We start from the raw sequence: 56,634 nt of genomic DNA, 5'->3' as shown, positions 1-56,634 counted from the left end.
CGCTGGCGCCGCTGTCGGTGCTGCAGGGCGTGGACATGACGCGGCTGCAACTGGATGTCGATCGCTGCCTGGCTCACCGCGATGTCCTGCACGCGGTGGACGGGCTGGCGGAAAAGCTGCGCCGTGTATTCCAGCGCGCCAGCGCGTTGCCGCCGCCGGAAGACCCGGAGCTGGCCCTGTACGGCGGCGGCTTCCTCCCCGATGCCGACAAGCGCCTGCTCGCCCAAGTGCGCGCCACGCCACCGGAGCAACTGGGCGAGCGGGCGTTTCCGTTTCGCGATGCGCGCTATCCGGAACTGCTGTTCCGCTACCGCGCCCGCAACTGGCCGGACACGCTGGATGCGGACGAGCGCGAGCGCTGGCGGCAGTTCTGCCACGACCGGCTCACCCGCCATACCGCGCTGACCGGTTTGACCCTCGACGATTATTTCGCGCGCCTGGCCGAACTGCGGGCCGACCCCGCCACCCAGGGCAAATTGGCCTTGATCGACCAGTTGCAGGCCTGGGGCGAACAACTCACCCCCGATCTGCCGCTATCGGCCTGACCGCTATCGGCCTGACCCCAATCGGCCTGACCGCAACTCACTCCCTTCCAACGAAACGCCATGCCCGCAAGCTATTTCACCCCCGCCACCTTCCGCTTCCTGCGCGCGCTCGACCGTCACAACGAGCGTGCGTGGTTTCACGCGCACAAGGACGACTACGAGCGCCATGTGCGCGAGCCGTTCCTGCAATTGATCACCGACATGCAGCAACCGCTGGCGGCCATCAGCGAGCACTACCGCGCCGACCCGCGCAAGAACGGCGGCTCGCTGTACCGCATCTATCGCGACACCCGCTATTCCAACAACAAGCTGCCGTACAAGCCGTGGCAGGGCTCGCGCTTCTTCCACGTGCGCCGTCACGAAATCCAGGCGCCGGGTTTCTACCTGCACATCGAGCCGGGCGATTGTTTTGCCGGCGGCGGCATGTTGCATCCGGAGTCGGACGCGCTCAAGCGCATCCGCGAATTTCTGGTGGACAACCCGGCCGCGTGGAAGCGCGCCACCCGCGGCAAGGCGTTCGGCGATCTGCAACTGGGTGGCGAATCGCTGATCCGGCCACCGCGCGGCTACGACCCCACGCACGCGTTGATCGACGACCTGAAGCGCAAGGACTTCATCGCCTCCGCGCCCTTCAGCGAGGAACTGGCCTGCTCCAGCGAACTGCTGCCCTGGACCATCGCTACCTTCAAGCAGGCCGCGCCGCTGGTCGACTACCTTTGCGCCGCGCAGGAGCTGGAATTCTGAACCACCACGGCGCTGCGCCGGGCCAGCAGCCATAGCGCTACAGCCACGCCGATCAACGCGGTAAACGCCACGTAATGGGCCGGCGCCAGCACACCCGCGTGGCGCACCAGCAAGCCGATCAGCGGCGGCGTCAGCCCGCCGAACACCGCATAGGCGATGTTGTACGAAAACGACAGGCCAGAGAAACGCACGGACGGCGGAAACGCCGCCACCATCACCGCCGGCACCACGCCCACCACGCCCACGGCGAAACCGGCCAGCGCATACAGCGCGATGAAATGCGCGCCGCCCGCCTGCAGATCCAGATACAGCACATAACTGCTCAGCAGCAATCCGATCGCCCCCGGCAGCAAGGCGCGTGCATGGCCGACGCGGTCGGCCAGCCAGCCGTAGAAGAGGCAACCCAGCGCCAGCGCGAACGAGGCCACGCTGTTGCCCAGGAAAGCGCGCGCCGGCGCGATATGGAAGGCTGACTGCGCCAGCGATGGCGTCATCAGGATCACCACCACGATCGCCGCGGTCAGCATCCAGGTCACCAGCATCGACAGCAGCACCCCAGGCAGGTGCCGCTCCAGCACCCGCTTCAGCGGCAGGCCGGAAACCAGTTCCTTGCGCGCCTGCATCGCCTCGAACACGGGCGTTTCGCTGAGCCAGCGGCGTAGCCAGACCGCAAGCAGGCCGAACACGCCGCCGATCAGGAACGGCAGCCGCCAGCCATAGTCGAGGACCTGCGCCGGCGTCATGCCGCGGTTGATCGATGCCGCGATCAGCGAGCCGATCAGGATACCGACGGTGAGCCCCGAGGTAAGACTGGCGCAGGCGAAACCGATCCGCCGCGGCGGCACATGCTCAGCCACGAACACCCACGCACCGGGCACCTCGCCGCCCACCGCGATGCCCTGCACCACCCGCAGCAACAGCAACAGTAGCGGCGCCAGCATGCCGATCTGCGCGTACACCGGCAGCAGGCCGATGCACAGCGTGGGCACCGCCATCAGGAACACGCTGAGCATGAACATCTTCTTGCGCCCCAGCGTGTCGCCGTAATGCGCCATCACGATGCCGCCCAGCGGCCGCGCCAGGTAGCCGGCCGCAAAGATGCCGAATACCTGCAACTGCGCCAGCCAGGGCGCCGTTGCCGGAGGGAAGAACAGATGGCCAAGGGGGATCGCGAAAAACACGAACACCACGAAGTCATAGAACTCCAGCGCGCCGCCCAGCGCCGACAAGCCCAGCGTGCGGACGTCACGACGATCAAGGCCACGTTCCGGCGGCGGCAAAGGGGCGGGCATGGGCACGATCCAGGGCAAAAATCGGAACGGTAAATTACACCACCTTGCCCACCCGGCCTCACGGAAACAGCGGCGGAATCCCATCCCCGGCGATGCCGGCACAGCTTCCGATGGTGCGCCGCCGGCAAATCATGTTTAGCTTGCTGCGCCCGTGCACCGACACGTGCCGTGCGTGGGTGCCGAGTGTCCTTTCCACAGCACAAGGAGTCACCGAATGAACATGGGCAAACGCATGGCCGCCGAATTTTTCGGCACCTTCTGGCTGGTACTTGGCGGCTGCGGCAGCGCGGTGCTGGCCGCCGGATTTCCTGAACTGGGCATCGGTTTCGCCGGCGTGGCGCTGGCATTTGGCCTGACCCTGCTGACGATGTGCTACGCCATCGGCCACATCTCCGGCTGCCACATCAACCCGGCGGTCACCTGCGGCCTCGCCGCCGGCGGCCGGTTTCCGCTGAAGGAAGTGATCCCTTACATCGTGGCGCAGGTCGTCGGCGGCATCGTCGCCGGCCTGGTGCTGTACGTGATCGCCTCGGGCAAGCCCGGTTTCGACGCCGCCGCCAGCGGCTTCGCCTCCAACGGCTACGGCGCGCATTCGCCGGGCGGCTACGCAATGAGCGCCGCTGCCACGTGCGAAATCGTGCTGACCGGCTTCTTCATCTTCATCATCATGGGTGCCACCCACAAGAGCGCACCGGTGGGCTTTGCCGGCATTGCCATCGGCCTGGCGCTGACCCTGATCCACCTGATCAGCATCCCGGTCACCAATACCTCGGTGAATCCGGCCCGTTCCACCGGCGTGGCGCTATTCCAGGGCGGCTGGGCGGTGGAGCAGTTGTGGTTTTTCTGGGTGATGCCGATCGTCGGCGCCGTCATCGGCGGCCTGGTCTATCGCTACCTGTGGAGCGACCGCCCCGCCGAACCGGCGATTACGGGCGATCGCTGAGGGGTTCGACAAAACCTGCGGCCTTCGGGCCGCAGGTTGGTTTCAGGCTGCCGAGAACGGAAACGCCAACACGTCGGCGATGGCATCGGTACCGGCCAGGCACATCAGCAGGCGCTCGACGCCCAGCGCCACGCCGGCGCAATCGGGCAGCGCGTCGAGTACTGCCAGGAGGTTCTCGTCCAGCGGAACCTCGCGCAGGCCGCGTTCGCGGCGGCGCACGTTGTCGCGCTCGAAACGCCCGCGCTGCTCGGACGCATCGTTCAACTCGTGATACCCGTTGGCCAGCTCGTAGCGCCCCAGGTACAGCTCGAAACGTTCCGCCAGCGGCGGCTCGCCGGAACGGATCCGGGCCAGTGCACATTGGGTAGCCGGGTAATCGTGGATCACGGTGATGCGGTCACGCGGAAACGCCGGCTGCAGGCGATGGGTGATCAGCAGATCGAGCCAGTCGTCGCGCACCAGGCCCGCGGGATCGATGCCGTATTCCGCCAGCGGCGCGCGCAAGGCGTCGATGGTGGCGTGCACCGGATCGATGTCCAACTGGTCCTGGAAAAGTTGGCGGTAAGTCGTCACCACGAGCTCGGCGCGCCGCCCGGCCATGGCCAGCGCCGCCTGCACAAGGTCCATGGTTTCGCGCATCAACCGATGATGATCCCAACCCAAGCGGTACCACTCCAGCATGGTGAACTCGGGATTGTGGCGGCCGCCCGCCTCGCCATTGCGAAATACCCGGCCGAGTTCGTAGCAATCGCCCACGCCCGCCGCCAGCAGGCGCTTCAACGGATATTCCGGCGACGTGCGCAGCCAGCGTTCGCGCGCGCCGGCGTCGACATGGCCGCTGAAGGCCGTGGTGAAACTCTCGATATTCGGCTCGGTGTTGCCGGCGGCGGAGAGGATCGGGGTTTCGACTTCCAGCACGTGGCGGTCGCTGAAGAAGCGGCGGATGAGTTGGTAGAGGCTTGCGCGCAGGTGCAGGGATCGGAGAAGCGCCCCCTCACCCCAACCCTCTCCCCCGGCTGCGCCAGGGGAGAGGGAGCTTGGGGGCCGAGGCTCGCGACCGGGCTGCGCGCCACGCGGGGCTGGCGCATCTGACTCCGGCGGGGTGCTTGGCTTGGGCGGGAGACTTGGCTTAGGCGGTATGCCTGGCTTCGACGGGATGCCTGGCTTAGGCGGGATGCCTGGCTCTTGGCCCCCTCTCCCCCGGCTGCGCCGGGGGAGAGGGCTGGGGTGAGGGGGCCGCTCTTCGCCCAGCGCCCGCACGATCGCCTCCAATACGTCATCGGTGCGGATCAACGCATCGTCGTTCCAGAACCTCACCACACGGAAACCCGCCTTGCGCAGATCCGCCGTACGCTGCTCGTCATAGGTCTGCCGATCCGCATGCTGGCCGCCATCCAGTTCCACGATCAGCTGCTGCTCCACGCAGCAGAAGTCCGCGTAATAGCCCGCCACCGGATGTTGTCTCCGGAACTTCACGCCAAGTTGCGCCGCGCGCAAGCGCGACCACAGCTTGCGCTCGGCGTCGGTCTGGTCGCGGCGGAGTTGTCTGGCTCGCATCATCTATTTACCGCGCCCCCTCACCCCAGCCCTCTCCCCCGGCTGCGCCAGGGGAGAGGGAGCTTTCAAGCCCGAAGCGCAGGCTATCGACCCAGCCGCTTGTGCTACATCTCCCCCGCCGGGGGAGAGGGTTGGGGTGAGGGGGCCGCTCTTCATCCCTCATGCGTCGCCAGCAACGCCAGCAGCTGCGCCTCGTCCCACACGGTCACACCCAGCTCCTGCGCCTTGTCCAGTTTCGACCCGGCCGCTTCGCCAGCCACCACCACGCTGGTCTTCTTCGACACCGAGCCCGATACCTTGGCGCCCAGCGCCTCCAGTCGGGCCTTGGCATCCTCGCGGGTGAGCGTGGCCAACGTGCCGGTGAGCACGAAGGTCTGGCCATCCAGCGGTGCACGTGCCACCTCCGCCGTGGCGGGAATCGCGCCCAGCAGGCGCTGCATGGCCGCCTCGGCTTCGCGCAGGTTCGCCATGGCGGACGGATCGGCGAGATGCTCGGCCAGGCCTGCCGCGGCGGCTTGCGGCAAGCCGGCGGTGGACCAGTGCGCCGGGCCGCCGGCCACCAGCCGATCCAGCGTGGGAAAGTGTTCGACCAGCACGCGGCAGCTCTTGGGGCCGAGCTTGCTGACCCCGGCCTGGCCCAGCAGCACGCCCAGGTCCACGCGCTCGCGCAGCAGCGGCGACGGCGCCGTTTCGTCGCTGAACACGATGCCGGCAGCCAGCAGCGCGTCGACCACCTGCTGGTTGCCCTCCTGCGCAAAGAAGCCGGCGATCGATGCCGCCACTTCGTCGCCCACGTCCGGCAGCACGCGCAGCACGCTGGCCGGCATGCTGCGCACGAATTCCAGCCGGCCCAGCCAGCTGGCCAGCGTCCGGGCGGTGCTTTCGCCGATGTGCATGATGCCCAGCGCGAACAGGAAGCGCGCCAGGGTGGTCTGCTTGCTGGCCTCAATGCCGGCCACCAGATTCTCGGCCCAGCGGGTCGCCACCTTGCCGGCCTTGACTGTCTCCGGCGTGGTGCCATCCCTTTCGTCGATGGCCTGTTTCATCGCCACGAAGCGCTCGACGGTGAGCGCGTACAGGTCGGCCGGCGTGTGCACGATATCCAGCTCCACCAGCGCCTCGGCGAAGCGCTGGCCCAGGCCTTCGATGTCCATCGCGCGGCGCGAGGCGAAGTGGATCAACGCCTCCTTGCGCTGGGCGGCGCACACCAGTCCGCCCGAGCAACGCCAGGCCGCGGCGCCCTCTTCGCGCATCAGCGCGGAACCGCACACCGGGCAATGCGCCGGCATGGTCCAGGGCACGGTGTGGGGCGGCCGCTGATCCGCGATGACGCGCACCACCTCGGGAATCACGTCGCCCGCGCGGCGCACGATCACCGTGTCGCCCACGCGCACGTCGAGTCGCGCGATCTGGTCGGCGTTGTGCAGCGTGGCATTGGTGACGGTGACGCCGGCCACCTGCACCGCGGCCAGCCGCGCCACTGGTGTGGCCGCGCCGGTGCGGCCAATCTGGATCTCGATCGCCTCGACCGTGGTGGTCTGTTCCTGCGCGGGGAATTTGTGCGCGATGGCCCAGCGCGGCGCGCGCGACACGAAGCCCATCTCGCGCTGGCCGGCGTAGTCGTCCAGCTTGTAGACCACGCCGTCGATGTCGTACGGCAAGGTGTCACGCCTGGCACCGATGCGCTGGAAATAGGCGATCAGGCCATCGAAGCCGCGCGCCGTAGCCACCTCGGGCGACACCGGGAAACCCCACTCGCGCAGCTGCCGCAGTGTGGCCGAATGAGTGGGCGGCAACTCGCCGCCCTCGACCACGCCGATGGCATAGGCAAAGAAACTCAACCGCCGCTTCGCGGTGATCGCCGGATCGAGCTGGCGCAGCGATCCGGCGGCGCCGTTGCGCGGGTTGGCCAGCGGCTTTTCGTCATGCTTGCGGGCGTAGTCGTTGAAGGCCTCGAAATCCTTGCGCAGCATGATCACTTCGCCGCGCACTTCGAGCACGTCGGGCCAGCCCTCGCCGCGCATTTTCAGCGGAATCGCCCGCACCGTGCGCAGGTTCGCGGTCACGTCCTCGCCGGTTTCGCCGTCGCCGCGGGTGGCGCCCTGCACGAACACGCCCTGCTCGTAACGCAGGCTGATGGCCAGGCCGTCCAGCTTGGGCTCGACCGAGAACACCGGTACGCGGCGATCCAGCGTCTGTTCGATGCGCCGCTCGAATTCGGCGATCTCGCGGAAGCGTTCGCGTTCGGTATCGCCGGCCTGTTCGAACGCATTGCCCAGCGACAGCATCGGGATGGCGTGGCGCACTTCGGCAAAACCGCCGTGCGCCCGTGCGCCCACGGTGCGCGTGGGCGAGCTGGTGGAGGCCAGCGCGGGATGTGCGGTTTCCAGCGCTTCCAGTTCCCGCATCAACCGGTCGTAGTCGGCGTCGGTGATGTCCGGGTCGTCGAGGACGTGGTAGCGGTAATTGGCCTGCTCGATCGCCGCCCGCAAGGTGGCGGCGCGTGCGATGGCTTCAGGTGGGGGCAAGGGTTCGGTCATGCGCGTCTCCATGTCCCGCGCATTTTAGCGAGCCCGCGTGAACCCGCCGAGTCGCCGTTTCGACGGCGACCCGGCAACGACATGCTCAGCGGTGGAAATGGCCGGACGCCTCGGGCTGGTAGTCGATACCCAGCACGCGCAGCCGACGCTGATGGCCATCCGGCGTGGGCCAGTCGATATGCTGCCCAAGCGACAAGCCGAGCAGCGCACTGCCCACCGGCGCCAGGATGGAGATGGTGCCCGGCGCGCCGGCGGCATTGGGGTACACCAGAGTCAGGGTGAGCTTCTCGCCATTGTGCTCGTCTTCGAAACTGACGGTGGAATTCATCGTCACCGTGTCGGCGGGCATGGCGGTAGGCTCGACCACGTCGGCGCGATCCAGCTCGGAGATCAGCGCGGCACAACGGGCCGCTTCGGCGGCGGGCAGCCGTTCCAGCAACGCTTCGATGCGTTCCATGTCGATGCGGGAGACAGTAATCGGTGGCTTGGTGCTCATGGCTCTTCCTGGTGCAGGCGGCGTTGCCGCACAAAAGCACACGCCGGAACGAAACCGCCCCGGCGCGTGTGGTCATTGTATGGCCGTCATGACCTATGTAGTCACGGTCGGCGGGTGAAACAAGGTGGGACGCGTCAAAAATCGCTCGATGGCGATCTGCTGCAACGCTCTTTCACCTCACAGCCTCCAACTCTGCGCAGGACGCCCGCGAAAAGCAAGCTGTCATGGCAGGTATCGCGCGTCGCCTAGCCGCCGGCAGCGGATGATCCGTCGGCTTTCACCGCTTCGTACGCGGAAGTTGTCGCCGAATCGTCAGGTAGTGTTTCCGGCTTTGGAACATGCCGCATCGGGTGGCGACCGCCTCGGCATCACCTCGCGCATGTAGCATGTCCTCTTTCCGCCACGCCCCGGACGCGCGCCGCATGCACCACGCCAGCGACATCCTGTTCACCCTGTTCATCGTTTTCGTCGCCGCGCAAATCGGCGGCGAAATCGCGCAGCGACTGAAACTTCCCGGCGTAGTGGGCGAGATCGCCGCCGGCTGCGCCATCGGCCCGTCATTGCTGGGTTGGATCACCCCGGCGCAGATACTCCCGGGCACGCCGCTGGATGTGCTGGCCGAGGTCGGCGTGATTCTGCTGCTGTTTGCCGTGGGCCTGGAGACGCGGCTGGAGGATCTGAAAAAGGTCGGCAAGATCGCCTTCGCGGTGGGCGTCATCGGGGTCATCGTGCCGTTCGCGATGGGCAGTGTCTGGGCGCACGGCAACGGTTTCGACTGGGGCCGCTCGCTATTCGTGGCGGCCGCCTTCGTGGCCACCTCCGCCGGCATCACCGCCCGCGTGCTGCAGGAGCTGGGCGCGCTGCAGCGGGTGGAAAGCAAGGTGATCCTGGGCGCCGCGGTGATCGACGACATCCTCGCCATGCTGCTGCTGGGCGTGGTGGTGTCGCTGCAGGGCGGCGGTTCGTTCGACGCCTCACACCTGTTGCTGGTGCTGGCCGGCGCCGTGGGCTTCATCGTGGTGATCGGCTGGGGCGGCGCCCGCGTGATGCGCTGGAACTCGCGCTGGCTGGACACGCCGCTGGGCCCGCATTCGCCGCTGATGATCGTGCTGGCGCTGTGCCTGGGGCTGGCCTGCCTGTCCACCATGTTCGGTTTGGCCGCCATCATCGGCGCCTTCCTGGCCGGCATGATCGCCTCGGAAACCCGCCAGCAGCACACCCTGGAACAACAGGTGAAACCATTGCTGGCCCTGCTCACGCCATTCTTCTTCGTGGTCACCGGCAGCAAGATCGACCTGCATGAACTGGCCAGCGCCGACGCGCTGTGGATGCTGGCCGTGGTCACCGTCATCGCGGTGATTTCCAAGTTCATCGGTGGCTGGCTGGGCTCGCTGCCGCTGGGCGCGCGCAGCGCCACCATCATCGGTTTCGGCATGGTGCCGCGCGGCGAAGTGGGCATCGTGGTGGCCAGCCTGGGCCTCGCCGCTGGCGTCTTCGACAACCGCATCTACGCGCTGATCGTGGCCATGTCGCTGCTCACCGCCATGGTCACGCCGCCGATCCTGGCCGTGTTGTTGAAACGGTCGCAGGTCACGCAGGCTCCGTGAGCCAACGCGCAGCGAGCGGTGCCACGTCGCACAAAAAAAGCCGGATTCCCTTGGGGATTCCGGCTTTTTCGTGTCGCTTGTATTGGTGGAGGTGGCGGGAGTCGAACCCGCGTCCGAGGATGTTTAATGCCCAGATCTACATGCTTAGCTCACCGTTCGATCTCGTTTCGCGACAAGCACGGTGGGCAAAGCGCACCGCGAAACCAGCCTGATTGATTTAGCCTAGAACCGCCAGGCGGCAGCGTTCGGCGATCTCATGATAATGACCCTACACCGACAAGCATGAGCACAAGTGGGTTCGGGGCTTACGCCTTAAGCGGCGAGAGCGTAGTTGTCGTCGTTGGCAACTATGAGTTTGCTGCTGGATTTACGAGGAAAGCTGCCCCCTCGGCATGCACCAAGTCATCTCACTACCCCCGTCGAAGCCAGGACACCCCCGGGGAAAACGATATGACCAGACAAGTATATGGGGTCGCCGCGCGTGGCATCAATGCAAATCGCAACCCATCGCTGGTGCCGTTCAGGACGCTGGTGCCCGGGGCGGGGATCGAACCCGCATCGCCTTGCGGCGGAGGGATTTTAAGTCCCTTGCGTCTACCAGTTTCGCCACCCGGGCGCGGATGTTCGGACGTGCCGGGCGCGCAGCCGGCGGCGCGAATCGTAGCATGCGAAGTCCGCGATCCATGGCACACGGAGCGCAGCCGCGGCAACAAAAAACCCGCCATCGGCGGGTTCAAGCTGGGCGTGCAACGTGCTGCGCAATGGAGGCCAAGGTCGGAATCGAACCGGCGTACGCGGATTTGCAGTCCGCTGCATGACCACTCTGCCACCTGGCCGTTGCGCAATGCTTCCTTAAAACAAAACCCCGGTGAACCGAGGCTTTGCAAAACTGGAGCGGGAAACGAGACTCGAACTCGCGACCCCGACCTTGGCAAGGTCGTGCTCTACCAACTGAGCTATTCCCGCATCTGAGCCGCGAATGATAGCAGAACGGAAACCCTTGTGAACAGTCGAACGCACATCGCGATGCGACATTCAGCCTTCCGTACAAACGACAAGGCCCCGAACATGTCGGGGCCCTGGCTGTATATCTGGAGCGGGAAACGAGACTCGAACTCGCGACCCCGACCTTGGCAAGGTCGTGCTCTACCAACTGAGCTATTCCCGCATTGGAGCCGCGCATTCTAATACGTGAATCCGGAGCGTCAAGCGTTTTTGCTTTTCGCCGCTGATGGGGTGTCGGCACTGAGGATCGGCCACGCCGCACGCAGGTAATGCAGGCCCGACCAGATGGTGAGTACGCCGGCGATCACCAGCAGCGCCTCGCCGATGTGGTACAGCCGCAGCGCCTCGGCGGCTTTCTCGTGCTGCACGATCAGCACCACCAGCGCCACCATCTGCATGACGGTCTTCAACTTGCCGATGAAGGCTACCTTGACCGTGGCGCGCATGCCGATTTCGGCCATCCATTCGCGCAGCGCCGACACGCTGATCTCGCGCCCCACGATGATCGCCGCGGTCACCGCCATCAGGATCCCGGGCCAGCCGCCGCGGTGCGATTCCACCAGCAGGAACAGCGTCACCGCCACCATCAATTTGTCCGCCACCGGATCCAGGAACGCGCCGAAGGCGGAGGTGAGGTTCATGCGCCGCGCCAGGTAGCCGTCCAGCCAGTCGGTGAACGCGGCCAGCAAAAACACCACCGCGGCGGTGGCGTTGTGGCCGGGGAAAGGCAGGTAGAACACCACGACCATGACCGGCAGCAGTGCAACGCGGAACAAGGTCAGCCAGGTCGGCAGGTTGATGCGCATGATTCGATCCAGTGATTTGTCACAGTGTCTCACGCACGCACGCAGTCGGTGAGTGAAAACTGCGGCCGTGTTCAGCCGTGCAACATGGCGTAGATGCGTTCGGCCAGGCCGCGATCGATGCCTTTCACCTGCATCAGCTCCTCGACACCGGCTGCCTCCACGCCCTGCATGCCGCCGAACGTCTTCAGCAACGCCGAGCGGCGGCGTGCGCCAATGCCCGGCACATCTTCCAGCACACTGCGCTCGCGCGCCTTCTCGCGTCGCTTGCGGTGGCCGCTGATGGCAAACCGGTGGGCCTCGTCGCGCACCGCCGCCACCAGATGCAGCGCGGGCGATGAGGAACCGGGATGCAGTTCACCGCCGAGGGTGCGATCGTCGCGCGCCAGCACCAGGGTTTCCTCGCCGGCTCGACGGCCCGGACCCTTTGCCACGCCGACCACCACGATGCCGCTGACGCCCAGGTCGTCCAGCACGGCCAGTGCCTGCGCCACCTGGCCGGCGCCGCCGTCGATCAGCAGGATGTCCGGTCGCGCGCCCTCGCCTTCGGCCAGCTTGCGGAAGCGACGGGTGAGCGCCTGGTGCATCGCCGCGTAGTCGTCACCCGGCGTGATGCCGGCGATATTGAAGCGCCGGTAGTGGGATTTCTCCGGGCCTTCGGGGCCGAACACCACGCACGAGGCCACGGTGGCCTCGCCCATCGTGTGGCTGATGTCGAAGCATTCGATGCGCCGCGGCGGCTCGTCCAGGCCCAGTACTTTCTGCAGGTCGTCGAAGCGCGTACCCAGCGTCTGTCTGCTGGCCAGGCGGCCGGTCAGCGAGGCCTGCGCGTTGCGCTCGGCCATCTGCAGGAAGCGCGCCCGCTCGCCGCGCACGCTGGTTTTCAACTCCACCGGGTGGCCCGAGTGCTGTGCCAGCATGTCGCCCAGGATCTGCTGGTCGGCCAGGCTCTCGCCCAGCACCAGTTCGCGCGGTACCGGCCGGTCGAGGTAGTACTGCGCGATGAACTGGGTGAGCACGTCGGCGGGCTCGGCATCCAGCGGCAGGCGCGGGAAGAAATCGCGGGTGCCAAGGCTGATGCCGTTGCGGAAAAACAGCACGCTGACGCAAGCCATGCCCGCCTCGATGCAGCAGGCGAGCACGTCCATGTCGGCGCTGGCGCCCTGCACGTGATGCTGCGCCTGCAACTGGCGCAAGGTGGCGACCTGGTCGCGCAGCTTGGCGGCGCGCTCGAAATTCAAGGCCTTGCTGGCCTGCTCCATCGCCTCGGCCAGTTCGTCGATCACCGCGCTGCTGCGGCCTTCCAGAAACATCTCGGCGTGGCGCACGTCCTGCGCGTAATCGGTCACGCTGATCAGGCCGACGCAGGGCGCGCTGCAGCGACCGATCTGGTGCAGCAGGCAAGGCCGCGAGCGGTTGCGGAAATAGCTGTCCTCGCACTGGCGCACCTTGAACAGCTTCTGCATCAGGCTGAGGCTTTCGCGCACCGCCCAAGTGCTGGGATACGGCCCGAAATAACGCCCCGGCAGATTGCGCGCACCACGATGGAATGCCAGCCGCGGATAGTCCTCACCGCTGGACAAGTAGATGTACGGGTAGCTTTTGTCGTCGCGCAGCAGGATGTTGTAGCGCGGCTTCAGCGACTTGATCAGCTGCGATTCCAGCAGCAGCGCCTCGCCCTCGGTGCGGGTGACGGTGATCTGCACGCGGGCGATCTGCGCCACCATCGCGGCGATGCGCGGCTCCATTCGCGGCTTCAGGAAATAGCTGCCCACCCGCTTCTTGAGGTTGCTGGCCTTGCCGACATAGAGCAGCTCGTCCGCCGCGTTGAAGTAGCGGTAGACGCCAGGCGAACCGGTAAGCGTGTGGACGAAGGCCTTGCCGTCGAAGGCCGGCGACGATGGTGACTGCATGTGCTGATTCTAGCCGTTCTGGCCAGGTACGCCGCGCCGCGGCAACGTGCGGTTCAGCACTGACGCAGGCGCTCGATCAACCCGGCAACGCCGCGTTCGGCCAGATCCACGCACTGCCGAAAGCCCTCGGCTTCGCCGTAATAGGGGTCGGGGAAATCCTGCACCGACGTCACCCCGGCCCACGGCAGGAACAACGCAGCCTGCCCGGCGGCGCCAGGTCGTGCCAGACGGTTCAGTTCGGTCAGGTTGTCGCTGTCCATCGCCAGCAACCAGTCGTGGCGATCGAAATCCGCCGCCTGCAATTGCCGTGCGCGGTGGCTTTCGAGATCGAACCCCGCCGCGCGGGCGGCCGCGCGCATGCGCGGGTCGGCGCCCTTGCCGACATGCCAGTCACCCGTGCCGCACGAGGCCAGCGCCACCGACAACCCGGCCTCGGCGCAGCGCTTGCGGGCCACGCTTTCCACCAGCGGCGAGCGGCAGATATTGCCGAGGCAGACGAACAGGATGCGTGGCGTGCTCATGCCTGGCTCCGCAACCAGGCTTCGGCACGCCGCAGGTCGGCTTCGGTATCGATACCGGGCGGGAACGGTTCGGGCGACAGGCGCACCGCGATGGCGTGGCCGTGTTCCAGCACGCGCAATTGCTCCAGCGATTCGGCCTGTTCCAGCGGCGTGCGCGAGAGCCGGGTGTACTGGCGCAGAAAGCCGGCGCGGTAGGCGTAAATGCCGATATGGCGCAGGAACGGCGTATCGCCGGGCAAGGCATCACGACTTGCCGCGAATGCATCGCGCGCCCACGGCAAGGGCGCACGACTGAAGTACAACGCACGGCCATTGGCGCCACGCACCAGTTTCACCACGTTCGGGTCGAACAATTCGTGTGCGTCCTCGATCGGCGCGGCCAACGTGGCCATCGGCGCGTCGTCCTCGGCCAGCGCACGTGCCACCTCGCGGATGCCGGCGGCCGGCGCGAACGGCTCGTCGCCCTGCAGGTTCACCACGATGGCGTCGTCGGGCCAGCCGTAGTGCGCCACGCATTCGGCCAGGCGGTCGCTGCCCGAGGCGTGGTCGGCGCGGGTCATGCACACCTCCACGCCCTGCCCGGCCAACGCCTCGGCAATGCGCGTGTCATCCACCGCCACCACTACCTGCGCGGCGCCGGCCTGCAACGCCCGCTGCGCCACGCGCGCCACCATCGGTATACCGTCGATGGGGCGCAGCGGCTTGGCCGGCAGGCGGGTGGAACCGTAGCGCGCGGGGATAGCGACGATGAAGGAGGGATCAGGCATGGCGGTCTCGGCAATCAAGGCGCCAAGCCTACCTCGCCGCCCCGGAAACAAGGTAGGAGCGCGACGTGTGCGCGATGTTCTTGCTCTTGCTCTCTCTTGCGAATCCCGAATCCCGGCTTTCAACAGACGAATGTCCGGTCATCCCGAATCCCGCAAAAGCCGTCGCGCACAAGGTGCGCTCCTACACGGATGCGATGGCGAAACCGCAGGCGTTGGCCAGTTCCCGGTAGCCGGGGAACGAGGTGGCAACATGGCTGCAATCGCGCACGCGTACCGGCGCGGTGGCGACCAGGCCGGCCACGGTGAAGCTCATGGCGATGCGGTGATCCATGTGGGTCTGCACCTCGCCACCGCCCAGCGCGCCGCCGTCGATGATCGCGCCATCGGGCGTTTCCTCGATGCGTGCGCCCAGCGCGCGCAGGCCGGTGGCCATGCTGGCGAGGCGATCGGATTCCTTCACCCGCAGCTCGGCGGCGCCGCGCACCACGGTGCGGCCGCTGGCCACCGCGGCAGCGATGAACAGGATCGGGAACTCATCGATCATGTCCGGCACCAGCGCCTCGGGCAGTTCGATGCCGTGCAGCGGCGCGTGGCGCACCAGCAGATCACCCACCGGCTCGCCACCGCTTTCGCGGGGGTTTTCAACCTGGATATCCGCGCCCATCAACCGCAACGCCTGCAGCAGACCGGTACGGCGCGGGTTGAGACCCACCGCGGGCAGGCGCAACTCGGAGCCGGGCACGATGCTGGCAGCCACCAGGAAGAACGCCGCCGAGGAAAAATCCGCCGGCACGTCGACATCGGTGGCGCGCAAGGCATGGCCGCCATCGAGCTTCGCGCTGCCCGGTGAAAACGTGATCGGCCAGCCGAACGCCGCCAGCATCCGCTCGGTGTAATCGCGGGTGGGATGTGGCTCGATGATCTCGGTGCTGCCGGCCGCGTACAGCCCGGCCAGCAGCAGGGCTGACTTCACCTGGGCGCTGGCCACCGGCAACGCGTAGCGAATGCCATGCAATGGCTGCACGCCATGGATATGCAGTGGCGGCAGACCTTCCTGCGTATCGATGCGCGCGCCCATCTGGCCCAGCGGATCGGTGACCCGTCGCATGGGGCGCTTCGACAGCGAGGCATCGCCGATCAATGTGCTGTCGAACGCCTGCCCCGCCAGCAAACCCGCCAGCAGGCGCATGCCGGTGCCGGCGTTGCCGCAATCGAGCGGTTCCGCCGCGGCGCGCAAACCGTGCAGGCCCACGCCGTGCACCAGACGCTCGCCATCGGCGGGTGTTTCAATCTTCACCCCGAGCTGCGACAGGACCGCCGCCGTGGCGCGGGTGTCCTCACCTTCGAGAAAGCCGCGGATGCGCGACGTGCCGTCAGCCAGCGCAGACAGCATCAACGAACGATGGGAAATCGACTTGTCACCGGGAATACGCACGCTGCCGTGCAATGGCTGGCCCTGGCCACTGACCCAGTCAAATGAATTCACTCCACCCTCTCCTGCGTTCAAGGCAATGCCACCGGGTAGGAACCGAGCACACGCACGGTGCCGGCGTTGCCGTCGATCTCCTTCACCGCCGCCTGCACGCCCTCGTCGGAAATGTGGCCGGAGATGTCGATGAAGAAGGCGTATTGCCACTTGCCGGTATGCGCCGGCCGGGACTCGATGCGGTTCATGCTGACCTTGTGCCTGGCCAGCGGGCTGAGCACGTCGTACAGCGCGCCGGGCTTGTCGTTGACGGTGACCAGCAGCGAGGTGCGGTCATTGCCCGACGGCGGGAACAGCGAGCGACCGATGACCAGGAAGCGGGTGGTGTTGTCGGCGCGATCCTCGATCGCCTCGGCCACGGTTTTCAGGCCGTACACGCGCCCGGCGGTTTCGCCGGCGATGGCGGCCACGTCGTCGGCATGACGCGCCAGCCGCGCGGCCTCGGCATTGCTGCTGACGGCGATGCATTCCGCGGTAGGCAGGTTCAGCCGCAGCCAGCTCTTGCACTGCTGCAGCGATTGCGCGTGGGCATAGACGCGCTTGACGTCTTCCAGCCGGCCGTTCTGCGAATGCAGGCACTGATGCACGCGCAGCTCCACCTCGCCGCAGATGATCGCCTCGGAGGTGAGGAACAGATCCAGCGTTATCTGGATCATGCCCTGTCCGGAATTTTCCACCGGCACCACGCCGAAATCGGCATTGCCGGCGGCCACTTCCTGGAACACTTCCTCGATGCTGCCCAGCGGCAGGCTGTAGGCGGCATGGCCGAAATGCTTGCGCACGGCCTGTTCGCTGAAGGTGCCCTCGGGGCCGAGGTAGCCGATCTTCAGGGGGTCTTCCTGCGCCAGGCAGGACGACATGATTTCGCGGAATAGCCGCACCATTTCCGTATCGGGCAACGGGCCGTCGTTGCGGTCGACCACCATGCGCAGCACGTGCGCCTCGCGCTCGGGGCGGTAGTAGTCGATCGCGGAAAGCCCGGCGCCCTTCACCTGTGCCACTTCCTGCGCGCGGCGCGCACGCTCGGAAATCAGCTCCTGGATCTGGCGGTCGATGCTGTCGATGCGCTCGCGCATGTCACTCAGCGAGATCTTGGGGTCGCTCATGGTTCAGCCGCCTGGATGGAAAGAAGTCCAAATGATGAACGGGCATCTTGCCTGAAGAGCCCGTTCCCGGCCATTACCCGTGGCGCTTGGCAAAGTCCTGCATGAAGCCCGTCAGCGCCTCGACCGCCTCGGGCGGCACCGCGTTGTACAGCGACGCGCGCATGCCGCCAAGCGCCTTGTGGCCCTTGAGCGCCATCAGTCCGGCCGCCTCGGATTCCTGCAGGAAAACGGCATCGAGCGTGCTGTCGTGCAGGGTGAAAGGTACGTTCATGCGCGAACGCGCGGCCACATCGACCGGATTGCGGTAATAGCCGCCCGAGCCATCGATGGCCCGGTACAACGTCTCGGCCTTGACGCGATTTCGCTCGGCCATGGCCGCCAGACCGCCCTGCTCCTTCAGCCATTGCAGGGTCAGGCCGGTGATGTACCAGCCCCAGGTATTGGGCGTGTTGAGCATCGAGCCGGCGGCGGCGTGCTCGGCGTAGCGAAGAATCCGCGCCATCGGGCGCGTGGCCCGCTGCAGCAGGTCGCGGCGCATCACCATCACCACGAAGCCGGCCGGGCCGATGTTTTTCTGCGCGCCGGCGTAGATCAGCCCGAACCGCGAAACATCGATGGGCTCGGACAGGATGTTGGACGACATGTCCGCCACCAGCGGCACGTCGCCCACATCGGGGATGTCGTGGTATTCCACGCCGTGGATCGTTTCGTTGGAGGTGTAGTGCACGTAGGCGGCATTCGGATCGAGCTGCCATTCCTCGCGCGGCGGCATGCGCAGGTAGTTTTGCGCCTTGCTGCTGGCGGCCACGTTCACCCGCACGTACGGCGCCGCTTCACTGGCGGCCTTTTCGCCCCAGTGGCCGGTGATCAGGTAATCGGCGCTGCCGTCAGCGGCCGCCAGATTCATCGGGATCTGGGCGAAATGCTGGGTGGCGCCGCCCTGCAGGAACAGCACCGCGTAATCATCCGGAATGGCCATCAGCTGGCGCAGGTCGGCTTCGGTCTGCGCAGCCAGTTCGCCAAAGCGCTTGCCGCGGTGGGATTGCTCCATCACCGATGCGCCGCTGCCGTTCCAGTCCAGCATGTCACGCTGCGCACGTTCGAGCACGGCCAGCGGCAACGCCGCCGGACCAGCGCTGAAATTCCAGATTCTGCTCACTGCGATGGCTCCCTAGGTAGGTCAAGTATTATGGCGCAGCGCAACAACCGCCGGTCAAGCGCCCTGATGTCGCCGGCACGCTTCAGAAACGGATCAGCAACACCATCGCGATACCCAGCGCCAGCACGGCTGCGGTCACGATGAGCCACCAGACTTCACCGCGCGGGCCTGCCACGCTTTCGGGCGCCGCCGGCAGATACAACTCGGGCATGGGCGCCTCGGGCATCATGCCGGGCGCATCCACCACGAAGCGATGCGAGGCCACGCCGACCTGGTCGCCCGGCTGCAGTGCCACCCGCCCGGTCACTACCCCGTTGACGCGCAAGGGGTAACTGGCCGAAGCCTGGCCGGCCTCCAGCATCAGTTCGCCGTCGTGCCAGAAAATGCGCAGCGAGGCCTGCTCGCCTTGCGGCAGGTCGAGCGGCAGGCGGCTCTGCGAGCCCAGCTCGAGACTGTCGCGCAACGACAGCACGCGCCCCGACAGCGGCCCACCCACGGCACGCAGCGCCACGGTGCAACGCCCTTCCTGCGACACCTGCAAGGCCGGGCGCCGCGCCGGGTCCTCGTCATCGCGCAACAACATGCGGCAACCGCCCACGCTGACCACATCACCGGCGCGCAGCAATGCCCGCTCGCGCACGGGCCGCGCGTTCACATGGATGCGCGCGGCGGCGGAAAGCACCTGCAGCACCCAGCCGCGACGATCGTGCTGGATCCGCACGTGATGTTCCGCGGCATGGCTGGCCGCCAGCACCAGGTCGTTGTCGGGCGCGCTGCCGATGCGCAGTTGAGGCTGCGTCCAGAGGAAGTCCTCGCGGGCCGAACGGGGAAACTCGATGCGCATCGCTGTACCAGGCGGGAGAAGCGAAACTCTAGCATGCGCAGCGCGCCAAACCGCCGTGCCACTGAAGGCATCGCTGCCTTAAACTACGCGGCTTACTGCGGAGCGCGGCATGTCCAGAATCCAACTGAAACGCCCCCACCAGATGACGCCTGCCGAGGCCCGTTCGGTGATCGACCAGATCGCCGCGCGCATGCGCGAAAAGTTCGGCATGGCGTGCGAGTGGCAGGGTGATGCATTGCGTTTCACCCGACCCGGCGTCAAGGGCGACATCGCCATCGGTGCCAGCGAGATCCTCGTCAACGCCGAACTGGGCCTGATGCTGTCGCCGATGAAAGGCATGATCGAGCAGGAAATCCAGCGCAAGCTCGACGAGCACTTCGCCTGACCCCGGGCGGTCGCGACTGATGATTCTTTGACCAGGGCCACATCCGTGGCATACTCGTCGGCTTACGCAGCCACGATGGCTGTGCACGAACACCGGACCACATGGCAAAAGACGACGTCATCGAAATGGAGGGTACGGTCCAGGAGACCTTGCCCAACACCATGTTTCGCGTACAACTGGAGAATGGGCATGTTGTCATCGCCCATATTTCCGGCCGCATGCGCAAGCATTACATCCGCATCCTCACGGGCGACAAGGTCAAGATCGAAATGACCCCGTACGACCTGAGCAAGGGGCGGATTACCTACCGCATGAAGTAAACCGGTGTTGAGGTAGTAGCCGGCCCGTTGGCTTCGCCACGGCCTGCACTCAACCGGCGCGATCCGGATGCTCGGAGACAAAAGGCGGCGCAATGCGCCGCCTTTGTTTTGCCTCGCGTTTGAGCGCAGTACCGGTTACACCACCACCGGAAACTTCTCGCTGGCCTCGCAATCGACCTGCAACTCGCCGTCGCGCACGCTGAGCCGGACCTTGCCGCCGTCGGCCAGCTTGCCGAACAGCAGTTCGTCGGCCAGTGCCCGCTTCACCTTCTCCTGGATCACGCGAGCCATCGGACGTGCGCCCATCTGCGCGTCGAAGCCATGCTCAGCCAGCCAATGGCGGGCGTCTGCATCCACGTCCAGTACCACCTGCTTCTCGGCAAGCTGGCTTTCCAGCTCGATCAGGAACTTGTCCACCACGCGCAGGATGTGCTCGAAATCCAGCGCGCCGAACTGGATGATCGCGTCCAGCCGGTTGCGGAACTCCGGGGTGAAGATGCGGCGGATCACTTCCATCGCGTCGGACTCGTGCTTCTGCTCCACGAAACCGATGCTGCGCCGCGACGCCAGCGCCGCGCCCGCGTTGGTGGTCATCACCACCACCACGTTCTTGAAGTTGGCCTCGCGACCATTGGTGTCGGTGAGCACGCCGCGGTCCATCACCTGCAGCAGGATGTTGAACACGTCCGGGTGCGCCTTCTCGATCTCGTCCAGCAGCAGCACCGCATGCGGATGCTTCACCACTGCCTCGGTCAACAGCCCGCCCTGGTCGAAACCGACATAGCCGGGAGGCGCGCCAACCAGCCGCGACACGGAGTGGCTCTCCATGTACTCGGACATGTCGAAGCGGATCATTTCGATCCCCAGTTGCATGGCCAGCTGCTTGGTGACCTCGGTCTTGCCCACACCGGTCGGGCCGGCCAGCAGGAAGCAGCCGATCGGCTTGGACGGGTCGGCCAGGCCCGAACGGGCCATCTTGATCGAAGCGGCCAGCGCCTCGATCGCCGGATCCTGCCCGAAAACCACCATTTTCAGATTGCGCTCGAGGTTGCGCAACACATCGCGGTCGGACGCGGACACCTGCTTGGCGGGAATCCGCGCCATCTTGGCGACGATGTATTCCACCTCGCCCACGTCGATGGTGCCGGTGCGCTCGTCATCCGGCAGCAAACGCTGACGCGCGCCCGCCTCATCGATCACGTCGATCGCCTTGTCCGGCAGCAGCCGGTCGGGGATGTGCTTGACGGAAAGATCCACCGCCGCCTTCAACGCCTCGTTGGTATAGGCGACGTGGTGATGCTCCTCGAAGCGCGAACGCAGGCCCTTCAGGATCTCGATACTGTCGGCCACGGTGGGCTCGACCACGTCGATCTTCTGGAAGCGCCGCGCGAGTGCGCGGTCCTTCTCGAATACGCCGCGGTATTCCTGGAACGTGGTGGAACCGATGCAGCGCAGCTCGCCCGACGCCAGCATCGGCTTGATCAGGTTGGACGCATCCATGGTGCCGCCCGAGGCGGAACCCGCACCGATGATGGTGTGGATTTCGTCGATGAACAGGATCGCGCCCGGCTGCTTCTTGAGCTGGGTGATCACGCCCTTCAGGCGCTTCTCGAAGTCGCCGCGATACTTGGTGCCAGCTACCAGCGCGCCGAGGTCGAGCGACCAGATGGTGGCTTCCTCCAGCACCTGCGGCACTTCACCGTCCACGATCCGCTTGGCCAGGCCCTCGGCCAGCGCGGTCTTGCCCACGCCGGCCTCGCCCACGTACAGCGGGTTGTTCTTGCGGCGGCGGCACAGCACCTGGATGGTGCGCTCGATCTCGTCGGTGCGGCCGATCAGCGGATCGATCTTGCCCTCGAGCGCCAGTTCGTTGAGGTTGCTGGCGAACTCATGCAGCGGGTTGCCCTTGGCCTCGCCTTCCTCGCCCTCGCGCTCCTGCCCGCCCGCGGCGCCGGCGGCCGGCTCCTCACCGATCTTGGCGATGCCGTGCGAGATGTAATTGACCACGTCGAGACGGGTGATCTCCTGCTGGTGCATGAAATACACCGCATGCGAATCCTTCTCGCCAAAGATCGCCACCAGCACGTTGGCGCCGGTAACTTCCTTGCGGCCGGAGGATTGCACGTGATAAACGGCGCGCTGCAGCACGCGCTGGAAACCCAGCGTCGGTTGCGTATCGCGCTCGTCGCCTTGCGGCAGCACCGGCACGGTCTCGGCGATGATGCGCTCGAGCTCGCTGCTCAAGCGCGGCAGGTCGACGCCGCAGGCGCGCAGTGCGCCCAGCGCCGACTGGTTGGTGGTGAGCGCCAGCAACAGGTGTTCCACGGTCATGAACTCGTGGCGTTGCTCCCGGGCCTGCTTGTAGCAATGGCCGATGGTGACTTCGAGATCCTTGCTGAACATTCGGATCGACTCCGCTGAGGTTGGAAGCGACTTACTGTCGCCATGCCCACCAAAATGGGGGTGCTCAAGCCTTTTCCATAGTGCACAACAACGGGTGCTGATGAGCGCGTGAATATTCGTTTACCTGAGTCACCTTGGTCTCGGCCACCTCCCGGGTAAAAACCCCGCAAACGCCGCGTCCACGAGTATGCACGTGCAACATCACCTGTACCGCCTGCTCCTGGTCGAGGTTGAAGAAGCCACGCAACACTTCAACCACAAAATCCATCGGGGTGAAGTCGTCGTTGAGCAGCAATACCCGAAACAGGGGTGGTCGCGCCACCTCCGGCTTGGCCGATTCCACCGCCAGTCCCCGGCCGTGATCATGTTCGTGTTCGGATTCGTGGGCCATGAGTTCTTGAGTGATGATTTCGATGTCGAGTATACGCTGCGGCCGCTTGCGCCCCGCAGCGAGAAGTGCATGAGGTAATGGCACAATGGGCGCTTTTCCAGTACCTGCCCATGTCCGATTTACCCGTGTCCGCTCCCCCTACCCCGCGAACTGTCTGGTGTCCCCATGTCACGGTGGCCTGCGTGGTCGCCGATGGCGACCGTTACCTGATGGTCGAGGAAGAGGCCTGCGGTCGCCTCGCCTACAACCAGCCCGCGGGTCACCTGGAAGATCACGAAAGCCTCACCGACGCCGCGTTGCGCGAGACGCTGGAGGAAACCGGCTGGACGGTCGAGTTGCAGCACCTCATCGGCGTGCAGCAATGGCGCAGTACCGAGCATGGCGATGGCGTAGTGCGCTTCAGCTTCGCGGCGCGTGCGCTGAGCCACGATCCCGCACGGCCGCTGGACACCGGTATCCGTCGCGCGCTGTGGCTCACCCGCGCCGAAATCGCCGCCCTGGGCGATCGCCTGCGCAGCCCGCTGGTGCTGCTCAGCATCGACGCCTGGCTGGCGGGCCAACGCCTGCCGTTGCGGGCGCTGGATTACCTGCCGGGCAACCCGCCGGACACGCCCGCATGAAAGTGATGCTGGGCATTTCCGGTGGCGTCGATTCCTCGGTCGCCGCCTTGCTTTTGCAACAAGCCGGCCACGAGGTCGAGGGCCTGTTCATGCAGAACTGGGAGGAAGACGAGCGCAGCGGGCCATGCACCACCGATGCCGACCGCAAGGACGCGGTGGCGGTATGCGGGCGGCTGGGCATTCCGTTCCACGCGCGCAATTTCGCGGCGGAGTACTGGGATGGCGTGTTCGCCCATTTTCTCGACGAATACCGCGCCGGCCGGACGCCGAATCCCGACGTGCTGTGCAACCGGGAGATCAAGTTCAAGACGTTTCTGCACGAGGCGCAGGCGCTGGGCGCGGAGAAGATCGCCACCGGCCACTACGCCCGCGTGGATCGGCGCGACGGTCGCTACCGGCTGTTGCGCGCCGTGGATGCGGCCAAGGACCAGAGCTATTTCCTGCACGCGCTGGGCCAGCAGCAGCTGTCCGCCACGCTGTTTCCGCTGGGCGGCATCGAGAAACCGCGTGTTCGCGAACTGGCCCGCGAAGCGGCGTTGCCCACTCATGCCAAGAAGGATTCCACCGGCATCTGCTTCATCGGTGAACGCGATTTCCGCAGCTTCCTGGCGCAGTACATCCCTGCCCGCCCCGGCGAGATGCGTACGCCCGAGGGGGAACGGATCGGCGAGCATCAAGGCGTGATGTATTACACGCTGGGCCAGCGCAACGGCCTGGGCATCGGCGGCCGCCATGGCGCCAGTGGCGAGGCCTGGTTCGTGGTGGGCAAGAATGTCGCCAGCAATGTGCTGTACGTGGCCCAGGGTGGCGAGAATCACTGGCTCCACTCGCACCGGCTGGAAACGGAAACGCCGAGCTGGGTTGCCGGCGAGGCGCCCGCGCCGCACTTTCGCTGCACCGCCCGCACCCGCTATCGCCAGCTCGACCAGGCCTGTGAAGTCACCGTGCATGCCGACCGGCTGGAAGTACGCTTCGACGAACCCCAGCGCGCCGTCACCCCCGGCCAGTCGGTGGTTCTCTATGATGGCGAGGCCTGCCTCGGTGGCGCCGTGATCGCCGCCACCGACGCCACTTATGGTGGCTTGCCACCTCTCCTCCCCTCTTGAGCAGCGAGTCACGTTCTGGTGTTTGAAACTTTTTCGATGAATGAAGAGCGCGTGCTGGCATTGGCTGGCATCTTCCAGGCGTGCTCGCTGGCCCAGAAGCTGGCCAACGAAGGACGCTGCGATGACGCCGCGATGGAAGCCGGCGTGGCCAGCATTTTCCGCATCGACGCGCCCTCGGTGGTGGGTGTGTACGGTTCGGTGGCCACCATGCGACCGGGCCTGCGCCGGCTGGTGTCGCAACTGGACGAAAGCGACCGCGACATGGCGCTGACGCGCATGGTGGTCACCGTGATGCGGCTGGAACGCAGCTTGTCCGCGCGCCCCGACCTGCTTGAGCAGTTGCAGCAGGGCATCGTTGCGGCGCAACGCCAGGTGGAGCATTTCGGTCAGGCATCGCAACAGGTCACGGGCCGGCTGGCCGAGCTGTACGTATCCACCCTGTCCCTGCTGACCCCGCGCGTGATGGTCAACGGCAACCCGCAGCAATTGCAGCAGCCGGCGGTGGTGGAGAAGATTCGCGCCAACCTGCTGGCCGCCGTGCGTTCGGCCGTGTTGTGGCGACAGGTGGGTGGCCGCCAGTGGCAACTGCTGCTGTACCGACGCCAGTGCAGCATGTTGGCGCGTGGATTGCTGACCGGCGCGATGCTGGACAACGGCTGAGCGGCGGCGCCGCCTTTGCAGGAGCCATTTCAGTCGCGACGCTCTTGTTTTGGAGTTCCAGAGCAGAGGCATCGCGACTGAAGTCGCTCCCACACAGGATGCCGCGCCGCATTCACCCCAGCAGCTTCAACCCCGGGCGTGCCCGCGCCAGTCGGCGCAGCAAGGTGGCGAAGACCTGCAGGTTGTCCTGCCACGGCGAGGCGTCGCGCCAATACAGCGCGATCTCGCGGCCGGTGGCCTGCCCTTTCAGCCTGGCCAGAACGATATTGGGCATCGATGCCAGCCGCTCATGCGCCAGCGCTGGCACCAGCGCGTAGCCGCCGCGCAGGCTGACCAGCGCCGCCAGGCTTTCCAGGCTGACGTCCTGCACGTGGCCGTGATCGCCGCCATCCCCGCCCAGGCCGTCGGCGTGGCTCTCGGCCATCAGCGTGGCCTGGGCCGGGTCGAGCTGCTCCAGCGTCACGCTGCGCTGGCTGGCCAGCGCATGATCGGCGCGCAGCATCAGCTCCCACGGCTCGAAAAAAAGCGGCTTCGTCGCGATGCCGCTGATGGCGGGAACCAACGGCGCCAGCACGGCATCCAGCTCACCCTCGTGCAGGCGGCGCAGCAGGCCGCGCGGCTTGCCTTCGGAAATCACCAGCCGGGCGCCCGGAAAATGCTGCGGGAACGGCGAGATGAGATGCGGCAACAGGTACGGCCCCAGGGATGCCGGCAAACCCAGCCGCAATTCACCGCCAAAGGCCACCGCACCGGCACGGGCCAGCTGCTGCAGGTGCTCGGCGGCGGCCAGCACCGCGTCGATCTGCTGCAGCAGGCGACGGCCGCCCGCAGTGGGCACGATGCTGCGCCCGCCGCGCTCGAACAGCGGCGCGCCCAGCGCCTGTTCCACCTTCTGTACCTGATGCGACAGGCCCGACGGGCTGATGTGCATGGCGCGCGCGGCGCTGTTGAAACTCGCATGGCGATGCACCGCCTGCACCAGCGCGAGATCACGCAGCGACACTGCCGCCAGGGTGGTCGAAATCATCGAATGCTGCATGTCATCAAAAGCGTTTGCGCCATGGGTGTGCGGAGCCCATGCTGGGTGGACGGTCGCCGAAGTCTACTCGTCGCGCGGCGTTGCATACGTTTTCCGCCATTCCGCGACGCCAACGTGCGGGTATTCGTTCGCGAGTTCCCCGCGTTTGGGCGATAATTGGCAAATTTGCCGGGACGGCCAACCGTCGCCGTGGTCATCATCCCAGCCGCAGGATTCAGCCAGGAGCTTCCCATGAAAGACACCTTTTCCGCACGCGACACACTCGAAGTCAACGGCAAGCAATATGCCTTTGCCAGCCTCGCCAAACTGGGCCAACGCTTCGACCTGAAGCGACTGCCGTACTCGATGAAGATCCTGCTGGAAAACCTGTTGCGCCATGAGGATGGCGTGGACGTGACCAGCAAGGAAATCGAAGCGGTCGCCACCTGGGACGCGAAGAAAGAGCCGGATACCGAGATCTCCTTCATGCCCGCCCGCGTGCTGCTGCAGGACTTCACCGGCGTGCCCTGCGTGGTCGACCTGGCGGCGATGCGCGACGCGATGAAGGCGCTGGGCGGTGACCCGACCCTGATCAACCCGCTGTCGCCGGCCGAACTGGTCATCGACCACTCGGTGCAGGTCGACGTGTTCGGCAGCGAAGACGCGCTGGAAAAGAACGTCGCGATCGAATTCGAGCGCAACCAGGCCCGCTACAGCTTCCTGCGCTGGGGCCAGAAAGCGCTGACCGACTTCAAGGTGGTGCCGCCGCGTACCGGCATCGTGCACCAGGTGAACCTGGAGCACCTGGCTCGGGTGGTGATGGCCAATGAAGTCGACGGCCAGCAGTGGGCCTATCCGGACACCGTGTTCGGCACCGACTCGCACACCACCATGGTCAACGGCCTGGGCGTGCTGGGCTGGGGCGTGGGCGGCATCGAGGCCGAGGCGGCGATGCTGGGCCAGCCCTCCTCCATGCTGATTCCGCAGGTGGTCGGCTTCAAGCTGTCCGGCAAGCTGCCCGAGGGCGCCACCGCCACCGACCTGGTGCTGACCGTGACGCAGATGCTGCGCAAGCAGGGCGTGGTCGGCAAGTTCGTGGAGTTCTTCGGCCCAGGCCTGCAGCACCTGGCGCTGGCTGATCGCGCCACCATCGGCAACATGGCGCCGGAGTACGGCGCCACCTGCGGCATCTTCCCGGTCGACGCGGAGTCGCTGCGCTACCTGCGCCTGTCCGGTCGCAGCGACGAGCAGGTCGCGCTGGTCGAGGCGTACGCCAAGGCCCAGGGCCTGTGGCATGACGAGAACAGCCCGCACGCCGAATTCACCACCACGCTGGAGCTGGACCTGGCCGATGTCAAACCGTCGATGGCCGGCCCGAAGCGTCCGCAGGATCGCGTGCTGCTGACCGACGTCAAGCAGAACTACAACGACAACCTGGGCGCCACCACCGTCAATCGCGTGCCGAAGAACGGCGCCGCGGAAGCCTTTGCCAGTGAGGGCGGCGCCACCGCCATCGGCAACCCGAACAACACCATCACCGACGGTCGGGTGCGGGTCGAGATGAACGGCGACAGCTTCAAGGTCGGTGACGGCTCGGTGGTGATCGCCGCGATCACCTCGTGCACCAACACCTCCAACCCCGCCGTGATGCTGGCCGCCGGCCTGGTCGCCAAGAAGGCCGCCGCGCGTGGCCTCAAGGCCAAGCCGTGGGTGAAGACCTCGCTGGCCCCCGGCTCCAAGGTCGTCACCGACTACCTGGAAAAGACCGGCCTGCTGACCGAGCTGGAAAAGACCGGTTTCTACCTGGTCGGCTACGGCTGCACCACCTGCATCGGCAACTCCGGCCCGCTGCCGCAGGAAATCAGCCAGGCGATCAGCACCGGCGACCTCACCGTGGGCGCCGTGATCTCCGGCAACCGCAACTTCGAAGGCCGCGTGCACGCCGAAGTGAAGATGAACTACCTGGCCTCACCGCCGCTGGTGGTGGCCTATGCGCTGGCCGGCTCGCTCGACATCGACCTCACCACCCAGCCGCTGGGCCAGGGTTCGGACGGCAAGGACGTGTTCCTGAAGGACGTGTGGCCGAGCAATCAGGAAATCAGCGACCTGCTCGCCAGCGCCGTCACCTCGGACATGTTCAAGAAAAACTACGCCGACGTGTTCAAGGGTGACGAGCGCTGGAACGCGATCGCTTCGCCGGACGGCGCGCTGTACGCGTGGGACGAAGCGTCCACCTACATCAAGAACCCGCCCTACTTCGACGGCATGACGATGGAGCTGGCCAAGGTCGAGGACATCCACGGCGCGCGCTGCCTGGGTCTGTTCGGCGACTCAATCACCACCGACCACATCTCGCCGGCCGGTTCGATCAAGAAGGATTCACCCGCCGGTCGCTTCCTGATCTCGCGCGGCGTGCAGCCGATCGACTTCAACTCCTACGGCTCGCGCCGCGGCAACGACGACGTGATGGTGCGCGGCACCTTCGCCAACATCCGCATCAAGAACCAGATGCTGGACGGCGTCGAAGGCGGCTTCACCCGCCACGTTCCCAGCGGCGAGCAAATGGCGATCTATGACGCCGCGATGAAATACAAGGAAGCGGGCACGCCGCTGGTAGTCATTGCCGGCAAGGAATACGGCACCGGCTCCTCGCGCGACTGGGCGGCCAAGGGCACCTTGCTGCTGGGCGTCAAGGCCGTGATCACCGAGAGCTTCGAGCGCATCCATCGCTCGAACCTGGTCGGCATGGGCGTGCTGCCGTTGCAGTTCAAGAACGGCGAGAACGCCAGGACGCTGGGCCTGACCGGCAACGAAACGTTCGACGTCAGCGGACTGGACGACGGCCGTTCGAAGGAAGCCACCGTCACCGCCACCGCGCCCGACGGCAGCAGCAAGCAGTTCACCGTGCACGTGATGCTGCTGACCCCGAAGGAGCGCGACTTCTTCCGTCACGGCGGCATCCTGCAATACGTGTTGCGCCAGCTGGCGGGCAAGAAAGCCGCCTGAGTTTCAGCACAACCGGAAAAAAGGAGCGCCCCGAAAGGGGCGCTTTTTTTTTGAACCTGGCCTCGCCTGGCGAATCCCGCGAACGGCGCTACATCACGCGTTTCCACGTCGCGGTGTAGCAACGCCAATCGCCATCCTCGTTGCGCCACGCCGATTCGACCTGGTACACGCCCATCTGGTCAGGCAGCAGCTTGCCGCCGCTGGTCAATGTGACCGTGAACGTGGCCACCATCCGTTCACCGCGGTGCTCGATCGACACCGGCCCCATCGTGACGCCGACATGGTCGCCGCGCAGCGCCAGCAAACGAACCATGCCGGTCAACTTGCGCCGATCCAGACTGCCGGCATTGCCGTCGAAATCCTCGCTGAGCGGTTCGGCCAGATCCCCGGCCGAACCGGCCTCGGCCGCCTGCGCCATCGCGACGATCGCCTCGCGTACCCGCGTTTCATCCGGTGTGCGGCGACAGCCCGGCAGCACCAGCGCAAGCAGGACAAGCGCGCCTGCGATGAGGATCGTTTTCTTCGGTCGAATCATGGCGGGACTCGTTGCGGTGCGGCTTGCCGCTATACGCGAGCGCATGTTCCAATGAATCGGAATGCGTGGTTCGTGACGGATAGTGCCACCGTTGTGAATCCGTGCGGTCCATGGTCATCGACAAACAGGGAACCCGAGCATGAGCAATGAGCGTCCGTGGCTGGCGAATTATCCGGCGGGCGTCCCCGCGCAGATCGATACCGATCGCTATGCATCGGTGGTGGCGGTGGTGGAGGAAGCGTTCGCGCAGTTCCGTCAGCGGCCGGCGTTCTCCAGCTTCGGCAAGCAGCTCAGCTACGGCCAGGTCGATGAGTTGAGCCGCCAGTTCGCCGGCTACCTCACCGGCGTGCTGAAGCTCACCAAGGGCGACCGCGTCGCGATCATGATGCCCAACGTGCTGCAGTATCCGATCGTGCTGTTCGGTGCTTTGCGTGCGGGGCTGGTGGTGGTCAATACCAACCCGATGTACACCGCGCGCGAACTGAAGCACCAGCTGGAGGACTCCGGCGCCAAGGCCATCGTGGTGCTGGACAACTTTGCGGCCACGCTGCAGCAGTCGCTGGACGGCACGCAGATCGAACACATCGTGACCACCGGCATCGGCGACATGCTCGGTTTTCCCAAGGGCGCGCTGATCAATTTCGTGCTCAAGCATGTCAAGAAGATGGTGCCGTCGTTCCGGTTGCCGCAGGCGGTGCGGTTCCGCGATGCGCTGGCACGTGGCGCCGCCCATCCGCTGCCCGCGGTGACACTCACGCGGGACGACCTGGCCTTCCTGCAATACACCGGCGGCACCACCGGCGTGGCCAAGGGCGCCATGCTGACCCACGGCAACATGGTGGCGAACATGCTGCAAGCCAGCGCGTGGATCGGCACCGAACTGGTCAAACCCGGCGAGGAAGTCATCATCACCGCGCTGCCGCTGTACCACATCTTTTCACTGACCGCGAACGGGCTGGTGTTCATGAGCCTGGGCGGGTTGAACTGGCTGATCACCAACCCGCGCGACATGCCCGGCTTCGTCAAGGAGCTGAAGAAGTCCCGGCCCACCGCGATCACCGGCGTCAACACCCTGTTCAACGGCCTGCTCAACACGCCTGGCTTTGCCGAGCTGGATTTCTCGCGCCTGCACCTGACCCTGGGTGGTGGCATGGCGGTACAGCGGTCGGTGGCGGAACGCTGGAAGAAAACCACCGGCTGCACCCTGGCCGAAGCCTACGGCTTGACGGAAACCTCGCCGGCGGTTTGCATCAACCCGCTGGACCTGGCGGCCTACAACGGCTCGATCGGCCTGCCGATTCCCTCCACCGACGTGGCGATATGGTCGGAGGAAAGCCAGCCGCTGCCCATCGGCGAGATCGGCGAACTGATGGTGCGCGGCCCGCAGGTGATGAAGGGTTACTGGAACCGCCCCAACGAAACGGCCAATGTGCTGGATGCCGAAGGCTGGTTGCATACCGGCGACATCGCGCGGATGGACGAGAGCGGCTATGTCTATATCGTCGACCGCAAGAAGGACATGATCCTGGTGTCCGGCTTCAACGTGTATCCGAACGAGGTCGAGGACACCGTGATGCAGCATCCCGGCGTGGCCGAGGTGGCGGCCGTCGGTCTGCCCGACGAGCATTCCGGTGAGGTGGTGAAACTGTTCGTGGTGCGCAAGGACCCGAACCTGACCATCGAAGACTTGAAGGCCTTCTGTCGCGAAAACCTTACCGGCTACAAGCGACCCAAGCTGATCGAATTCCGTGATTCGCTGCCCAAGAGCAATGTAGGCAAGATCCTTCGCCGCGAATTGCGCGACGAGCACAAACCGGCGCCTGCAAACGCCAGTTGAATGGTTGAGCGCTTGCGGGCGTGCAGAGACGCCCGCACCCCGGCAGGGTCACTACCCCTTCCAGTTCTCCAGGATGTCGGCATAGCCGCCCAGCAGGTTCCACAACGGCACCTGCTTGTCTTCGGGGATGTGGGTATAGGAAAAACCGATGTGGTGCTCGGATATGCGCGCCACTTCCGCCTGCAGATGGATGTGCAGGTTGTGCCCGAAAATCATGTCGAGCACCCAACTCTGCCCCGGTTCGCCCACCCAGCCCAGCGGTCGACGCAACAACGCCCCCGTCGCGGAAATGTCGACCAGCTCGGTGGGGTGGGATTTGTCGCCGCGACACATCAACACGGTAGTCTCGATCTGCATTCGAGCCGGCCGCAGTTGTTCGTACGCCGCGCCGGCGTCGTCTCGTTCGTTTTCGTCGATCATCAAAGATTCCTTCCACCCACGATGGCGTCTGGCATCACAAAGCATGTTCATTCGTTGCCACCCCGCATCCTTGACCAGGCAGCGCCGATGACATCCAGGGCTGCCGATATGCGCCCCGCAACGGCAACAGGCAATCGCTTGCAGTGGGCTCACGCGTGGTCAAGCAATCAACATGCCATGCCACCAAGCCATTGCGCCAGTGGTAGCGGTTGCAATGGACGGATCGCCTGATGATCCATTCCCGCTGGCGTGTCCGTCGTGTGGGCGAGTGTGCACCCATTCCCCACCGTGATGCGCCCTGTCCCGTCGCTGGATGCGGGGTTACCCCTGAGCGTCACAGCGACCAATTGGGTCACATCGCGCCCGGCTGCCGACGTCCGGTCCATGGGCGGATCGCCCGGTCATCGGAACACGCCGGCATGAACGAAACCCCGCACGCGCATCCGATATAAGGCTGGACTTGTCCCGTGGCAGCCGTTACGCTTCGACAACGCGTGGTTCCCCGGCAACAGGCTTGCAGCGCATTGCGCTGGCGGGACAGTCAACCGGTGCTCGGGCAGACCGATAACGACCACCGACAAGCAACCAGCGAAACCGGGGCTCCACCATCTCTGGCTGACGTCATTGCCGCTGTTGACGGCGGATTGCGACGCACCGCAGAGGCGGTCGACCCACATGACCGAACCGCCATCGAGTGGCTTCGTCATGTCGGCAAAGGCGCCAGGCAATCTTGCCGTTCGCCATGGGCGGCTGAACCAGATGTAGCCGGGAAGACGCATTGAGACGCGCTCCAAGTACGGACATTTCCGCGGGGCATCCCGGTAAATGGACGGGTTCCAATCACGTTGAACGCACTGCCAGCCGCTGAAGGCGGCCTTTACGACATGCATTGATGAGCACTGAGCCGGTCGAGCCCGAGAGCCTGGTAACCGCACCGCAGGATGCGTTCGCGTCGGTGCCGCAGCAGCAGGAAATGCCGCTGGCGATCGTGCGCGGCGAACCGATGCTGCAGATGCCGCAGGATCTGTACATCCCGCCGGACGCGCTCGAGGTGATCCTGGAGTCGTTCGAGGGGCCGCTGGATCTGCTGCTGTACCTGATCCGCCGGCAGAACCTGGACATCCTGGACATCCCTGTAGCCGAGATCACCCGGCAGTACATGAGCTACATCGAGCTGATGCGCGATGTGATGCGACTGGAACTGGCGGCGGAATACCTGCTGATGGCCGCGATCCTGGCCGAGATCAAGTCGCGGCTGCTGCTGCCGCGACCGCCGCTGGAGGAAGGGCTGGAAGAGGATCCGCGCGCCGAACTGGTGCGGCGACTGCAGGAGTACGAACGGTTCAAGCGAGCCGCGGAAGACATCGAGGCGTTGCCCCGGGTCGAACGCGACACCGTGGTGGTACATGCCGAAACGGGCGAGCGCAACGTGATCAGGTTGCCGCCGCCGCTGGAGCTGACCGAACTGCTGCTGGCCCTGAAAGACGTGATGCACCGGGCCGAACTGTTCGGGCACCACGCGATCAAGCGCGAGGCGCTCAGCGTAAGGCAGCGCATGGGCGAATTGCTGAGCCGGCTGGACGACAACAGCTTCCATCGCTTCGAAAGCCTGTTCGACCCCGCCGAGGGGCGTCTTGGCATCGTGGTGACCTTCCTGTCGATGCTGGAGCTGGCCAAGGAAATGCTGGTGGAAATCGTGCAGGAGGCGCCGCTGGCGCCGATCTACGTCAAGGCCAGGATCAGCCATGGCGAAGCGGAACCCGACCTGGCGGACGATCAAACCCAGGCCGACCCATCGGCGCGCAACGACGCGTTCGGCGAATGAAACACATTTATTGAATCGGCATCCGACCCAAGGTTATGCAGATCGAGCAAATCAAACCCATCATCGAGGCCGCGCTGCTGGCCTCCAGCCAGCCGATGACCACCCATCAGCTGGGCGACCTGTTCAGTGAAACCGACGAGGTCGGCCACGAGCAGATCGCCCGCGCACTGGAAGCACTGGCCGGCGATTGCGAAGGCCGCGGCGTCGAGTTGAAGGAGGTCGCCTCCGGATTCCGCTACCAGGTGCGCCAGGACGTGCATCCATGGATCTCGCGGATGTGGACCGAGCGGCCCAGCCGCTATTCGCGGGCGATGCTGGAAACGCTGGCGCTGATCGCCTACCGCCAGCCGATCACCCGCCCCGAGATCGAGCAGATCCGAGGCGTGGTGGTCTCCTCCAACATCATCAAGACGATGGAGGAACGCGAGTGGATTCGCGTGGTCGGTTACCGCGACGTGCCCGGCAAGCCGGCGCTGTTCGGCACCACCCGCGCGTTCCTGGACTACTTCAACCTGAAATCGCTGGACCAGTTGCCGCCGCTGTCGGAAATCCGCGACATGGAAGACCCGCAGCTGCGCTTCGAGCCGGAACCCCTGCCCGCCCGCATCGTGCGCGATCTGTCGATCGACCCGGACGCAGACGCAGCAGCCGAACGGGAACACGAAGCCGACAGTAGCGAAACCCGTACTGATACCGAACACCACGCATCCGCGGACGCCGCAGATGCTGACGACACCACGGCCGACGCCAACGCGCCAGCCGCTTCATCCGAGTCCGACGAGCCAGGCTCCGACACGAGCCCACTCGCCGACAACCCGATTGCCACTGCCGATGAGGCAGCGAACCCCGCCGCGGACGTCGAACCCGACGCCGCAAGCCAAGATTCCGAGGAGTACCGCGCATGACTGCGCCGCAAAAATCCGTTCTGTCCCTGAAGCGTGAACCGCGCGACGAAGCCGCCGCCCAACTGGAAGAGCGCCTGCACAAGGTGCTGGCCAACGCGGGCCTGGGCTCGCGCCGCACGCTCGAAGTGCGCATCCAGTCCGGCGAAGTCGAGCTCAACGGCACGCGTGCCGAAATCGGCACCAGCGTGCATGCCGGCGATCGCGTGACGCTCGACGGCAAGCAGTTCGTGGTGGCTACCGACAGCCGCGACGACACTGAAGTGCTGATCTACCACAAGCCCGAAGGCGTGCTGACCACGCGCGACGACCCGGAAGGCCGCCCCACCGTGTTCGAACAGCTGCCGCGCCTGAAGGGCGCGCGCTGGGTCGCCGTGGGCCGGCTGGACATCAACACCACCGGCCTGCTGCTGCTGACCACCGATGGCGAGCTGGCCAACGGCCTGATGCATCCCAAGAGCGGGCTCGAGCGCGAATACCTGTGCCGCGTGCACGGTGAAGTGCCCGACGAGATCATCGAACGCCTGAAAGCCGGCGTGGAGCTGGACGACGGTCCCGCCCGTTTCGACGAGATCGCGGTGATCAGCCGCGGCGGCAGCCACAGCTGGTTCCGCGTGGTGATCCGCGAGGGCCGCAACCGCGAAGTGCGCCGCCTGTGGGACTCGCAGGGGTTCCTGGTCAGCCGCCTCAAGCGCATCCGCTACGGCCAGATCGAACTGCCGCGCAACCTGCGCCGCGGCGACTGCGAGCCGCTGGATGCCGAAGCGGTAAAACAATTGCGCCAGACCACCGGCCTGGGCGCGCCGCAACCGGTGCTGACCCTGAGCCCGGTACTGCACCAGCGTCGCGCCAACCGCAGCGTCACCGAATACCGCCCCGAACGCGGTGCCGGCACCGCCTGGACCGGCGGCCAGGACGAGGCCCGCGAAATACGCGCGTTCGACCGCATCCGCGAAGAGCCCACCCGTGGCCGCAAGCCGCCGCGTCGCGACGGCAAGGAAGTCAACGGCAACGTGGCGCGCCCCGAGCGCGGCGCCGGCGGCGCACGCAGCGGTGGCGGTCGTGCGCGGCGCGTGGCGCCGGGCCAGGAACTGCCCTCGGTACGCACCTGGTTCGCCGGTGAAAGCCGCGACGGCGCGAACCGCGCTGGCGGCGCACCGCGCGGCAACACCGCCGGCGGCGCCGGCAATCGTCGCCCCGCAGGCGGCAAGCCGTTCGGCGCACGCGCCGCCGCTGGCGGCAGCCCGTACAGCGGCTTCGGCGGCGAATCACGCGGGACTAGCGGTGGCAATGGCAATCGCGCACCGGGCGCCCGGCCGCAGGGCCAGGGCAACCGTGCGCAGGGCAACCAGGCTGGCGGCGGTCGCCCGCAAGGCCAGGGCGGCAATCGTCCCCAGGGTGCCGGCCGGCCGCAGGGTCAGGGTGGCAACCGTTCGCAGGGCGCGGGCCGTCCGCATGGACATGGCGGCGCCGCCGGTGGACGCCCGCCGGGTGGCCGTGGCGGCAACCGCTCGGGCAATCGCTGAGTCGGCCGGAGGCTGATCGGAGCCACGAATAATGGTGCGTATCTACCACAACAACCGCTGCACCAAATCCCGCGCCACGCTGGCCTTGCTGGAAGCGCGCGGCGACGACATCGAGGTCATCAACTACCTCGACAACCCGCCCACCGCGGTCGAGCTGGCCGTGTTGCTGAAGCAGTTGGGGATGACCGCACGTGCGCTGTTGCGCACGGGTGAGGCGGAATACCAGGCCCTGGGACTGGCGGACCAATCACTCGGCGAATCCGCCCTGATCGCGGCGATGGTGGCGCACCCGAAACTGATCGAGCGCCCGATCGTCGTCGCCAACGGCAAGGCCGCCATCGGCCGCCCGCCCGAGACGGTGCTGGCGATACTCTGAACATGCCCTGTGTGGGAGCGACTTCAGTCGCGATGCTCTTGCTTTGGAGCTCCAGAGAAAGAGCATCGCGGCTGAATCCGCTCCCACAAAAGCGGCCGGTTCCGCAAGCACCAGAGCCAGGTATCAGTCGCGATCCAGCGAAAACGCATCCGCATCCATCCATGCGGGAAAACGCTCGCGATGTGCCAGCAGCACAGCGGGATCCAGCGTCACGGTCGCCACCTGTTCCTGCGCACCCAGCTCGATCAACGCCTCGCCGACCGGGTCGACAACCACGCTGTCGCCCGCATACGGCAACTCGTTGCCATCCACGCCGACGCGGTTCACGCCGACTACGTAGCTGAGGTTTTCGATCGCCCGCGCACGCAGCAGCGTGCGCCACGGTTGCCGCCGCGGTGCGGGCCAGTTGGCGACGAACAGCGCCAGGTCGTAATCCATGCCGCCCGCCGCATCGGCCAGCCGGCGATTGCGCAGCCACACCGGGAAGCGCAGGTCGTAGCAAACCTGCGGCAGGATGCGCCAGCCTTTCAGCGTCACGATCAGGCGCGCGTTGCCGCCACCATAGCGGGTATGTTCGCCGGCCATGCGGAACAGGTGGCGTTTGTCGTATTGCTGGAAACTGCCGTCGGGTTGCATCCACAGCAGGCGGTTGTAGACCACGCCGTCTTCCAGGATCGCCAGGCTGCCGCAGATCACCGCGCCCACCTCGGCCGCCAGCGCACGCAGCCAGGCCACGCCTTCGCCCTGCATGGTTTCCGCGCTGGCGCGGGTGTCGTTGCTGAAGCCGGACAGGAAGGTCTCCGGCAACACGATGAGGTCGCTGCCTTTGGCCTGGCGCACCAGTGTGCCGTAGTAATCGCGGTTGGCCGGCGCGTCGTGCCAGCGGGTGGCACCCTGCACCAGTGAGACTTTCAACGGTTGCATGCTCACAGCCGGCACAGGCGCTCGGCGCCTGCCTCCATGGTGGCGTCGCTCTTGGCGAAACACAGCCGCAGCAGTCGCGTGCCGGGCGCGGTCTCGTAAAACGGCGTCAGCGGAATCGCGGCCACGCCACCCTGCTCCACCAGCCATCGGCTGAAGGCCACATCGTCCTCATCGCGGATCGCCGAATAATCGACCAGCTGGAAATAACCGCCCGGCACATCCAGCAGCTTGAAGCGCGACGGCGCCAGCAGGGCGCGGAAACGGTCGCGCTTGGCCTGGTAGAACGCCGGCAACTCCAGGTAATGCTCGGGAGTGCTGGCCATGAACTCCGCAAATGCCACCTGCGCCGGATGGAACGTGCAGAACGTGAGGTACTGGTGCACCTTGCGGAACTCGGCCGACAACGCCGGTGGCGCGATCGCGTAACCGACCTTCCAGCCCGTGCAGTGGTAGGTCTTGCCGAACGAGGAGATCACGAAGCTGCGCTCGGCCAGCTCCGGATGCCGCAGCACGCTTTGGTGCTGCGCACCGTCGTACACGATGTGCTCGTAGACCTCGTCGGAGAGCACCACGATGGAGCTGTCGCGCACGATCGCCGCCAGCTCGTCCAGGTCGCCCGCCGACAGCACGGCACCCGACGGGTTGTGCGGGCTGTTGACCAGGATCATGCGGGTTTTCGGCGTGATCGCGTCACGCACGCGCTGCCAGTCGATCGAGAACGTCGGCACGGTCAGCGGGATATGCACCGCACGGGCGCCCTGCAAGTCGATCGCCGGCTCGTAGCTGTCGTAGGCCGGGTCGAACACGATCACCTCGTCGCCCGCGCGAACCACCGCAGCCATCGCGGCGAACAGTGCTTCGGTGGCGCCGGAGGTCACCGTGATCTCGCGGTCGACATCCACTTTGCGGCCATAAAGCCGCTCGGTCTTCAGCGCGATTTGTTCGCGCAGGCCGGCGGTGCCGTGCATCGGCGCGTACTGGTTGCGGCCCTCGTCCATGGCACGGGCAAGCGCATCGCGCAGCGGCTGCGGTGGTTCGAAATCCGGAAAGCCCTGCCCCAGGTTCACCGCCTTGTATTCCAGCGCCAGCTGGCTCATCACGGTAAAGATGGTGGTGCCGACTTTCGGAAGCTTGGTTTCGATCATGATGATTTGGCCGTCTGGATGCCTGAATCGGGAATGGGACATTATATCGACGCCGCCCCGCGCATTGGCGTGATCAGCGTCTGGCAGGCACCTCATCCAGCGGACGCTTCTTGCATTGCTCGTGTCTCAGCGAGGTGGTGGCCGGCAGGCGCTCGGCCAGGAAATCCACCAGTGCGCGCACGCCCGGCAGCATGCCGCGGCGGCTGGGGTAGACAAAGTGCATGGTGCCGCCGGGAACGCTCCAATCCGGCAGCACCACTTCCAGCTCGCCGCTGCTGATGGCCGGCGCGCAGACGGACTCCGGCAACAACGCCACCCCCATGCCACGACGGGCAGCCTCCAGCAGTACGGCAAAATCGCCGGTGATCAGCCGCGCCTGTACTTCAACGACGGACTGCTTGCCGTCGGCATCAATCAGCTCCCACACCTGTGCGCCCTCGTGCTCGCGCATCGACAGCGCCGGCAAGCGGGCCAGCTCATCGGGTTGCGACGGGCGGCCCAGCGCATCGAGCAGCGCGGGGCTGGCCACCAGCTTGGTTTGCGCCAGGCCGAAACTGCGCATGACCAGGTTGGCGTCGGTATCCAGCTTGGTGCGTACACGGATGGCCAGGTCGTAGCCCTCGCCGATCACGTCGACGCGGCGATCGCTGGACAACAGCCGTACCTGCATTTTGGGATACAGCGCCAGGAAATCCGGCAGCAGATACGCCAGCACCGTCTGCGTCAGCGATATCGGGCAGCTCAGGCGCACCACGCCGCGCGGCTCCGCGCGCAACTCGTCCACGGCATCCTGCGCGGCCTGCGCTTCTTCCAACACGGCACGGCAATGGGCGTAGAAGCGCTCGCCCACCTCGGTGACCATGAAGCGTCGCGTGGTCCGCTGCAGCAGGCGCACGCCCAGCCGTTCCTCGAGCTGGGCCACGCGCTTGCTGAGGCGGGATTTAGGCACGCCCAGCGCCCGGCCGGCGGCGGAAAAACCACCGTGTTCGACCACGGCGGCAAAGAAGTACAGGTCATTGAGATCCTGCAAGGCACCCGTCAACACCGTCATGGTTGTTTCCCTTTTAGAACGATAAGTCCGATAACTACCGACTTATCGCCGCATTGTTTCAAATATATCCTGATTTCGTCGCCGGTCTTCCGGCCCAAACAGGAAACCCCGCCATGAAAATCGTCCATATCGATTCCAGCGCCCTCGGCAGCTATTCGGTGTCGCGCCAGCTCACCGCCGACATCGTAGCGGAGCTGAAGCACGGCACGCCCGACGCCACCGTCAACTATCGTGACCTCGCCGCCCAGCCGCTGACCCACTGGTCGCCGGTCGCCGACGCCAATGATCCCGCTGCCGTGGCGGGGAACGCGATGCTGGAAGAGTTTCTCGCCGCCGACGTGGTGGTGATTGGCGCGCCGATGTACAACTTCGGCATTCCCAGCCAGCTCAAGGCATGGCTTGATCGCGTGCTGGTCGCCGGCAAGACCTTCCGCTACGGCGCGAACGGCCCGGAGGGCCTGGCCGGCGGCAAGCGGGTGATCGTCGCCTCCAGTCGCGGCGGCTTCTACGGCCAGGAAAGCGGACGCGCGGCCGTGGATTTCCAGGAACCCTACCTGCGTGCCGTATTCGCCTTCATCGGTGTCAGCGACATCGAAATCGTGCGGGCCGAAGGCGTGGCGGTTGGCGACGAACAGAAGTCGGCAGCGCTGAAATCGGCACAGGACGCGATCCACACGCTGGTGGCCGAAGCCGCCTGACGCGCCACACGGCGCAAGCGGCGGCGGTCCGTGCGTCGATAACAACGACCGGCCGCGGCACGCCGCTCCCCACGGCGACCGCACGCCGGAACCGCCAAGCAAAGGCCAGCCTCGCAAGCTGGCCTTTTTTGCGTGGCTGAAAGGCCGTCGCTACGGCGTTCCGGCCACCCCTGCCATCAGTCATACCTCGATTTCAGGCTCCACCCATTGACGGCTCGAAACATGGTGTTATAGTTCACTACAACACCGGTCAACGAGTTCACTGAGGAGCACGCCATGAAATCGCAAAATCTCATCGCCAGCGTCGCCGCCGCCCTGTTCACCTTCGCCTCGCTGGGCGCGGTCAACTACAACGTCGACGTCCGCCCGGTATCCGCCGCGGCAACCCAGCGGGTCGTGACCGACCTGCCCATGATCGTGGTCCACCCCACTGCCGCCGAGCGGCGCGAGGCCGCACTGATCGACAGCGGCGACTTCATCGGCGCCTCCGCCGGTCATGGCGGCGGGCCGCACCTGAGCCTGGTCAGCTCGCAATTGGCCATGCCCTACTATTCGTTCGCCAATCAATTCGGCGGCATCAGCAAGGAATAAGCATGACCATCACCTGGAACGACAACGCGCCGATCTACCGCCAGCTGCAGCAACGCGTGGTGGCGATGATCCTGGATGGCGCCTTGAACGAGGGCGACCCGTTGCCGTCGGTACGCCAGGTGGCAGCGGATTACCAGATCAACCCGCTGACCGTCTCCAAGGCCTATCAGGAACTGGTCGATCAACAATTGGTGGAAAAACGGAGGGGCTTGGGCATGTTCGTCATCGAAGGCGCTCGCGAAGCGCTGCTTAAATCCGAACGCGAGCGGTTTCTGCGCGAAGAGTGGCCCGTACTGTTCGCCCGGCTGCAGCGGCTGGGGCTGGATCTGAAGACCTTGCTGCGCGAAGCGAGCACCAACAAGGAGCAACAATCATGAGTGCGGTCATTACGGCCAGCAGGCTGGGCAAGCGGTACAAAACCTCGGTGGCGCTGGACGACGTCAGCTTCCAGATCGAGCCCGGCCGCATCGTCGGCCTGATCGGCCCCAACGGTGCGGGCAAGACCACGGCGCTGAAGGCCATCCTCGGGCTCACCGATTTCACCGGCGAGCTGAACGTGCTGGGCTACGACCCGCGCAAGCAGCGCGACAAGCTGATGGGCGATGTGTGCTTCATCGCCGACGTGGCCGTGTTGCCGCGCTGGATCAAGGTCAGCCAGGCGGTGGATTTCGTCGCCAATGTGCACCCGCGTTTCGACCGCAAGAAGTGCGAGGCCTTCCTGGCGCGCACCAAATTGCAGCCGAATCAGCGCGTGCGGCAGATGTCCAAGGGCATGATCGTGCAGCTGCATCTGGCACTGGTGATGGCCATCGACGCCCGCCTGCTGATCCTGGACGAACCCACGCTGGGGCTGGACATCCTCTATCGCAAGCAGTTCTACCAGAACCTGCTGGAGGACTACTTCGACGAGAACAAGACGATCATCGTGACGACGCACCAGGTGGAGGAAGTCGAGCACATCCTTACCGACCTGATGTTCATCCGCGACGGCAGGATCGTGCTGGATGCCGACATGGATGCGGTCGGTGAGCGCTTCATCGAGGTGATGGTCAACGCCGACCAGGCCGACGTCGCCCGGGCCTTGAAACCCATCGACGAACGCCAGGTTTTCGGCAAGAGCATTTTTCTGTTTGACGGCGCGAGCCGCGCGACGCTGGAGGGGCTGGGCGAGATCCGCCGGCCTTCCGTCAGCGACCTGTTCGTGGCGACCATGAAGGGAACCTACGCATGAACACCCAGACGTTGAAGAATCAGACATTGAACAATGTGTACTGGCTGGTGAAACGCGAATACTGGGAGCACCGTGGCGGGTTCTTCTGGGCACCGGTCATTACCGGCGGCATCTTTCTGCTGCTCAACATCATGGGCATCATCACCGCCGAGGTGCTGGGCGCCCGCAACGGCATCAACTTGGGCGCCAGTGGCGGCCTGCAGCATGTCATCGCCGACATGGATGCCGGCGACCTGAGCCAGGTCGGGTTTGCGCTGGACGTCGCGATGTACTCGGCCATGGGCCTGCTGGTGGTGGTGCTGGGTTTCGTGGTGTTCTTCTATTGCCTCGGCGCACTGTATGACGACCGCCGCGACCGCAGCATCCTGTTCTGGAAATCGCTGCCGGTCTCGGACACCAGCACCGTGCTGTCCAAGGTCATCAGCGCCACCGTGCTGGCGCCGATCATCGCCGTGGTCGTGGGCATCGTCGTGGGCATGCTGCAGTTGCTGATACTCGCGGTCACGCTGTCGTTCCACGGCGTCAACGTGTGGCAATTGCTGCTGCTGGCCCATCCGTTCCGGGTTATGTTCAACCTGATCGGCTATATCCCGCTGTATGCGTTGTGGGCGGCACCGGCGGTCGGCTGGCTGCTGATCTGCTCCGCCTGGTCGCGCAGCAAACCCTTCCTGTGGGCGGTGGCACTGCCTGTCGGCACCGGCCTGCTGGTGGCGTGGTTCGGCATCATGGGTTTGTTCAACCTGCCGACGGCATGGTTCTGGAAAAACGTGGTGCTGCGTGCCTTGCTGAGCGTATTCCCGGGCACCGGCAACCTCTTCGGCTCACACAACACCGTGGCTTTTGTCTCAAGCAACGGGACGGATGTATTGGACCTGGCGCAGACCTGGCACCTGGCAGCCACTCCCGACCTGTGGATCGGTGTAGTCGCCGGCGTGGCCCTGCTGGCCGGCGCCATCTGGTTCCGCCGCTGGCGCGACGACGCCTGAGCACGCTGACGGACGGGCCGCCCGGCCCGTCCGTCACGACCTCGACCAAGGAGCACATCCATGAAACCCTTCTCTTACCGCGCTCTCGCTCTGCTTTTGCTGCTGCCGCTGGCGGCGTGCAGCCAGGCCCCGGATTCCCAGCCCGCTTCTACCGGGCAATCGACATCGACCAGCAAGGAAGGCGAAACCGCGCCGCGCTCGCTGATCGCCAAGGGCATCGACAAGGCCATGCAGGAAGCCAAGCGCGATCTGGCCACCAAGAACATCGAACTGGATCATGTCCACTTCGGTGACGACGACAGCGACAAGCGACCGAAAGCCGAAATCACCCCGCAAGGCGATCTGCTGATCGCCGGCAAGAAGGTCGACGCCACACCGGCACAACGCGCCTTGCTGCTGGACTACCGCCAGCAGATCGTGGGCATCGCCTCGGCCGGCATGGACATCGGCACGCAAGGCGCCGACCTTGGCATGCAGGCCGCCAAGACCGCGATGCTGGGCGCGTTCAGCGGCAAGAGCGACAAGCAGATCGAGGCGGCCATCAAGCCGCAAACCGACAAGATCGAAGCCGCTGCCCACCAGCTTTGCCAACAGCACATGCCGGCCCTGCTCGCCAGTCAGCAAAAGCTGGCCGCGGCGATGCCGGCATTCCAGCCGTACGCCACGATGGAACAGAAGGACATCGACGACTGCAGCAAGGACATGACCGACCAGGATGGCAAGCACGGTTTTGCCGTGTTCTCCGATTGACGATGACGATCGGCTGGCGAGCCAAGCTCAATGCACGGCTTTGGCCCCTCCCCCTGCTTGCAGGGGGAGGCTGGGAGGGGGTGACGCTCTAGCCTCAGCCAAAGCCTACCCGCAAAAACCCGTTCGCCAGCCCCCACGACAAACAGACTCAGCCCTGAATACCGCCGCGAGTCAGCGTCATCGGATCGAGCAGCTTCTTCAGCTCATCCTTCGACAGACCGGTGGTTTCCAGCGCCACATCCATGATCGGGCGCTTTTCCTTGTAGGCCTGCTTCGCGGTGGCCGCGCCCTTCTCATAACCGATCACCGGGTTCAGCGCGGTGACCAGGATGGGATTCATTGCCAGCGCCTGGTTCACGCGTTCCTTGTTGACCTTGAAGCCGGCGATGGATTTGTCGGCCAGCAGCACGCTGACGTTGGCCAGGATGCCGATCGACTGCAGCAGGTTGTGCGCGATCAGCGGCAGCATCACGTTGAGCTGGAAGTTGCCGGACTGACCGGCGATGGTGATCGACGCGTCGTTGCCGATCACCTGCGCGGCCACCATCGCCACCGCCTCGGGAATCACCGGATTCACCTTGCCCGGCATGATTGACGAGCCCGGCTGCAGCGCGGGCAACTCGATCTCGCCCAGCCCGGCCAGCGGGCCGGAATTCATCCAGCGCAGGTCGTTGGCGATCTTCATCAGGCCAACGGCCAGCGTCTTCAACTGGCCTGACAGTTCCACTGCCGCATCCTGCGCGGCCATGCCCTCGAAATAGTTTTCCGCTGATTCGAATTTCACCCCCGTCAGCTTCTTCAACTGCTGCGCGATGGCCGGGCCGAATTTCGGGTCGGCATTGATGCCGGTGCCCACCGCGGTGCCGCCCTGCGGCAGCCGGCGCATGCGCTTCAGCGCGTCCTCGATGCGTTCGATCGCCGTGGCGATCTGCGCCGACCAGCCGGACAGCTCCTGGCCGAAGGTGATCGGCATCGCGTCCATCAGGTGGGTGCGGCCGGTTTTGGGCGTGTTGCGCAATTCGCGCGCGCGCTTGTCGATGGCCTTTTTCAGATGCTTCAGCGCCGGCAGCAACTGCTCGCTGGTGGTCAGCGCGGCGCTGACGTGGATCGCAGTGGGGATCACGTCGTTCGAACTCTGTCCGTAATTGACGTGATCGTTCGGATGCACCTTCGTACCTGCGGCTACCGCCAGATGCGCGATCACCTCGTTCGCATTCATGTTGGTGCTGGTGCCCGAGCCGGTCTGGAAGATGTCGATCGGGAACTGCGCGTCGTACTGGCCCTCGGCCACCGCCAGCGCCGCCTTGCGGATTGCCGCGGCCTGCCCCTTCTTCAAATGGCCAAGGGACAAGTTGACCTCGGCGGCGGCGGCCTTGATCAGCCCCAGCGCGCGGATGAACGGGCGCGGCAGGTGCAGGCCGGAGATCGGGAAATTGTCGATCGCGCGCTGGGTCTGCGCGCCATACAGCGCGTCGGCGGGCACCTGCAGTTCGCCCATGCTGTCGTGTTCAATGCGGTAGTCGGTCATTGGGAATCCTTGGGGAAAGGTTTATATGCAAGGGCTCATCACGCCCCCGACAACCGTTCGGGCTGAGCGTAGCGCCGCAGGCGCGAAGTCGAAGCCTCTCGCGGCCCTTCGACTTCGCCGCTGCGCGGCTACGCTCGGGGAGAACGGGGTAAGGGAAAACCGGAAACGAAACGCTCGCATCGCCTAACTATAGGCCGCCCGGCACAGCCGCGCCGTCAATGTAAAATGGCGGTTTTCCCCTCGCCGGAACCTGCCGATGTCCACTCACACCCTCACCGCCCTGTCCCCGCTGGACGGCCGCTACGCCGGCAAGGTCGAAGCGCTGCGCCCGATCTTCAGCGAGTTCGGCCTGATGCATCGGCGCGTGCAGGTGGAAATCGAATGGCTGCTGGCGCTGGCCGCCGAACCGAAGATCGCCGAACTGCCGCCGTTCGACGCCGCCCAGATCGCCACCCTGAAAGCCATCGCGGACGATTTCAGCGTCGCCGACGGCGAGCGCATCAAGGCGATCGAGGCCACCACCAACCACGACGTGAAGGCGGTCGAGTACTTCATCAAGGAAAAGATCGGCGCCGACGCCAGCCTGGCCCAAGCGAAAGAATTCGTGCACTTTGCCTGCACCAGCGAGGACATCAACAACCTCTCCTACGCGCTGATGCTGCGCGACGCGCGCGCCGAGGTATTGCTGCCGCAACTCGACACCGTCACCGCCCAGCTGCGCGACCTCGCCCACACCAACGCCGCGCTACCGCTACTCGCCCGCACCCACGGCCAGACCGCTTCGCCCACCACCATGGGCAAGGAAATCGCCAACGTGGTGGCGCGCATCGAACGCCAGCGCCGGCAACTGGCCGCGGTGGATGTGTCCGGCAAGATCAACGGCGCCGTGGGCAACTACAACGCCCACGCCATCACCTATCCCGATGTGGACTGGCAGTGCTTCTCGCAGCAGTTCGTGGAAAGCCTGGGCCTGGACTACAACGCCTACACCACCCAGATCGAGCCGCACGACAACGTCGCCGAATACTGCGACGCCGTGCGCCGCGCCAACATCATCCTGATCGACCTGGCCCGCGACATCTGGGGCTACATCTCGCTGGGCTACTTCAAGCAGACGCTGAAAGCGGGCGAAGTCGGCTCCTCCACCATGCCGCACAAGGTCAACCCGATCGACTTCGAAAACGCCGAAGGCAACTTCGGCCTCGCCAACGCTCTGCTCGGTCATTTCGCCGAGAAACTGCCCATCAGCCGCTGGCAACGCGACCTCACCGACTCCACCGTGCTGCGCGCCCTCGGCACCGCTTTTGGCCACACCCTGGTGGCGCTGGAATCGCTGAAGAAAGGCCTGGGCAAGCTCAACGTCAATGCTGACCGCATCGGCGCCGACCTCGATGCGAGCTGGGAAGTGCTGGCCGAGGCGGTGCAGACGGTGATGCGGCGCTATGGCCTGCCGCAGCCGTATGAGCAGTTGAAGGCGCTGACTCGGGGGCATGGCATTACGAAGGAATCTATGCGGGAGTTCATCGGTGAGCTGGAATTGCCGCCGGATGCGAAGCAGCGGCTGATGGAGCTTACGCCGGGGGGCTATATCGGTTTGGCGGAAACGTTGGCGAAGGACATCTGAAAACAGCACATCAAACCATGATGGTTGCGACGGAACGAACGCGGAGCAAGCAAGCCAGTCGCCCGTTGCTTCACTGCAAACGATATGGCGCCTTTTCGCAAACGTTGCGAGATTAGGCTGCTGGACTAGACGGCGCCAAGGGGAACAAGCTGTTGATTATTTTAGGTTCGCGACGCAAGGCAGGGACCTACCTACCGGGATAGGCTGCAAGGATTACACTGCATTTTGGAATCTACTTAGCGTTAGGCTTTATCGACCATCAGGAGCAGCCCTTGAAGGACAAGAGATTTTGGTTTGGGCTACTTGTCACCGTGGCGTGGCTCGGCTTCTCTGGATACATGGTTTCGATCTACGCTCACCCTAAGGAACTGGATGCTTGGGGGGATTACTTCTCCGGATTGTTTGCCCCACTGGCATTTCTCTGGCTCGTTATCGGTTACATGCAGCAAGGGGAGGAACTGAAACACAGTACGGAGGCACTTCGCCTGCAAGCCGAAGAGTTACGCAATTCTGTAGAGCAGCAGAGCCAGCTTGTGGCCGTGACCCGTGAGCAGTTTCAGAATGAGTACGAGGCGCTACAAGATGAACGAGAACTAAGGCGCGAGGCAGCAAGGCCAAGATTCGTACCACAGCACTCCGGAACCGTCGTCAGCAGTGGCGTGACAACCTATAAACTTAAGATTGTCAACATCGGCAATACTGCCACTCGCTTCCGCTTGGCCTTCGGAGACGCTATTGAGGTTCCAAAGCATCATAATTTGGCGGTTGTGGCGCGAGACGAGGTGATTGTAATCGAACTCCGTTTTGTGCTCACCGCCGTCAGTCAAGGTGTCATTCGATACATCGACGCAGACGGTCTTCCAGGCGAGGTAAAATTCGATGTCCAAGCGCCTGGAGGAAATAAATTGATTATTGGGGACGTTGTCCGCGTAGCTTGATCGCATGATGCCTAACATCTCGTTCAAGGCGGACGGCTACGCCGCCGCTTAACTCCAGCGTTAGAGCCACAAGGGAGGTCGACAGTCATGAAGATCGTCATATTCGGGTTCGTATTAGCCGCGATGAGTTTCAGTGCAGTCTCTGCTACTCCTACAAGTGCTTCTAATGCATCAAGTGATTCCGCATGGGTGGAGGTCTCAAGCACCGACACCCAGACCTACAGTGTTCGTAAAGGCTCATTTGAAATTACGCAAACAAAAGCCGGAGCACCCATTGCTGTAGTTCTCGGACAATCCACTGGTGTAAATACAAAAGCCGTTGTATATCGGAAGTGGTATGTATCGAAAGACGACTGTGTGGGCGGTCTTGGGAAGCTCGTCATACTTAGCATTAATGGTGATTACGCAGGGGAAATCGATTTCGTTTCCAAAGGCGAAAGTGCAGCTAGTAATATCGCGGACACGATCTGTAGCGTCTATCTTGAGGAGATCAAAAAGCAGCAAAGTAAAGGGATGTAGTTGTGGGCACTAACAAATCGTCCAAGGCGGACAGCAGCGCCTCCGCTTAACTCAGGCGTTAGATCTCAAGGAAAGATATGGCGCGTCCCATAGAAAAAGGCAAAAACGCCAAAAACGCGGGTCAGAGTGCACCTTTCGAAATGGATCAGGTGAAAATCCTCTCTGACCCATGTTTTGGACAGTTCCGTCGCGGCCCCTGTTTCCCTAGGTATGAACGCAAAAGCAAACAGGGTGTGGCTTACGGTACTGATGTAACTACTGGGGCGAAACGGTTAATGGCAACGCTATCGACAATGGATTTCGTCGCACTCGGATCACTATGCAGCGGCGGAATCATCACAATCTTTAACAAAGGTATCACCGGCGGCGCCAGGAACGGTGCGGCCAGGTTGGCATGGTTCCTAGTGGGTACTGCCATCGGGCTGTACGCCTATGGCGCTATCGGCGGCATGTTGTATGCGCTCAATACCGGCAACGTCGCGGCTAGCAGCAGCCGTGGCGGTAGCGTTCTGTTCCATCGTACCGAACATCCGCTGCTCTTCTGGATCACCTTTCTCGGACTCAGCTTGGCTACGGGCCTGATTGCGTGCCTATCGCTGACGTGTTTTTGGAAAGCCATCAAAAACGGCTGACAACGCTACCTCAATAGAGCTGAGCACCGAAACCGGGACGGAGGAAGTTAAGTGGGTCGCCCCCGTGAGCTTGCGACACCCCGGCCGAGGCGCGAGGAAACCATGCCCAACAGCTTGAACCGCCCCGGATTTCGTGGAGGCTGTGAAGCCTGCCCGTTTCTTGGAGTGCCGACCACATGAGGTTTTCGCCCCGGGCTTCGTCGCCGTTATGTCGATACCGCCCGCGCCAGGACACCTTCCCCGCTACGCATGTACCATCCGCTGCGGGGAACGTAAATCATGGGCCGGGCACCGGGGATGGGGCGCCGACACACCGTATCAGCAGCTTTGCCGAAGCCTGATGGATCGCATCCGGGCTACGGTACTTCAGCGGGCTCCGCCCAGGATCCCGCCGCCATGAAAAGCGCACCGCCGTGGTGGCCGGGCGCTAGCGACCTGCACGCGGAGAGGGGGGACTTTCCATGAACAAGGCATGGGTATCAGGAATCACACTGGCGGTTTTGCTGTTGGCGTGTTCGCCACGTGTCAGCGCGCTGCAGAAGACGTGGCTTGACCTGGCGGAGGATCAAGCGCGGATGAACGACGGTCCCGGTTTGGTTTCCGACGTCATCGATTATGTTTCCCTGCGCACCACGATGCAGCATGAGCCGGATATTTTGCGGGCCCGGATCGCGGCCTGCGGGTCGTGCAAGGAGCGCGGAGAGCTGCAGCGCCAACTGGCTATCGCCGAGCGCAACAAGCAATCGCTTGAGTCGATCGAATCTATGGTGGGCAAGGCTTATGGCATGGATCCGTGGCAGGCCTGGAAGCTGGGGATAAAGATCCGTCCCGATCAGGTCGAGAAACTTCCACCGCTTTGCGTCGCGTTGTTCGACCGTGCCTTTGATTGCAAGGTCGACCATGACAACAGATCCGCCGGTGAATTCGGCGGCGTCTGCCATGCCGAGGACCGTCTTTACCAGTTATGCAGCGCCGGTGAGGCCAAGCCTTTTTATGATTACGCGGCCTTGCTCAACAAGAAGGCGCGCGGGGAGTTGGCTGTCGAAAGCCCCGACAACGCCAATTTCCTTTATCACAACGTGCCGCCCGGCATGGCGTTTCCCGTGCAGCCGGTCAGCCAACCGCTGTACACCGTCTATACCGACCGCAACCAGCCGGGCACGCTGAGGGGGCTGATGATCAGCGGCATGGCCATGATGGGGCCGGACATCGAGTTGTCACAGGCCGATGCATTCCGCCAGCCATGGCGAGGCATCATCCACGAAGACAACGTGGCGGTGTCCAAGACTGCGCGCCTGATCGAATGCAGCTACCTGTTGCCGGACACCACGCAGGTACACCGGTTCAAATTCTGGTATCGCCAGCGGCCAGCCGGCGCCGAGCCGGCCCGCTTGTCCTCACGCATGGCGAAGCACCCGCTGTTGCGCGTGGGCGCGCCTGTCAATCAATGCCCGATCCGCATCGAGCAGGCTCTGGCCCTGGCGCCAACCCGGACCAAAAAAGAGCTTGAGGTCTTCTACGGCGACATGCTGAAACAACCCGGCGACCATGAAGCGGCACCCGTGGTGTCGCCCGAAGAAGCCAATCGCCGCCGGGATGCAGCCAACGAAAGGGCCAGACTCCGCGGCCGCTGAAGGTTTTCGTTCAAAAAAGGGGCAGGTTCATTTGCTCCTTAATAGAAATTTTGCACCAGACTGAACCCGGCTTTATTCACGGTTGCTCATGGGGCAATCCAAGAAACGCAAACGGCCGGCACCTCACAGCGCCGGCCGTTCGCATTCAAGCAGCGGTCAATCAAGCAGCCGCCTTGATCAACCCCTCTTCCAGCATCGCCTTCTGCACCGCCGGTCGCTGCGCCACGGTCTTCTGGAAGACCAGCAACGCCGGGAACGCCGACAGATCCACATCGACGTAGGCGGCCCAGGCGGTGATCGTGAACAGGTACGCGTCGGCGGCGGTGAAGTGGTCGCCCAGCAGCCAGGGCTGTTTGGCCAGCACGTCCTCGATCAGCTGGTAGCGCTTGAGCAGGTAGGCCTTGCGGCCGGCGCGGACGTCTTCCGACGTGTCGGGATTGAACAGCGGGCTGTAGGTCTTGTGCAGTTCGGTGTTGATGAAGCCCAGCATTTCCTGCAGCCGGTAGCGCAGCAGGGTGCCGTTGGCCGGGGCCAGGCCGCTTTCGGGCTTCAGGTCGGCCAGGTATTGCACGATGGCGGGGCCTTCGGTCAGCACTTCGCCGTTGTCCAGCTGCAGGGTCGGTACGTAGCCTTTCGGGTTGATCTTCGCGAAATCCTGGCCGCTTTCGGTGAGCTTGGTCTTGATGTCGACCCTTTCCAGCTGTACCGGGATGCCGGCTTCGAGCGCCACGATATGGGGTGACAGGGAACAGGCGCCGGGGAAGTAGAAGAGTTTCATCGTTGCTCCATGATGGTGGGGGACGCGGCATGCGCGAGAGACTGTCGCGCGAATCGCAGCGACGCGGAGCATGCTAACCACCATGGTTACTGATGGATACTAATCAGGCGCCGATACGGCGAAAATGCGGTATCCCCCCGGTTACCTGACTTCGTGGAGAACGCATGGGTCTGTCAGTACGCAAGAACAAAGTCGCGGTGCCGCCTACCTGCCCGCTAAGCGAGTGCATGGCGATGTTGCGCGGCGCCTGGGCGCCCAACGTGATCTGGTACCTGAGCGGCGGGCCGCGTCGTTTCGGTGAGCTGCGCCACGACATTCCGCCCATCTCCGCGCGCGTCCTGAGTGCGCGGTTACGCGAGCTGCAATCCCTGGGGCTGGTGAAGCGGCGGGCCCTGGACAGCTCGCCGCCATCGGCCGAGTACGCGCTTACCGAGCTGGGCCGCGAACTGTTGCCGGCCATCCAGGCGTTGGCTGGCGTGGGCGAGAAGCTGATGGCGAGACGGGGTGAGCGGACGCGGGCGCCGTCCCCCGGGCCCGCCTGCACGCTGCACGATTGAATGGAAGCGGCGGCCGATTGCACGAACCGGCCTGCCGCCATGCTCAGACTTCGTCCGAACCTTCGTTGACGCCTTCGAACAGGAAGGTCGACAGGTAGCGCTCGCCGGTGTCGGGCAGCATCGCCAGCAGCACGGAACCTTCCGGCGCGGTCTGCGCCACCTGCAGCGCAGCTGCCAGCGTGGCGCCGGAGGAAAGGCCGGCGAAGATGCCTTCCTTCTGCGCCAGCACGCGCGCGGTGTCGCGGGCCACCACGTCGTCCACGGTCACCAGCTGGTCGACCACCTGGCCGTTGAGCACGGCGGGCAGGAAGTCCGGCGTCCAACCCTGGATCTTGTGCGAGGCCCATTCGTTGCCACCCAGCAGCGAGGCCGCGGCGGGCTCGGCACCGACTACCTTGACCTCCGGGCGCGCCACCTTGAGCACCTCGCCCACGCCGGTAAGCGTACCGCCGGTGCCCCAGCCGCTGACGAAATAGTTGAAGCGGCGACCAGCGAAGTCGCTGATGATTTCAGCGGCCGTGGTCTGGCGGTGGTAGGCCGGATTGGCCGGGTTGTCGAACTGGTTGGCAAGGAACCAGCCGTGCTTGTCGGCCAACTCCTGCGCCTTCGCCGATGCACCGCTGCCACGCAGCGCCGCCGGAGTGAGCAGCACCTTGCCACCATAGGCGCGGATCAGCTTGCGCCGCTCGATGGAGAAGGAGTCCGGCAACACTGCCACGAAGGGATAGCCACGGGCCGCACACACGGCAGCCAGCGCCACACCGGTGTTGCCCGAGGTGGACTCCACCACGGTCTGGCCAGGTTTCAGCACGCCGCGCTGCTCGGCGTCGAGGATGATGGCCAGCGCCAGGCGGTCTTTCACCGAACCGGCCGGGTTGAACGCTTCGACCTTCACGTAGATATCCACGTGGGCCGGCGCCAGACGCTGCAGCTTCACGATGGGCGTGCGGCCGATGGTGTCGAGGATGCTGTTGTAGATCATGGAAACGCTCCGTGGGTAAAGAAAAGCGCGCTGCCGGAATCTCGGCAACGCGCAGCATGAAAAAACCGCGGTGACGCGGAGGTTACGCGCGATGGATGGCGCGCAAGGTCTCCACCGCGGCGCGCGACGTGGGGCGCGGCACGGGCCGGGACGGTGGCGCGGGCTCGATGGCGGCCGGCGACCCCAGCGGCTCGGCACCGAACCAGGCCAGCCGATGGCTGAGCGAGGCCACCTCGCCCAGGATCAGCAGCGCTGGCGAGCGCACATCGTGGCGACGCGCCTGTGCCGACAGGTCGGCCAGCGTGCCGGTCACCACGCGCTGGTCCGCACGCGAACCGTTCTCGACCAGCGCGAACGGCGTTTCCGCCGCCCGACCATGCGCAAGCAGTTGCGCCTGCACCGTTTCCAGCCCGGCCACGCCCATGTAGACCGCCAGCGTCTGCCGTTCCTGCGCCAGCGCGGGCCAGTCCAGCGTGTCCATCGATGAGCGGCAATGCGCGGTGACCAGGCGCACCGACTGCGCATGGTCGCGATGGGTCAGCGGCACGCCGGCGTAGGCGGCGCAGGCCAGCGCGGCGGTGATGCCGGGCACCACTTCGAAGGCGATGCCATGCTCGTGCAGGAATTCCAGCTCCTCGCCGCCGCGACCGAACACGAACGGGTCACCCCCTTTCAGGCGCACCACGCGCTTGCCGGCGCGCGCATGTTCCAGCATCAGCGCATGGATGCCGTCCTGGGTGGTGTGGTGGTTGCCGGCCTGCTTGCCCACCTCGATGCGATCGGCGTCGCGGCGGGCCAGTTCCAGTATGTCGGGGCTGACCAGCCGGTCGTGCAGGATCACGTCGGCTTCGTTCAACGCGCGCAGCGCACGCAGGGTCAGCAGGCCGGGATCGCCGGGACCCGCGCCCACCAGCACCACCGAGCCGACGGCGCCCGCGCGGGGTGCGGCGAGTTCCCGTTCGGCCGCAGCGGTGGCTGCCTCGGGCTGGTTGCGGCGAAGCAGGTCCGCGACCGGACCGGTCAGCAGCTTTTGATAGAACTGACGGCGCAGGGCGAGGTCCGGATAACGCCGGCGGATGCGTTTGCGCAGGCGCGCGGCCAGTGCGGCCAGCGGCCCGATCGAATGGTCGATCAGCGTTTCCAGCCGCTCGCGCAGCAACCGGCCCAGCATCGGCGCCTCGCCACTGCTGGATATGGCCACGATCACCGGCGAGCGGTCGATCACCGCCGGCACGTGGAAACTGGACAGCTGCGCGTCGTCCACCACATTGACGAAAATGCGCTGCAAGGTGGCCAGCTCGGCGACCTGGGCGTTCAGCGCCTGATCGGAGGTGGCGGCCACCACCAGCCACACGTGGTCGATCCAGCCAGACTCGAACACGCCCGCGCGATGCGCGATGCGGCCTTTCCTGACCAGGCTTTCCAGCTGCGGTGTCAGCAATGGCGCGCCTACCGTCACCTGCGCCTTGGCCGCCAGCAGCGCCGCCACCTTGCGCTCGGCCACGGCACCACCGCCCACAACCAGTACGGCGCGGCGGGAAAGATCGGCGAAAAGCGGATACAGCTTCATGGCTTGCACGGCATCGGCGCCACGGCGGCGCGGCACTGCAACGCTACCGATGACGCCATCGTTGTGGAAATGACTTGTGATGCCGTTGATATACCTCAAGGTTATGAGCCATGGCGTGATGTAGAATGCCAGGCACGTTTGGGCGTATAGACGTCCGAATTGCCATAGAATGGAGCCGCTACCGGCCGTTGGGGTACAGGCATCCCGCATGAGCCGGCATGCCATGTGGAATGGCCTGCCACGCGAAGCAGCCGCATCACGCTCTTCTACCCCTACACTCTCACCGGCATACCTGCGAACCGACGCCATGACCCTGACCCAACTGCGCTACCTCATCGCCATCGCCGATTGCGGACTCAATATCACCGCGGCCGCCGAACGCGTGCACGCCACGCAACCGGGCGTCAGCAAGCAGTTGAAGCAACTGGAGGACGAACTCGGCCTGCAGTTGTTCACACGCAAGGGCAAGAGCCTCGATGGCGTGACCGATGCGGGCGCCCGTGTGCTCGAGCGCGCCCGCGTGATCCTGGCCGAAGCGGTCAACATCCGTTCCATCGCCGCCAACCTGCGCAACGAGGAACACGGCGAGCTTCGCATCGCCACCACGCACACCCAGGCCCGCTTTGCGCTGCCGCCGTCGATCGCGGCACTGAGCCGACGCTACCCACAGGTCAGCGTGCATCTGCAGCCCAGCGGCGACGCGGAAGTACTGGCCTTGCTGGAGGGTGGCCGCGTCGACCTGGCCGTGGTCAGCACCTCGGGTGCGGCGCCGGCCAGCGGCATTGCCCTGCCCGCGTACCGCTGGAACCGCGTGGTGCTGATGCCGCATACGCACCCACTGGCCTCGCTCAAGCGCGCGCCGACCCTGGCCGAACTGGCCGATTTGCCGCTGGTCAGCTACGACTCGTCGGTAAAGCCCGAATCCTCGCTGCGGCGTGCGTTTGCCGCGGCGGGGCTGGTGCCGCAGATAGCCATGACCGCCGCCGATGCGGACCTGATCAAGACCTACGTGCGCGCCGGCATGGGCATTGGCGTACTGGCGGAAATGGCCATGTTGCCAAGCGATGGCGACGACTTGCGCACGATCACCGCCGATGCGCTGTTCCCGACCTGCACCACCTGGATCCTGTTGCGCCGTGACAGCGTGCTGCGTGATTACACCCTGGACTGGATCGTGCAGTTCGCGCCACACCTCAACCGCGCCGACGTGCGCAGCACGGTGACCAACGGCACGCCGCATCCGGCGACCGTGGTTCCGCATTGGCGCCAGAACGTGGCACGGGCACGGAAAGCCAGCGTGGAGTGAGAGGTCTCGGCTTTTCGCTTCCCCCGCATCGCGGGGGAAGCTGCCCGGAGGGGGCGCTTGTCGTTCGGCGCCAGCCAAGCAAGAGCGCCCCCATCCGCCTTCGGCACCTTCCCCCGCAAGCGGGGGAAGGAAGGCGTGGGGTTTCGGCTCAAGACGTGGGCCACGGCCTTCGCTTCCCCCGCATCGCGGGGGAAGCTGCCCGGAGGGCTGAAGGGGGTGCTTTTCGTTCGGCGCCAGCCAAGCCAAGAGCGCCCCCTTCCGCCTTCGGCACCTTCCCCCGCAAGCGGGAGAAGGAAGGCGTGGGGGTTCGGTTTAAGGCGTGAGGCTACGGCCTTCGCTTCCCCCGCATCGCGGGGGAAGCTGCCCGCAGGGCTGAAGGGGGCGCTTTTCGTTCGGCGCCAGCCAAGCCAAGAGCGCCCTCTTCCGCCTTCGGCACCTTCCCCCGCAAGCGGGGGAAGGAAGGCGTGGGGTTTCGGTTTAAGGCGTGGGCTACGGCCTTTGCTTCCCCCGCATTGCGGGGGAAGCTGCCCGG

52 protein-coding genes, 4 tRNA genes, 1 other RNA gene and 1 pseudogene (1 of these 58 only partly in view) are annotated in these 56,634 nt (G+C 65.2%); 28 read left to right on the top strand and 30 right to left on the bottom strand.

Annotated elements, in window-relative coordinates:
• Both sbcB and UU9_RS11315 read left to right on the top strand, forming a co-directional pair.
• On the top strand, positions 1-545 hold the final stretch of the coding sequence (gene sbcB / locus UU9_RS11320; RefSeq protein WP_007081888.1) for an exodeoxyribonuclease I. Its footprint begins 904 nt before the window's first position; only the last 545 of its 1,449 coding nucleotides appear in the window; its start codon lies off the left edge, out of view; it ends in the stop codon at positions 543-545.
• 60 nt (positions 546-605) lie between these two features.
• A complete protein-coding gene (locus tag UU9_RS11315; protein ID WP_007081887.1) occupies positions 606-1,289 on the top strand; it encodes a DUF2461 domain-containing protein in 684 nt (227 codons plus the stop codon).
• Here the strand turns inward: UU9_RS11315 and UU9_RS11310 are convergent.
• Complete coding sequence (locus UU9_RS11310) at positions 1,256-2,581, bottom strand: MFS transporter (RefSeq protein ID WP_007081886.1); 1,326 nt, start codon at positions 2,579-2,581, stop codon at positions 1,256-1,258. The genes UU9_RS11315 and UU9_RS11310 overlap by 34 nt on opposite strands.
• 214 nt (positions 2,582-2,795) lie before the next feature.
• Between UU9_RS11310 and aqpZ the strand changes: the two genes are divergently transcribed.
• Entirely contained in the window at positions 2,796-3,524 is a 729-nt protein-coding gene (gene aqpZ, locus UU9_RS11305; RefSeq protein ID WP_007081885.1) for an aquaporin Z, read from the top strand.
• Positions 3,525-3,566: 42 nt separating this feature from the next.
• On the opposite strand, the gene epmA is transcribed toward aqpZ, so the two are convergent.
• The 4 genes and pseudogenes from epmA to rnk form a co-directional block, all read right to left on the bottom strand.
• The gene (gene epmA / locus UU9_RS17570; RefSeq protein WP_272941976.1) at positions 3,567-4,784 is read right to left on the bottom strand and encodes an EF-P lysine aminoacylase EpmA; all 1,218 of its coding nucleotides are present in this window, start codon (positions 4,782-4,784) and stop codon (positions 3,567-3,569) included.
• Positions 4,785-5,081, bottom strand: a pseudogene (locus UU9_RS18275) (endonuclease domain-containing protein); the annotation flags it as partial.
• Positions 5,082-5,233: 152 nt separating this feature from the next.
• Positions 5,234-7,621, bottom strand: coding sequence for an NAD-dependent DNA ligase LigA (gene ligA, locus UU9_RS11295; RefSeq protein ID WP_007081883.1), 2,388 nt, complete (start codon positions 7,619-7,621; stop codon positions 5,234-5,236).
• 85 nt (positions 7,622-7,706) lie between these two features.
• Positions 7,707-8,117 (bottom strand): nucleoside diphosphate kinase regulator, encoded by a 411-nt coding sequence (gene rnk, locus UU9_RS11290; RefSeq protein ID WP_007081882.1) that lies wholly within the window; start codon positions 8,115-8,117, stop codon positions 7,707-7,709.
• A gap of 422 nt (positions 8,118-8,539) precedes the next feature.
• On the opposite strand from rnk, the gene UU9_RS11285 reads away from it, so the two are divergent.
• A complete protein-coding gene (locus tag UU9_RS11285) occupies positions 8,540-9,724 on the top strand; it encodes a cation:proton antiporter (RefSeq protein ID WP_007081881.1) in 1,185 nt (394 codons plus the stop codon).
• 83 nt (positions 9,725-9,807) lie between these two features.
• Here UU9_RS11285 and ssrA read toward each other — a convergent pair.
• From ssrA to UU9_RS11225, 13 genes are all read right to left on the bottom strand, one after another.
• Positions 9,808-10,162, bottom strand: a transfer-messenger RNA (tmRNA) gene (gene ssrA / locus UU9_RS17565).
• A 91-nt stretch (positions 10,163-10,253) separates the two neighbouring features.
• Positions 10,254-10,340, bottom strand: a tRNA-Leu gene (locus UU9_RS11280).
• Positions 10,341-10,486: 146 nt separating this feature from the next.
• Positions 10,487-10,560 (bottom strand) — tRNA-Cys (locus UU9_RS11275).
• 54 nt (positions 10,561-10,614) lie between these two features.
• Positions 10,615-10,690: transfer RNA gene (locus tag UU9_RS11270), tRNA-Gly, on the bottom strand.
• A gap of 126 nt (positions 10,691-10,816) precedes the next feature.
• A tRNA-Gly gene (locus UU9_RS11265) sits at positions 10,817-10,892 on the bottom strand.
• A 37-nt stretch (positions 10,893-10,929) separates the two neighbouring features.
• Positions 10,930-11,535 carry a CDP-diacylglycerol--glycerol-3-phosphate 3-phosphatidyltransferase gene (gene pgsA / locus UU9_RS11260; protein ID WP_007081880.1) on the bottom strand — a complete coding sequence of 202 codons (606 nt, stop codon included), beginning with the start codon at positions 11,533-11,535 and terminating at the stop codon, positions 10,930-10,932.
• Positions 11,536-11,606: 71 nt separating this feature from the next.
• A complete protein-coding gene (uvrC, locus tag UU9_RS11255; protein WP_007081879.1) occupies positions 11,607-13,445 on the bottom strand; it encodes an excinuclease ABC subunit UvrC in 1,839 nt (612 codons plus the stop codon).
• 53 nt (positions 13,446-13,498) lie between these two features.
• Positions 13,499-13,966, bottom strand: a complete 468-nt coding sequence (locus UU9_RS11250) for a low molecular weight protein-tyrosine-phosphatase (protein WP_007081878.1) — start codon at positions 13,964-13,966, stop codon at positions 13,499-13,501.
• Positions 13,963-14,733, bottom strand: coding sequence for a 3-deoxy-manno-octulosonate cytidylyltransferase (kdsB, locus tag UU9_RS11245; RefSeq protein ID WP_040670876.1), 771 nt, complete (start codon positions 14,731-14,733; stop codon positions 13,963-13,965). Before kdsB ends, UU9_RS11250 begins: the two co-directional genes overlap by 4 nt.
• Before the next feature lie 181 nt (positions 14,734-14,914).
• On the bottom strand, positions 14,915-16,219 hold the full coding sequence (aroA, locus tag UU9_RS11240; protein WP_007081876.1) for a 3-phosphoshikimate 1-carboxyvinyltransferase: 1,305 nt from the start codon (positions 16,217-16,219) through the stop codon (positions 14,915-14,917).
• Positions 16,220-16,236: 17 nt separating this feature from the next.
• Entirely contained in the window at positions 16,237-17,325 is a 1,089-nt protein-coding gene (gene pheA / locus UU9_RS11235; protein ID WP_007081875.1) for a prephenate dehydratase, read from the bottom strand.
• 73 nt (positions 17,326-17,398) lie between these two features.
• Entirely contained in the window at positions 17,399-18,484 is a 1,086-nt protein-coding gene (serC, locus tag UU9_RS11230; RefSeq protein WP_040670857.1) for a 3-phosphoserine/phosphohydroxythreonine transaminase, read from the bottom strand.
• Between the two features lie 82 nt (positions 18,485-18,566).
• Positions 18,567-19,328, bottom strand: coding sequence for an FHA domain-containing protein (locus UU9_RS11225; RefSeq protein ID WP_007081873.1), 762 nt, complete (start codon positions 19,326-19,328; stop codon positions 18,567-18,569).
• 109 nt (positions 19,329-19,437) lie between these two features.
• Between UU9_RS11225 and UU9_RS11220 the strand changes: the two genes are divergently transcribed.
• Complete coding sequence (locus tag UU9_RS11220) at positions 19,438-19,713, top strand: polyhydroxyalkanoic acid system family protein (RefSeq protein ID WP_040670856.1); 276 nt, start codon at positions 19,438-19,440, stop codon at positions 19,711-19,713.
• 101 nt (positions 19,714-19,814) lie between these two features.
• Positions 19,815-20,033 (top strand): translation initiation factor IF-1, encoded by a 219-nt coding sequence (gene infA, locus UU9_RS11215; RefSeq protein ID WP_007081871.1) that lies wholly within the window; start codon positions 19,815-19,817, stop codon positions 20,031-20,033.
• Between the two features lie 135 nt (positions 20,034-20,168).
• Here infA and clpA read toward each other — a convergent pair whose 3' ends face one another.
• Together clpA and clpS are read right to left on the bottom strand one after the other, a co-directional pair.
• Complete coding sequence (clpA, locus tag UU9_RS11210) at positions 20,169-22,436, bottom strand: ATP-dependent Clp protease ATP-binding subunit ClpA (protein ID WP_007081870.1); 2,268 nt, start codon at positions 22,434-22,436, stop codon at positions 20,169-20,171.
• A 64-nt stretch (positions 22,437-22,500) separates the two neighbouring features.
• Positions 22,501-22,827, bottom strand: a complete 327-nt coding sequence (clpS, locus tag UU9_RS11205; protein WP_007081869.1) for an ATP-dependent Clp protease adapter ClpS — start codon at positions 22,825-22,827, stop codon at positions 22,501-22,503.
• A 125-nt stretch (positions 22,828-22,952) separates the two neighbouring features.
• Between clpS and UU9_RS11200 the strand changes: the two genes are divergently transcribed.
• From UU9_RS11200 to hflD, 3 genes are read left to right on the top strand one after another with little or no spacing between them, the layout of a single operon-like run.
• A complete protein-coding gene (locus UU9_RS11200) occupies positions 22,953-23,447 on the top strand; it encodes an NUDIX hydrolase (RefSeq protein WP_040670874.1) in 495 nt (164 codons plus the stop codon).
• The gene (gene mnmA, locus UU9_RS11195; protein WP_007081867.1) at positions 23,444-24,553 is read left to right on the top strand and encodes a tRNA 2-thiouridine(34) synthase MnmA; all 1,110 of its coding nucleotides are present in this window, start codon (positions 23,444-23,446) and stop codon (positions 24,551-24,553) included. Before UU9_RS11200 ends, mnmA begins: the two co-directional genes overlap by 4 nt.
• A gap of 36 nt (positions 24,554-24,589) precedes the next feature.
• Positions 24,590-25,213: a high frequency lysogenization protein HflD gene (hflD, locus tag UU9_RS11190; RefSeq protein WP_007081866.1), complete on the top strand. Its 624-nt coding sequence runs from the start codon at positions 24,590-24,592 to the stop codon at positions 25,211-25,213.
• A gap of 112 nt (positions 25,214-25,325) precedes the next feature.
• On the opposite strand, the gene UU9_RS11185 is transcribed toward hflD, so the two are convergent.
• Complete coding sequence (locus tag UU9_RS11185; RefSeq protein ID WP_007081865.1) at positions 25,326-26,252, bottom strand: LysR family transcriptional regulator; 927 nt, start codon at positions 26,250-26,252, stop codon at positions 25,326-25,328.
• 231 nt (positions 26,253-26,483) lie between these two features.
• Between UU9_RS11185 and acnA the strand changes: the two genes are divergently transcribed.
• A complete protein-coding gene (acnA, locus tag UU9_RS11180) occupies positions 26,484-29,237 on the top strand; it encodes an aconitate hydratase AcnA (protein WP_007081864.1) in 2,754 nt (917 codons plus the stop codon).
• Between the two features lie 88 nt (positions 29,238-29,325).
• Here the strand turns inward: acnA and UU9_RS11175 are convergent, their stop codons facing one another.
• Positions 29,326-29,772, bottom strand: coding sequence for a hypothetical protein (locus tag UU9_RS11175; RefSeq protein WP_007081863.1), 447 nt, complete (start codon positions 29,770-29,772; stop codon positions 29,326-29,328).
• 139 nt (positions 29,773-29,911) lie between these two features.
• Between UU9_RS11175 and UU9_RS11170 the strand changes: the two genes are divergently transcribed.
• Positions 29,912-31,609 (top strand): AMP-binding protein, encoded by a 1,698-nt coding sequence (locus UU9_RS11170; protein ID WP_007081862.1) that lies wholly within the window; start codon positions 29,912-29,914, stop codon positions 31,607-31,609.
• A 51-nt stretch (positions 31,610-31,660) separates the two neighbouring features.
• On the opposite strand, the gene UU9_RS11165 is transcribed toward UU9_RS11170, so the two are convergent.
• A complete protein-coding gene (locus UU9_RS11165) occupies positions 31,661-32,029 on the bottom strand; it encodes a PilZ domain-containing protein (protein ID WP_007081861.1) in 369 nt (122 codons plus the stop codon).
• An 892-nt stretch (positions 32,030-32,921) separates the two neighbouring features.
• Between UU9_RS11165 and UU9_RS11160 the strand changes: the two genes are divergently transcribed.
• Genes UU9_RS11160 through arsC form a run of 4 tightly spaced genes read left to right on the top strand, consistent with a single transcriptional unit; the run spans position 32,922 to position 36,658 of the window.
• Positions 32,922-33,854 (top strand): segregation and condensation protein A, encoded by a 933-nt coding sequence (locus UU9_RS11160; RefSeq protein ID WP_007081860.1) that lies wholly within the window; start codon positions 32,922-32,924, stop codon positions 33,852-33,854.
• Positions 33,855-33,889: 35 nt separating this feature from the next.
• Positions 33,890-34,759 carry an SMC-Scp complex subunit ScpB gene (gene scpB / locus UU9_RS11155; RefSeq protein WP_007081859.1) on the top strand — a complete coding sequence of 290 codons (870 nt, stop codon included), beginning with the start codon at positions 33,890-33,892 and terminating at the stop codon, positions 34,757-34,759.
• Positions 34,756-36,282, top strand: coding sequence for a pseudouridine synthase (locus UU9_RS11150; RefSeq protein ID WP_007081858.1), 1,527 nt, complete (start codon positions 34,756-34,758; stop codon positions 36,280-36,282). The genes scpB and UU9_RS11150 overlap by 4 nt, the downstream gene beginning before the upstream one ends.
• Before the next feature lie 31 nt (positions 36,283-36,313).
• Positions 36,314-36,658, top strand: a complete 345-nt coding sequence (gene arsC, locus UU9_RS11145) for an arsenate reductase (glutaredoxin) (protein WP_007081857.1) — start codon at positions 36,314-36,316, stop codon at positions 36,656-36,658.
• A gap of 123 nt (positions 36,659-36,781) precedes the next feature.
• Here arsC and UU9_RS11140 read toward each other — a convergent pair whose 3' ends face one another.
• The 3 genes from UU9_RS11140 to UU9_RS11130 all read right to left on the bottom strand — a co-directional run bounded on the left by UU9_RS11140 (position 36,782) and on the right by UU9_RS11130 (position 39,778).
• Positions 36,782-37,582, bottom strand: coding sequence for an amidohydrolase (locus tag UU9_RS11140; RefSeq protein ID WP_040670853.1), 801 nt, complete (start codon positions 37,580-37,582; stop codon positions 36,782-36,784).
• 2 nt (positions 37,583-37,584) lie between these two features.
• Entirely contained in the window at positions 37,585-38,727 is a 1,143-nt protein-coding gene (locus tag UU9_RS11135; RefSeq protein WP_007081855.1) for a pyridoxal phosphate-dependent aminotransferase, read from the bottom strand.
• 73 nt (positions 38,728-38,800) lie between these two features.
• Positions 38,801-39,778 carry a LysR substrate-binding domain-containing protein gene (locus UU9_RS11130; protein ID WP_007081854.1) on the bottom strand — a complete coding sequence of 326 codons (978 nt, stop codon included), beginning with the start codon at positions 39,776-39,778 and terminating at the stop codon, positions 38,801-38,803.
• 113 nt (positions 39,779-39,891) lie between these two features.
• On the opposite strand from UU9_RS11130, the gene UU9_RS11125 reads away from it, so the two are divergent.
• The 6 genes from UU9_RS11125 to UU9_RS11100 all read left to right on the top strand — a co-directional run bounded on the left by UU9_RS11125 (position 39,892) and on the right by UU9_RS11100 (position 44,034).
• Complete coding sequence (locus UU9_RS11125) at positions 39,892-40,476, top strand: FMN-dependent NADH-azoreductase (RefSeq protein ID WP_007081853.1); 585 nt, start codon at positions 39,892-39,894, stop codon at positions 40,474-40,476.
• Positions 40,477-40,752: 276 nt separating this feature from the next.
• The gene (locus UU9_RS11120) at positions 40,753-41,067 is read left to right on the top strand and encodes a hypothetical protein (protein ID WP_007081852.1); all 315 of its coding nucleotides are present in this window, start codon (positions 40,753-40,755) and stop codon (positions 41,065-41,067) included.
• Positions 41,068-41,069: 2 nt separating this feature from the next.
• Positions 41,070-41,444 carry a GntR family transcriptional regulator gene (locus UU9_RS11115; protein WP_007081851.1) on the top strand — a complete coding sequence of 125 codons (375 nt, stop codon included), beginning with the start codon at positions 41,070-41,072 and terminating at the stop codon, positions 41,442-41,444.
• Positions 41,441-42,298, top strand: a complete 858-nt coding sequence (locus UU9_RS11110) for an ABC transporter ATP-binding protein (protein ID WP_007081850.1) — start codon at positions 41,441-41,443, stop codon at positions 42,296-42,298. The genes UU9_RS11115 and UU9_RS11110 overlap by 4 nt, the downstream gene beginning before the upstream one ends.
• Positions 42,295-43,284, top strand: coding sequence for an ABC-2 transporter permease (locus UU9_RS11105; protein WP_007081849.1), 990 nt, complete (start codon positions 42,295-42,297; stop codon positions 43,282-43,284). The genes UU9_RS11110 and UU9_RS11105 overlap by 4 nt, the downstream gene beginning before the upstream one ends.
• A gap of 60 nt (positions 43,285-43,344) precedes the next feature.
• Positions 43,345-44,034 carry a YggN family protein gene (locus UU9_RS11100; RefSeq protein ID WP_007081848.1) on the top strand — a complete coding sequence of 230 codons (690 nt, stop codon included), beginning with the start codon at positions 43,345-43,347 and terminating at the stop codon, positions 44,032-44,034.
• A 148-nt stretch (positions 44,035-44,182) separates the two neighbouring features.
• Here UU9_RS11100 and UU9_RS11095 read toward each other — a convergent pair whose 3' ends face one another.
• A complete protein-coding gene (locus tag UU9_RS11095) occupies positions 44,183-45,562 on the bottom strand; it encodes a class II fumarate hydratase (protein WP_007081847.1) in 1,380 nt (459 codons plus the stop codon).
• 256 nt (positions 45,563-45,818) lie between these two features.
• On the opposite strand from UU9_RS11095, the gene purB reads away from it, so the two are divergent.
• From purB to UU9_RS11075, 5 genes are all read left to right on the top strand, one after another.
• Positions 45,819-47,186, top strand: a complete 1,368-nt coding sequence (gene purB / locus UU9_RS11090) for an adenylosuccinate lyase (RefSeq protein WP_007081846.1) — start codon at positions 45,819-45,821, stop codon at positions 47,184-47,186.
• A 272-nt stretch (positions 47,187-47,458) separates the two neighbouring features.
• A complete protein-coding gene (locus UU9_RS17330) occupies positions 47,459-48,124 on the top strand; it encodes a hypothetical protein (RefSeq protein WP_007081845.1) in 666 nt (221 codons plus the stop codon).
• 87 nt (positions 48,125-48,211) lie between these two features.
• The gene (locus UU9_RS17950; RefSeq protein WP_156804268.1) at positions 48,212-48,643 is read left to right on the top strand and encodes a hypothetical protein; all 432 of its coding nucleotides are present in this window, start codon (positions 48,212-48,214) and stop codon (positions 48,641-48,643) included.
• A gap of 77 nt (positions 48,644-48,720) precedes the next feature.
• Positions 48,721-49,275, top strand: a complete 555-nt coding sequence (locus UU9_RS17945; protein ID WP_156804267.1) for a hypothetical protein — start codon at positions 48,721-48,723, stop codon at positions 49,273-49,275.
• Positions 49,276-49,736: 461 nt separating this feature from the next.
• Positions 49,737-50,909, top strand: a complete 1,173-nt coding sequence (locus UU9_RS11075) for a hypothetical protein (RefSeq protein WP_007081843.1) — start codon at positions 49,737-49,739, stop codon at positions 50,907-50,909.
• Between the two features lie 160 nt (positions 50,910-51,069).
• Here the strand turns inward: UU9_RS11075 and gstA are convergent, their stop codons facing one another.
• The gene (gstA, locus tag UU9_RS11070; protein WP_007081842.1) at positions 51,070-51,687 is read right to left on the bottom strand and encodes a glutathione transferase GstA; all 618 of its coding nucleotides are present in this window, start codon (positions 51,685-51,687) and stop codon (positions 51,070-51,072) included.
• 164 nt (positions 51,688-51,851) lie between these two features.
• Here gstA and UU9_RS11065 point away from each other — a divergent pair, with 164 nt between their 5' ends.
• On the top strand, positions 51,852-52,244 hold the full coding sequence (locus UU9_RS11065) for a winged helix-turn-helix transcriptional regulator (RefSeq protein WP_040670851.1): 393 nt from the start codon (positions 51,852-51,854) through the stop codon (positions 52,242-52,244).
• Positions 52,245-52,287: 43 nt separating this feature from the next.
• On the opposite strand, the gene cysK is transcribed toward UU9_RS11065, so the two are convergent.
• Both cysK and cysG read right to left on the bottom strand, forming a co-directional pair.
• The gene (gene cysK, locus UU9_RS11060) at positions 52,288-53,226 is read right to left on the bottom strand and encodes a cysteine synthase A (protein ID WP_007081840.1); all 939 of its coding nucleotides are present in this window, start codon (positions 53,224-53,226) and stop codon (positions 52,288-52,290) included.
• Positions 53,227-53,308: 82 nt separating this feature from the next.
• Entirely contained in the window at positions 53,309-54,805 is a 1,497-nt protein-coding gene (gene cysG, locus UU9_RS11055) for a siroheme synthase CysG (protein ID WP_202799822.1), read from the bottom strand.
• Between the two features lie 298 nt (positions 54,806-55,103).
• Between cysG and UU9_RS11050 the strand changes: the two genes are divergently transcribed.
• A complete protein-coding gene (locus UU9_RS11050; protein ID WP_007081838.1) occupies positions 55,104-56,102 on the top strand; it encodes a LysR substrate-binding domain-containing protein in 999 nt (332 codons plus the stop codon).
• Positions 56,103-56,634 lie beyond the last annotated feature (532 nt).

This window comes from Rhodanobacter fulvus Jip2 (assembly GCF_000264315.1).
Taxonomy (GTDB): Bacteria; Pseudomonadota; Gammaproteobacteria; order Xanthomonadales; family Rhodanobacteraceae; genus Rhodanobacter; species Rhodanobacter fulvus.
The sequence above is the reverse complement of the archived record's forward strand: the minus strand, read 5'-3'. Positions and strand labels throughout refer to the sequence as shown.

Bases quoted from the DNA above. Each gene is read 5' to 3' on its own strand.
- UU9_RS11315 (WP_007081887.1), top strand. From the start codon at position 606: ATGCCCGCAAGCTATTTCACCCCCGCCACCTTCCGCTTCCTGCGCGCG.
- UU9_RS11310 (WP_007081886.1), bottom strand. From the start codon at position 2,581: ATGCCCGCCCCTTTGCCGCCGCCGGAACGTGGCCTTGATCGTCGTGAC.
- aqpZ (WP_007081885.1), top strand. From the start codon at position 2,796: ATGAACATGGGCAAACGCATGGCCGCCGAATTTTTCGGCACCTTCTGG.
- ligA (WP_007081883.1), bottom strand. From the start codon at position 7,621: ATGACCGAACCCTTGCCCCCACCTGAAGCCATCGCACGCGCCGCCACC.
- rnk (WP_007081882.1), bottom strand. From the start codon at position 8,117: ATGAGCACCAAGCCACCGATTACTGTCTCCCGCATCGACATGGAACGC.
- UU9_RS11285 (WP_007081881.1), top strand. From the start codon at position 8,540: ATGCACCACGCCAGCGACATCCTGTTCACCCTGTTCATCGTTTTCGTC.
- pgsA (WP_007081880.1), bottom strand. From the start codon at position 11,535: ATGCGCATCAACCTGCCGACCTGGCTGACCTTGTTCCGCGTTGCACTG.
- uvrC (WP_007081879.1), bottom strand. From the start codon at position 13,445: ATGCAGTCACCATCGTCGCCGGCCTTCGACGGCAAGGCCTTCGTCCAC.
- UU9_RS11250 (WP_007081878.1), bottom strand. From the start codon at position 13,966: ATGAGCACGCCACGCATCCTGTTCGTCTGCCTCGGCAATATCTGCCGC.
- kdsB (WP_040670876.1), bottom strand. From the start codon at position 14,733: ATGCCTGATCCCTCCTTCATCGTCGCTATCCCCGCGCGCTACGGTTCC.
- pheA (WP_007081875.1), bottom strand. From the start codon at position 17,325: ATGAGCGACCCCAAGATCTCGCTGAGTGACATGCGCGAGCGCATCGAC.
- UU9_RS11225 (WP_007081873.1), bottom strand. From the start codon at position 19,328: ATGCGCATCGAGTTTCCCCGTTCGGCCCGCGAGGACTTCCTCTGGACG.
- UU9_RS11220 (WP_040670856.1), top strand. From the start codon at position 19,438: ATGTCCAGAATCCAACTGAAACGCCCCCACCAGATGACGCCTGCCGAG.
- infA (WP_007081871.1), top strand. From the start codon at position 19,815: ATGGCAAAAGACGACGTCATCGAAATGGAGGGTACGGTCCAGGAGACC.
- clpA (WP_007081870.1), bottom strand. From the start codon at position 22,436: ATGTTCAGCAAGGATCTCGAAGTCACCATCGGCCATTGCTACAAGCAG.
- clpS (WP_007081869.1), bottom strand. From the start codon at position 22,827: ATGGCCCACGAATCCGAACACGAACATGATCACGGCCGGGGACTGGCG.
- mnmA (WP_007081867.1), top strand. From the start codon at position 23,444: ATGAAAGTGATGCTGGGCATTTCCGGTGGCGTCGATTCCTCGGTCGCC.
- hflD (WP_007081866.1), top strand. From the start codon at position 24,590: ATGAATGAAGAGCGCGTGCTGGCATTGGCTGGCATCTTCCAGGCGTGC.
- UU9_RS11185 (WP_007081865.1), bottom strand. From the start codon at position 26,252: ATGCAGCATTCGATGATTTCGACCACCCTGGCGGCAGTGTCGCTGCGT.
- acnA (WP_007081864.1), top strand. From the start codon at position 26,484: ATGAAAGACACCTTTTCCGCACGCGACACACTCGAAGTCAACGGCAAG.
- UU9_RS11175 (WP_007081863.1), bottom strand. From the start codon at position 29,772: ATGATTCGACCGAAGAAAACGATCCTCATCGCAGGCGCGCTTGTCCTG.
- UU9_RS11170 (WP_007081862.1), top strand. From the start codon at position 29,912: ATGAGCAATGAGCGTCCGTGGCTGGCGAATTATCCGGCGGGCGTCCCC.
- UU9_RS11165 (WP_007081861.1), bottom strand. From the start codon at position 32,029: ATGATCGACGAAAACGAACGAGACGACGCCGGCGCGGCGTACGAACAA.
- UU9_RS11160 (WP_007081860.1), top strand. From the start codon at position 32,922: ATGAGCACTGAGCCGGTCGAGCCCGAGAGCCTGGTAACCGCACCGCAG.
- scpB (WP_007081859.1), top strand. From the start codon at position 33,890: ATGCAGATCGAGCAAATCAAACCCATCATCGAGGCCGCGCTGCTGGCC.
- UU9_RS11150 (WP_007081858.1), top strand. From the start codon at position 34,756: ATGACTGCGCCGCAAAAATCCGTTCTGTCCCTGAAGCGTGAACCGCGC.
- arsC (WP_007081857.1), top strand. From the start codon at position 36,314: ATGGTGCGTATCTACCACAACAACCGCTGCACCAAATCCCGCGCCACG.
- UU9_RS11140 (WP_040670853.1), bottom strand. From the start codon at position 37,582: ATGCAACCGTTGAAAGTCTCACTGGTGCAGGGTGCCACCCGCTGGCAC.
- UU9_RS11135 (WP_007081855.1), bottom strand. From the start codon at position 38,727: ATGATCGAAACCAAGCTTCCGAAAGTCGGCACCACCATCTTTACCGTG.
- UU9_RS11130 (WP_007081854.1), bottom strand. From the start codon at position 39,778: ATGACGGTGTTGACGGGTGCCTTGCAGGATCTCAATGACCTGTACTTC.
- UU9_RS11125 (WP_007081853.1), top strand. From the start codon at position 39,892: ATGAAAATCGTCCATATCGATTCCAGCGCCCTCGGCAGCTATTCGGTG.
- UU9_RS11120 (WP_007081852.1), top strand. From the start codon at position 40,753: ATGAAATCGCAAAATCTCATCGCCAGCGTCGCCGCCGCCCTGTTCACC.
- UU9_RS11115 (WP_007081851.1), top strand. From the start codon at position 41,070: ATGACCATCACCTGGAACGACAACGCGCCGATCTACCGCCAGCTGCAG.
- UU9_RS11110 (WP_007081850.1), top strand. From the start codon at position 41,441: ATGAGTGCGGTCATTACGGCCAGCAGGCTGGGCAAGCGGTACAAAACC.
- UU9_RS11105 (WP_007081849.1), top strand. From the start codon at position 42,295: ATGAACACCCAGACGTTGAAGAATCAGACATTGAACAATGTGTACTGG.
- UU9_RS11100 (WP_007081848.1), top strand. From the start codon at position 43,345: ATGAAACCCTTCTCTTACCGCGCTCTCGCTCTGCTTTTGCTGCTGCCG.
- UU9_RS11095 (WP_007081847.1), bottom strand. From the start codon at position 45,562: ATGACCGACTACCGCATTGAACACGACAGCATGGGCGAACTGCAGGTG.
- purB (WP_007081846.1), top strand. From the start codon at position 45,819: ATGTCCACTCACACCCTCACCGCCCTGTCCCCGCTGGACGGCCGCTAC.
- UU9_RS17950 (WP_156804268.1), top strand. From the start codon at position 48,212: ATGAAGATCGTCATATTCGGGTTCGTATTAGCCGCGATGAGTTTCAGT.
- UU9_RS17945 (WP_156804267.1), top strand. From the start codon at position 48,721: ATGGCGCGTCCCATAGAAAAAGGCAAAAACGCCAAAAACGCGGGTCAG.
- UU9_RS11075 (WP_007081843.1), top strand. From the start codon at position 49,737: ATGAACAAGGCATGGGTATCAGGAATCACACTGGCGGTTTTGCTGTTG.
- gstA (WP_007081842.1), bottom strand. From the start codon at position 51,687: ATGAAACTCTTCTACTTCCCCGGCGCCTGTTCCCTGTCACCCCATATC.
- UU9_RS11065 (WP_040670851.1), top strand. From the start codon at position 51,852: ATGGGTCTGTCAGTACGCAAGAACAAAGTCGCGGTGCCGCCTACCTGC.
- cysK (WP_007081840.1), bottom strand. From the start codon at position 53,226: ATGATCTACAACAGCATCCTCGACACCATCGGCCGCACGCCCATCGTG.
- UU9_RS11050 (WP_007081838.1), top strand. From the start codon at position 55,104: ATGACCCTGACCCAACTGCGCTACCTCATCGCCATCGCCGATTGCGGA.